Genomic DNA, 42,029 nt, shown 5'->3' with positions numbered 1-42,029 from the left:
ATGGAGCATTTAGGTGGTCCCTTTACTAGATTTCATTGATCTGGGGGACATACCAGGTGTCAGGACTCTTTTCCGCCAGGGGGAAGGCTTCGCCAGCGTCAGGTCTTGTATTCGGTGTTTCGTGAGCCAAGTCGATCGAAGCGGTTTTGAAAGGTCCACTTCACTGCTCCGGCGGCCGACACCGGAGCAGGTTTCTCAATTCCCAGAATGCTCCGGTTTCACTGACCAGACGTTTCACTGGAGTCGGCCACTGCAGCACGCTGAGGTGTTCATGCCCCACGTCGTGACCACGCTGCCGATTCGTTGCGGTTGATGCCAGCCCGATTCTTTAGAAGGCCCTTCAAAGAGCCTGAAGGTTGATTCAAAGGTAGTTCGAGAACTCGAAGAAATTGCCCAGCAAAATTGCAAGAGGATGAGACGTGGTTGCCTGAAGACGTCTCGTTTGGAGAAATCGATTGGAGAATTGGTGCCACCCACCCATTCTGCGTTTGCGAATTCTTACTCAACGTGTCTGTGTTGTCGTTACCGAGCTGAGCTGGTCAGTTCCTGATTGTCGATGACTCCGTCGTTATTTTTGTCAAAACGGCTGAACATCGGAGTTGGGCCACGGAATTCGGCCTTCGTGATCTTGCCGTCTTTGTTTGCATCATGGCGAAGCATCCGCGCCGCCATGCCTCTGCCCTCGCCACGCTGTGGCCTTCCGTCGCGTGTTGCGAGTGCTGGCGGGTTGGCCATCGCTTGCTTCATTTCGTCGGCACTCCACGGCGGAATGTCCTTTCCGCAGATCGTCAGTAACGCTGCGAACCAGTGATGTGCCATCACTTCGGCTCCCATGTCGTTTGGGTGAACTTTGTCGGCCTGAAACGCTTGTGGCCAGATCTTGCTGGTCGGCGTCCAAACATCCGGCCCTGCATACACATCATGCGGTTTCGATTGGATAAAAGCAGCGAGCGATAGTCGTTCATTGCCGATCTCGGGTTCCATTCCTTGTTTGTAAATATGCATTGCGATCACAACAGCATCCGCGCCGTCGGCCTTTAACAGGTCCGTGTATGCTTTGATCACGTCTGCACCTTTGCGGATATGCTCTTGATTGCTCTGATCACGAATGCCTTCCGAGCGACTGCCAAAGGCCCACTGCAGCGATTGCTGAGCCAGCACGATTTTGGGGCGGGAGTCGTCTTTTAGCAGTGGTCGAAGTTTCGTCGTCCACGGTTGCATCGGCTCACCCGTTTCGACATTCATCCACTTCGCGATAGGCGTCGAGCCCTGAGTCGCCGACTTCACTTCAATCACTCGCTTTCCGTCGAAGTATCGGTCGAGCTTCCGTTGCAGCATCGCTGGCCAGTGGAATGAAGTCGAATAGCCGTTCACAACGAATGTTCGTGGCTTGCCGTCAAACCAATCTGGGCGATCTGCGTGAACTTCCTGCCCAAACACGGAAGGGGAGGAACCGAATGCGGACGCACAAAGCAGAAAACCTACTAGAACTCTTCTCATCATGAATCTTTCTGATCGGTGGTAGGGGAGTGATCAACCGGCTTTCTTTTCTTCGTTGTCTTTTGCTGTGACAACGTCGACAATTAAATCAAGAGACGCATCGAAAGTTTTTCGTTCGGCCGGTGTTACCGCGTTTTCGATTGAGAGCCTCAGTTTTTCGGAACTGCGGATCAGCTTTGTCGCAAGCCGCCTTCCCGCCGCTGTTAAATGCACTCGCCGCGCGCGACCGTCGATTTTGCAACGCACGCGGCGAATGTACTCACGCTGTTCCAGCAACTTCAGCATCGCTGTCACCGTGTTCGCGTCCGAGACCATGCGGTTAGCGAGTTCCGACTGCGTGATTCCATCTTCCTCTGCCAGCAGCGACAGTAGCACAAACTGGTCAGCCGTTACGTCAAACCGAGCGAAGTGTGCTTGAGCAACCCGATGCATCGTCAGGTAGGCTCGTCGCAACCGCATCGGGATCGATTCTTCAATGGTCATTTGTCAGGATTTCGCTGGTGAACATGGTGTTACGACGACGTCAAACTTGTCGGCTCCTCGGCCGTCCCTCTTGAAATGTTACTACGTGTGCGTACTAATAGCAAGGAGATAACTTATTAGCCACTCTTCTTGAACGGGAAACCCATCCATGGTGTCACAAGAATCTGCCACGCCCATCGTCCGCAAAATCGAAGAATCCTCTGATCCCGATGAACATGGATCGAGTTTGAATCCCGTTCAGAAGCGGGAAATCGTGTTGCGATTGGAGGCCGAATCGCTCGACAACATGCGTAAACGGGCAACGGTCCGGGTCGATCAGCCCAAAGGCAGCACCTTCGAAATTATCTGCGACGAAGGCCCGTACTTGGGCGGTGACGATTCCGCGCCACCGCCACTGGCCTACTACAGTGCCAGCATCGCGTTCTGCCTGTTAACTCAGCTATCGCGTTACGTGAAGGTCAAGAATCTGAATATCCGCAGTATGAAGCTCGCGCAGGAAACGCGATTCGCGATGGAAGGCTCCGTTATCAAAGGAACGCTGGCTGGCCGTGGCGTCGAAGTCGTCACTCATCTGGACATTGAATCGGACGAGCCCGAAGACGTGTTGCGGCAGATGATCGAAGTCGGAAAGAACAGCTGTTTCATCCACCAGTCGATCATGAATCCAGTGCCATCGACGATTCAAGCAAAGGTCAACGGACAGTTACTCAGCTGATCGTGAGCTTTGAAAGATCATACGGACGGCACGCAATCATTGGGTTAAAACCCGTTAGCCGTTTGGGCGATAAACTGGACTGCTAAAATTGTGGGCTTATCGTGATTTTTGGTTGCGCAATTTTTCTGCCACCTCTCCACCAACTTCGTTGGGGGAGAGGTCGAACGGAGCCTTCAGCGACGTTCGGGTGAGGGGGCTGACCGAGCAAGCCACTCGCCGACGATAACGCCGTTTGCGCTGGAATTGCTCGCCGATAGCGCGGTCGCCCCCTCACCCGAGCAACGCCTTTAAGGGCGTGCTCGACCTCTCCCCCGACTTCGTCGGTGGAGAGGTAACTGGTAAATAGGCCCGAAGAAAACTTACCCCCAATATCCGATGTTAACACCAAAGATTTAGCAGCCCATCGCTATCCCCGGTTCAGCGTCGGAACCGTGGCTAGCGCCAAAACGGCCAATATACTGAAAGACTCCTGCCTAACTGCTTAGTGTTAGCAAGCTGTTCCGGCCGGTGGGAACCGGCCCTACGCTCTACTACTCGATTGGGGCGAAGTGGAGGTTTGGATCTTGAACACCGCATCGCCAATACCAAACATCGAAAGCCAGTGCTGCACCTCTGGGGTACATTTTGATTAAAATACCTAGGTCTCTCGCTAATTCTCGACTTTGAGGCAGCGAGACTCGTCGACAGATTCCCAAGTCTCTTGGCGACTTTCGCGACGACGTGAACACTGATTCTTAGCTGCGTCAAAGCACTAGGCAGCTCGGCACGAGCTATGATGTGTCGTGCCAACTCCCCTTTCCATTCCCAAGTGACCACTCTCGATGATACGAACTCTGCATTTGATCTCACTGAAATCCTTCACGTGCGTCGCCATTGTCATCTTGGTGGGATTCGCCCAGTGTTGCTCGGCTCAGCAAAGTGCTGCCCGAGAAAGTGATCGCGAGGTGCAGACGGGGGTTCCGATTGGCAAGCTGACCCGCGGCGTGTTTGAACAGAGCAAGCTGTTCCCCGGAACACGACGCGACTATGCCGTTTACGTGCCTGCACAGTACTCTCCCGACCAACCGGTCAACTTGATGGTGTTCATGGACGGCATGAATTACGCTAAGCCGGACGGTGCGTTTCGCGTTCCCGTCGTCTTTGACAACCTGATTCACCAGAAAGCGATGCCAGTCACTGTCGCGGTGTTCGTGAATCCCGGCACGATTCCGGCAACGCGACAGGGCGCCGATGGTCGCAGCAACCGGTCGTTTGAGTACGATTCACTTGGTGACCGCTACGCGAACTTTCTGGTCGACGAGTTTTTACCCGTCGCCCTCGAAGGGATCAATGTTTCCGACGATCCAGCGGACCGCGCCGTGTGCGGGATTTCATCAGGTGGCATGTGCGCCTTTACTGTCGCTTGGGAGAAACCAGAACAGTTCAGCAAAGTTCTTAGTCATATCGGCAGCTACACGAACATTCGTGGTGGTTGGGCTTATCCCAGCTTGGTCCGCAAAACGAAAGAGAATCCGAAGCCGATCAAGGTCTATCTCCAAGAGGGCAACGACGACCTCAGTAATCTGCATGGCAACTGGCCACTCGGCAATCGTTCGCTCGCCGCTGCACTTCAGTACGCGGGCTACACCTACAAATTGGTGATGACCGAGGGAGGGCACAGCGGCAAATGGGGCGGGCTTGAACTACCCAATGCTCTTCGTTGGCTGTGGGACGACAACGCCCAGTCCACCAACATTCCGTCCACCGCGACCAAGCCCGCCTGGGAGCCACACCCAGACGCGGTCCCACGCGACGATGTTCCTCATGGCACCGTCGAGGTTATGCAGCCCTGGGAATCTAAGATGTTCCCCGACACGATTCGTGACTGGGCCGTCTACGTTCCCGCGCAATACAACAAGGACACGCCTGCTGCGTTGATGGTGTTCCAAGATGGCGAACGAATGCGAGACGTGAACGGACGCTGGCGAATTCCTGTTGTGTTTGACAACTTAATCGCTCGCGGTGACATGCCGCCCACGATCGCCGTCTTTCTCGATCCAGGCCACCACAAATCGAAACCACGCAAAGGCAACAAGTCGTCCAATCGCAGCTTTGAGTACGACGGACTGGGAGATCGCTACGCAACTTTCCTGCTCGACGAAATACTGCCGGAAGTGGAATCACGTTACAACATTTCCGATGATCCCAAGATGCGTGCGATCGGTGGATCGAGTTCCGGTGCGATCTGTGCCTTTACCGTTGCTTGGGAGCGGCCCGACCAGTTCCAAAAGGTCTACAACAGCGTCGGCAGCTACACCAATCTCCGTGGTGGCGATGCCTATTCGGGACTCGTGCGGAAAACGGAACCCAAGCCAATCCGTGTCTACATGGCTGACACGAGCGGCGACGTCGACAATGCGTTTGGAAGTTGGCCGATCGCGAACCAACAGATGGCATCGTCACTGAAGTATATGGGCTATGACGTCCGTTTCGATTGGGCCGAAGGCTACATGCATAACGCGGACTACGGAAGCTCGCGTTTTCCCGATGCGATGAAGTGGCTATGGCGAAACGAAGCTCACTCGCCGACCATTGACACGAGTGACGACTTGCGTGGCGACCTCACGCTGTTGAATCTACTTGTGCCGGGTGAGTCATGGAAAGTCGTTGCCCAGGATCTGGGCTTCGCCGATGCTCCGTGCAGCGACGATCAAGGCAACTTCTACTTCTGCGACATGAAGGCACCTGCGGTCTACCGCGTCGACGCAATCAGCGGTGAGAAAACCGTGATTGCGAAGGAGTCCGTCAGCGGACTCGAATTCGGTCCCGACGGATTGCTGTACGCATGCCAAGGCAAACAGAAACGCGTGATCGCCATCGATGCAACCAACGGCGATGTGAAAGTCGTCGCTTCCGATGTGCAACCCAACGACATGGCGATCACCAAGGACGGCTTCATTTTCATCACTGAGACGCAAGCGAAGCAAGTCACGCGAATCAACATCAAGACGGGTGAGGTTTCGGTCGCTGACACCGGCATCACACGTCCCAACGGGATCGCGCTGTCGAATGACGGCGGAACGCTTGCCGTTTCTGACCATGGTGGTCCCTACACGTGGACATTCCGCGTCAATGCGGATGGCGAATTGGATGCTAAGATGCCGACCATGCCGATGCGACTGCTGATCGACCCCAAGGGGGAATTCAAGTTCAACGAACCACCGCCATACAGCACCGTCTCTCGTGGCGATGGCATGTGCGTCGATAAAGCCGGGCGGTATTACGTCACCAGCGAGTTAGGCGTGCAAATTTTTGACCCAACGGGACGTCCGTGCGGCGTGCTTCCCAAACCCGACAAGACCATGCCGTTAACCAGTTGCACGATCGCTGGCGAGAACCACGAGACCCTCTTTATCACCAACGGCCGAGCGGTCTACCAGCGTGAACTGCAGATCCAATAGTGAAGTTGGATCCGTTCCTAATCTGCCAGGCAAGTGTCTTTCAGTAGGTTAGGGAGAGAAAAAGGTACGGGAGAGAAAAAGGTACGCGGACTCTTTTCTCGGGAGTTGCAGGTCGGTTTCAGTGCTCCGGTGACCGACTCCGGAGTGTGTTGTCGCCTAACTAAGCGTGCTCCGGTTTCATCGACCGGACGTTTCACTGGAGTCGGATACTGCAGCACGCTGAGGTGTCCATGCCCCACGTCGTGCCCACGCCGCCGACTCGTTGCGGTTGATGCCAGCCCGGTTTTTTAGAAGGCCCTTCTTGAGTCGACCCTCAAAAGAGCCTAAAGACTGACTCAAAGGTAACTCGAGAACTCGAGAAATTGCCCCGCAAAATTGCACGAGGATGAGACGTGGTTGCCTGAAGAAATCGATGACGAGAACGGCTCGTCGATTATCGGATGAGTTCGCGAAGTGCGGCGAGGCGATCTGGCAGCTCAGCGAATTGTGGTTCCGTGAGGTGCGAGTGGACGCATTTCGCAGAGCTGCAAACGTGGCGGACTTTGGAGTGTTTGACCATTGCCAGCAAAAAGTCCCGCGTTTTCGGCTGCGAGAGCTGCCCCACTAGGACGCTCACAATCGGCTGAGACACGGGGAAATACGCAATCCGACGTTTCGGCGGTGTCCGTGGCGGTGTCATCCGCGCACGGGAGCGACGACCAAGGCAATGAACTATTGGCGATCTGGAGTGGCTTGGATGATCCTGCGAAAGCCGAGCTGATGAGCGTAGCGAGAGATCTGGCGAGTCGATCGGACCAAGTAACGCGATTGCCGAACCCAACCGGAGCGAAGCGGTAGGGCGTCTTGATCTACCCTCCACCAAAGCTATTCCAGGGAATTGACTGCTGACGCCTTGGAAAAGGAAGCGGGCTGAAGACACGCCGGAAACACCTCGGCGATGATCAGGACTCGCCCAACTAGTCACCGTGGGAAATTTGGGAGATGTTGCCATCGGTAGGAAGGCGAATGCAACGGAGGGATGTCGCGGAGTTACAATCGAGTTCTTGGCAAATGACAAAGGCTGTGGCCGAAACCAGAATTCCCCACTGATAAGGATTGAAATTAATGCGATCGTTTTTGGTTCTACTCGCCCTAACTATCGCCGGATGCTCAACCGGCACACCAACCCCCGATTCATTTAGCGTCTTCGCCGAGTCAGAGCTTTCTCGGTATCAAAACTTGGCACTTGATGGAGTCGTCTTCTCGCTAGTCGATACAGACCTCAGGGAAAACGACTCGCTTTCTTATCCGTTCGTTGGGATCGTCAAGTTTAAGGTGATCGATAACACCAAATGGTTCACGCGGCATGTCCCAGGATACGAAACTCCAGCCGTCGTCACCTTTTCCGTTCCGATCGAGTACCGGTACCGATCGGATAACAAATCATGGGAATTCGTCAAATCCAATTACCGGGAAGTCGCATTCGATCTCCCTGAGGTGACAGATGAAGGTAAGAAATTCGACGTTCTTGAGAAGATTCTTTCTGATCCGCTGACTGGCACGATCACAGACCCAAGCAAGATGCCGTTCCTTGTTAGAACGATATCTACATGGACTCTTGATGAGTACAAAAAGGAATTCAAGATTGATTGAGTCTTCAAGTTAGTGATGTTTGGAGATGCCAGCCATCGATGAAGATCACGCTGTTCACGCGGGTGTACCAAGGTAGGGTATATCTAAGTCACGGGTCCTTTCTGGAGGTCTGATTGCTCCCACCCTCACAAGGGAACGGTGAGTGAATCAACAAACGTAGCGCTACACGGGCTATCCCAAAAAAAAGGGGTAGGGGTCCCTGCGCCGCAGCGTCTGGGATCTGTTAGTGGAAACGCCCGAAACGTGAATCCCGACTGTGGCAATTGCGTTAACGCCACCAGCAACGCCCCTGCTGTCGACGGAGACGCCGCGAAACCTCAAACGGGCATAATCTGTCGAGTTGACTACTCGATGCGTTAAATCGCTTACAGGAATCATCAGGACCAATCAAACGGCAAAAAGTGCCCTGGACACGGTCTTGGTTGTCACGAGAATGGGCTCCGTGGACCGATCCCCACATCTAACCGAATTGCTGGGCTGATCCCCCGGCGAATGCGGGTACGCGACTGATCCTCGCCTAACGATCTGACCGAGTGGTGCGACACCTTGCGCTCACTCGGTTGGATCGGCCCTTCAAACAAGCAAGGTGATTCTGATGACCGATGCCGAATCTGTAGACTTGGAACTGCGCGAACTGACTTGGCGAGACCTCGCGAACGATGCGTACAAGACGGCTGAAAGCGTCGTGAAGTCACTGTCGGTAAACTGGATGCCGGAGCCCAACGCCAGGGCGATGCGGGATGGTAAGCCGCTGTCGATCGATGAGACGGCTGAGCTACTCCAAGAGCGTCTGGAGCTTCTGGAAGGCCGGTACGCCTATCTGCGGAGCATGTTTGGCCGGATGGGGCCGCTGCTGGACGACATGGATGAATTCACTATTCCGGCCCACCCGGTTTACTACTCGTGGTACCCGGGTATGGAAACGGTCATCGTCCCTGAATCGGAATACCAAGCCGCATGGAAGGCAATCGCCGACGTAGAGAGCCGCATTGCGTTTTGGAACCTGATGGCGACGGACCACTATCGTGAGGCGAGCCACATCGCTGAAAAGCCGGAAGAGGAGCGAACCCCGCAAGAGATCGACCGACTACAGCGATACCGAGACCGCCAATCTAACAATCCATTCCATCCCCATATCAAGAAGCTGATTCTCGATCGGTTGCGAAAAGAACAGGCTCGAATCAAGAGGGATTTTGCCATCGGGCTGGCTGATGAGCTAGCGCCGCCTGCATTGGATCCGCTGTACGACACACGTCCGAAGCGTGAGGGAGTCGCAAGAACGGAGTCACCCGAAGCCGACGAGCCGAACGTCGATAAGCCAGATGAGGAACGCGACGGCCTGCTGTTATCGCCGGGGGCGATGGAGGGCTTGGCGAGCGTACTAGGCCAGCTATCGAAGCGGCCCGCTCACGAAATTGCGGCTGGCGAAATCATCGATCGAATACGGAAAGACCGACGTGAAGCAAAGACATCCCAAGACAATTGGGCCTTAAAGCTAGGGCGGAGCAAAAGGACGATCGGCAAGGCAATGGAAATCGTCGTGAAGTCTCCCGAGTACCAAGATGCTGTGTCGTCACCGGTATCGTCCGGTACCGCAAGAAAAAATCTGACACGGCAAAATACGTAGTTTTTCGGTACCGTCTCGGCGATACCGGCGAGAAATGGATACCGGAGGCCCATGAGTGTAGGAGGACCACTCATGGCCAAAAAACGAAAACCAAACCCAAACGTCGACGCTGTACGAGCACTCATACGGATTGCTCGATCGGCGTCTCTATCAGGTGATGACCTGCTGCTGCGTAGCGCTGAGGTCGAGCTGTCGGACTACGGCATCTCACTCGTAGACATCGGCATTACCACCACCCCTGAGCCGAAGGAGGTGGCCCGTGGCTAATCCAACACGATCGACAGTGATCGAATCTGTCGACCTGGATGAGCTGATATCAGCTATATGCGGCAGCCTCATCGAGGCCCTGCAGCCCCTACTGTCCGAGTCGTCCGAGCCCCGTCTGGTCAATGGCGACCGCATGTCAGACCTCCTCGGTGTGTCGAGGCCGACCTTGGATCGCGCAAGGGCAGCCGGGGAGATCCCCAGCATCACGATTGGGAGTCGGCGACTGTATCAGCCTGATGCGGTCATCGCGGCACTGGCCGCAGCCCACGAAAAAGGGGCAGTGACCAATGTTGATTGACCACCACCCCAAGAAAACGCGTGACAGTGCGACCCGTCACCACGATGATACCCGACACGAGCCACGAGCCCAAGCTGATTGTGGGCGTGTACGTATCGCCGGACGTGTGGGTGAGATCGCGCGACAGGTAGCCGAGATGGCGGCGTCCGACCGTCTGGCGATACGACTGGCTGTGCATCGCCGCCGACGACAGCTACTGACCGAGAAGGGCTATTCGGCCGACGAAATCGACCGCATCGAGGACCTTCGGCTTGGCGCCACGTATCACGTTTTGTGTGCGATGGCCCAGTGCTCGCGTGTGTGGATCGATGACGGCACGCTGCACGTCGATGGCACCCGAGCGGGACAATTTGCCAAGCGGCTAAGCCGATACAACACGGTCCCCGATGGGCACGATCGGAGCCTAGCGGCGGTGCTGTACCTTCGACTCACTGGAGGTGCAACATGACCCAGCGTGATACGACTTTGCCGCAGTATCCGTCTGCGGATCGGAAAAACATCGGCTACGCAATCCGATACATCAAGGCCCTGATGGCGAGCGATGCAATACGAGACATCGGCATGGAGGCGGTCCTGCTTTGCGTGTTTGTCGCGTCGTGTGAGGACAAGCTGCACTATGCCAAACCGCCAAAGTATTGGCGAAAGGAAATGATGAATCAGTTCGGCAAAGGCTCGCCCAAGGATTTAAATCGCATCCGGAAGGCTGCAGAGGATGCTGGGCTACTTCATCACGTTCCCGGAACCAGAACCAAGATGGGAGTGTATTGGACATTGGTGCCTGAATGGCTCCCGATGGGACACGAACCGTTCCCAAAAGGGAACGGAACGAAGCCGAACCGTTCCCAAAAGGGAACGGATCAAGCTGCGAACCGTTCCCAAAAGGGAACGGAAAGGGGAACGGAAAGGGGAACGCTTTCTATACCCAGTACCCATACACCCAAAAAGAAGAAGACCGAGCCATCATTTGATCCTGCGAAAGTTGATCTGCCATTTGGCTCTGACGAATTCCGAGAGGCCTGGGAAGACTACTGCGAAATGAGGCGCGAAGTCAAAAAGGCGCTGACACCGACTGCCGCCAAGGCCGCGTTGAAGAAGCTAGGTGGCTGGGAAGAGGCTGACGCCTGTGTTGCGCTCGAAAACAGTACGGCCAGTCAGTGGCAGGGATTGTTTCTACCGGACAAACCAAGAGGACGCGCGGACGATCGCGAGCCAACGACACCACCACCACCACCAATCAAGCGACGGAGATCACCCCAATGACCAATCATGACCGACCGACCGCCCGCGACCGCGTGACCGAGACCGAGCGGTGCCTACTCGCTGCCATAATCTCTGATCCCGACACGATCGATGAGACATCCGCCATCGTCGATGCCAGCGACTTCGCGAGCGATCACCATCGTCGGCTGTGGGAGATCGTCACAGCGATGGACGGCGCCAATGAGTCGACGCGTGACATTGGGCGGCTATTGGCTCACATCCGAGATGCAGGGCTGATGGAGGCTCTCGGCGGCAAGAGTGAATTCATCAAACGATACCTGGACATCGAGGTATCGGCTAACGCGACAGCCTACGCCACGGACGTCAAGCGGCACTCGGTACGACGACAGCTCAGAGCCATCGCCAAGCAACTCGCCGACGACATCGAGGCGGTCGACGATCCGATCGAGGCGGCCAACATCATCCGAAGCAAGATCGATGACGTGGTAGCGTACGGATCGACGACCACGGACACGCTGAGCCTCCATGAGGCGGCATTGCAAAGGCTGCAACTGATCGAGAATCCCGAGGCATCCGAAGTCGGCAAGCTGATCCCAACCGGCATAACGTGTCTTGATGAAGTCTATGGAGGCCTGCGATGCGGCGGATCCTACGTAATTGCAGCGAGGCCTGGGCGGGGCAAGTCGGCATTGATGAAGCAGATTTTCAACTCGTTGGACGTCCGAGGAAGGTCATCGCTGTGTATCTCGCTGGAGATGGAGCCGCATGAGTTTGCATCGCGAGTCTTGTCGGAACGAGCCGAAATCGACGGCAAGATGCTAGAGGTGGATGACACCGGTGGATGCCTATTGAGCAGCGACGAGCTTGAGCGACTACGCAAAACCGTCAGCGACACCGAGCACAGCGTGATTTACATAGCAGCGCCCAAGGGAAAAGCAGCGACGATGGAGGCGATAGCGGCACAAGCGAGGCTGGCCAAAGCGAAATGGGGCATCGAGGTGCTGGCAGTGGATTATCTGCAAATCATGGCCAAGTCATCGCCAAGACAAACAGACTACGAGTTCGTCACAGCAAACTCGAAGGCATTTAAGCAATTGGCGAGAGAGCTGGGCATCGTCGTGATTGTCCTATCGCAGCTAAACCGAGGTGGCGAGAGCGGTGGCAACCCAAGGCGTCCGAGATTGTCTGACCTTCGCGACAGCGGATCGATCGAGCAGGATGCGGACGGTGTAATCATGCTCCACCAGATCGCGGAGCACTCCACAGACTATGAGTTGATCGTTGCGAAAATGCGAAACGACTCGGAGAACAGATTCCCGGTTGAGCTTGTCGGCAAGTACACAATGTTTCGATCGCGGGAGGGCAAATGATGGACACCACGACCAACACCCACAGCACCATCGTTCCCATCGTTCCGGTAGTGTTCACCGCGACTGACGAACGCACTCGCAGGCTTGCCTGGGGCATGGCCGCCGACGATGACGCAGAGCGACTCTTGGCGATGGATGAGATGGATCCGACCGACGTTCCAACGTGTCCACGATGCCGGAGAGTTTGCGACACCCAGCGAATGGATGACGATTGGCGGTGCTCTCGATGTGACACCGATGCCCGTGAAATCAGGGAACGAACAAGGCGTTTTTGGGCCCAATAGGAGGCCCGGAGTGCGTGCTATGTTGCTCGCGTGTGTGCGCGTGCGCGTAGGGCCTTCCGACTGGGCCACAGGAAAATCTACATACACGCAGGCATCGAGCTTGCTAAACTGACCTCGCAACGGCTAGGGGTAAGCTCCCGAACACCGGTCATCACCCACCGGCCCGCCGTTGCTCTTTCTTCTTTTGGGTGACGTGAGAGGTGACACGATGGCGAGTTTGCGTAAAGAGAATGACCGTGGACGAGTTGGGTGGCGGTTACAGTTTCGGCACGATGGCAAGCGTCGGTCTCTGTGGCTAAGTGATCCAAGTAAGCGACGCGCCGAAACGGTGATGCGTCACGTTGACGAACTTGTTAGAGCCAAGGCGTCTGGAGGTGGGATTGATCCAGCGACCGCTAACTGGGCGATCGATCTTCAGGGCAAGCTCTTTGACTCTCTTGCCCGCATCGGTTTGGTCGACCCGAAGCGACATACATCGCTTGGTGATGATGCTCGACTGCTTGGCCCGTTCTGCGATGCGTACATTGCCAGCCGTACCGATCTGAAACAGGCAACGATCGACAACTACGGACATGCCAGACGGTTGTTGGTCGAGCGGTTTGGAGAGCGTCACATACTCGCAGCGATTACGGTTGCTGATGCCGAGAATTGGCGTCGATGGATGCTTGCCCGACCGGTGAAGTGGGATGCCGACGGTAAGCCGACCGCGACGATGGCCGAAGCGACAGTGAGCAAGCACGTGAAGCGGGCCAAGACGATGTTCGCCCATGCGGTTAAGGACCGGTTGCTAACCGAAAATCCCTTTGCCGAACTGAAAACGAGCAGCGAAGTGAATCGCAGTCGTGATCACTACATTGACCGCAAGACCGCCGCGGCCGTCCTTACTGCCTGTCCCGATGATGACTGGCGGTTGGTATTTGCGTTTGCTCGCTTTGCAGGCCTGCGACGATGTGAGGTGCTCGCCATGAAGTGGACGGACATCCTCTGGGATGTGGAGCGGTTGCGTATCGACTCACCAAAGACCGGCTTGCGGTTCTGTCCCATCTTTCCTGAGCTGATGCCGTTCCTGCTTGCATCGTCCGAGTCGGCACCCGATGGGGCGGTGCGGTGCATTCACCGATATCATCGATTGGCCAATGTGGGCACCCAGCTAAACCGAGTCATCGAGTCGGCCGGAGTCGTCCCATGGCCCAAGACGTTCCAGAACCTGAGAGCGACCCGCCGCACCGAACTGCAGGAGCGGCACCAGGATCACGTTGTTAACTCATGGCTTGGTCATTCGAGCCAAACGGCTGAGAAGCACTATTTGCAGGTGACTGATGACCATTGGGCCGCGGGCTCGAATGAGGTGACCGGTGAGGCAATCGATGCTGAATCGATCATTAATGGCTCTGGCGGTGTCCGTGGCGGTGTCATCGGTGCAAATCACCAAGGAAAAGAGCCAATCACCCCACGAAAAAACCCCGCGAAACAGGCTTGTGAGGTGCCTGGAACACGGGGTTTTATGAGTCTAGCTGCCCCACTAGGACTTGAACCTAGAATAACAGAGTCAGAATCTGTCGTGTTGCCAATTACACTATGGGGCAGTGTTGTTGCGAATGCGCTGACGCGGAAGCTGTTTTGATTCCGAAGCCGCCTTCATTTTGCCAGCCGCATTCAAATGTTTCCGATTTGAATATTTCGGCTCCGTGTCGCCTTTTCCGCAGTTGCGACGACCATCATAAGCGAAATTGCATTCTTCGCTACTGCCAGTCGCTGCGTCTATTTGGATCGTTTTTTGATTCGCAGTCAAGGTGGTGTTCCGATTCCTTCGTTGTTGTTTGGGCCCAATTGGCATAGAATGTGCTTCCGGCACGGCTCACCGCGAGCATTTGGCGTCTTAGGGCGTGGGGAATCCGTCGCGAAACGCCAGCGATCCTGGTCGACGGGCCCGTGGCCCAGCGCTGCGCCCTCCATTTTGATTTACTAGATTCCAAGGCATTTCCTATGGCTTTCTTGTCGACAAGTTCGATCGGAGATGACGGCAGCGCAGAACGATTTCGTCTGCAAGACGGCGAGACCGTGATCGGCCGGCACCCGGATTGCCATATAGTGGTCGATGCCGGCGCGGTCAGCCGCTACCACGCCAAAGTCGTGCATCAGGATGGCGACTTCCTCGTCGAAGACTCGGGCAGCCGCAACGGCACCTTTTTGAATGGGCAACTGCTGAGCCAGCCTGAGGTGCTGCGGGAAGGAGACCGCGTTCGCATTAGTGACGTGGAGCTCGTCTTTCACAAAGACGCCGTCCCCGAATTTGCCCAAGACCACAATCTGATGACGTTCGATGGATCGAACTTCGGCATCATGATGGTCGAAGACGCGGATGCCGAGAAAATTAGCTCTTCGAAAGTCGAATTCCGCAGTAGCAGTGAGGGGCTGAAGCTGTCGGCAACGCCCGAGGCGAAACTCGAAGCCTTGATGCGAATCAACAGCAACCTCAGCAACGCATTGGGGCTCGACGAAGTACTGCCCAAAGTGCTGAATAGTTTGTTTGATATCTTTCCGGCGGCGGACCGTGGTTTTGTCGTGATGGAGGATGCCAATGGCAATTTGGTTCCCCGTTGGGTCAAAACACGGCAAGCGCGTGATGAGAGTGAGACCGTCCGGATCAGCCGTACGATCATTCGCGAAGTGATGAAAACGGGCGAGGCCATTCTGTCGCTCGACGCCTCCGAAGACACCCGGTTTGACAGCAGCCAATCGATTGCCGATTTTTCGATCCGGTCGATGATTTGTGCTCCGCTGATTGATGGCAGTGGACAAGCCTTTGGCGCTTTACAAATCGATTCGCTCAAAGGCCGCGGGCAATTTCGTGAGGAAGACACCGATTTGCTCAGCGGGGTAGCGGCCCAAGCCGGGGTGGTGATCAACAATGCGCGATTGCACGAGCAAGCGCTGCATCAACGCGAAGTCGAACAAGATCTGAAATTGGCGACGGAAGTTCAGCAGGCTTTCTTGCCTCAATCACCTCCGGATGCGCCGGGCTATCAGGTTTGCAGTTTCTATCAGGCGGCGAACCACATCGGTGGCGACTATTTTGATTACATCCATCTGGCCGATGGACGTGTTGCGGTGGTGGTGGCCGACGTCGTTGGCCACGGTGTAGCGGCGGCGATGTTCATGGCCAAATTGTCGGCGGAAACGCGTTTTTGCTTGGCGAGCGATGCCAACGTGGCTCAAGCGGTCGAGCGGCTGAATGATCGCATGAGCCGGTTGCATGTCGAACGGTTTGTCACGTTTTTATTAATCGTGATTGATCCCACCAGCGATTCGGTGACGATCGTCAACGCAGGCCATATGGCCCCCATCGTACGGCTTGCCCGAGACGGAAAAACTGTCGAACCGGGCGAAGAAGAATCGGGATTGCCGATCGCGATTGATGACGGAATGTCGTACGAAGCTGTCGAGTTTCCGATGGCTGTTGGCGATGTAGCGGTCATGTACACCGATGGGATCAACGAGGCCATGGACAATGACGACAACGAATTTGGGATCGATAAAGTTCGCGAGTTAACGGCGCTCGGTGGCCGTGCCGAAGAGATCAAAGACCGGTTGGTCGAAGCGGTGCTGAAGCATGTCGGCGATGCTCCGCCGTTTGACGATATGTGTTTAGTCGTGATCGAGCGGCTTGCGGTGGCGGGCGAAACGGTCAGTGAACTAACCGATACTGCGGACCAAGATATGTTGGGCCAATTGGCCGATGAAGACACGGGATTCTGAAACCATGAACGCTTCGCAGCTTCGATACGTTGTACGCTTCCGTGGTCAAGTCCAAGGTGTTGGTTTTCGCGCGAACGCACTTTCACAAAGCATCGGTCTCCGCGTGCGGGGATTTGTGCGAAACCGAGGGGATGGATCCGTTGAATTGGATGTGGTCGGCCCCGAATCGGAACTGCGGGAATTGTTAAAGCGAATCGAAGAATCGATGAAAGGTAACATCGACGACCGAGAAATCGAAACATTGCCCGCAGAAGAGCGTGCGGACGAGTTTCGGATTCGATATTCCTAAGCACGCTAGATTTCTGACCACGAAGGTCCTTTTGACAATGAACGAGCTTTGATGAAACGCGACCGGATTTATTCGTTGCCTCACGAACGTGTCGGCAGCTTCGCCTTTGACGAACAGGTGGTCGAGGTCTTTCCCGATATGATCGCGCGATCGGTTCCGGGCTACGCGTCGATTTTGGCGATGATCCAGCAATTGGCTCCGCGGTTCGCTCAAGCAAAAACGAACGTCTACGATTTAGGGTGTTCCCTTGGCGCTGCCACTCTATTGATTCAGCGTCAAGTGCCGCAGGATTGTGTCATTCACGCAGTCGATAATGCGCCGGCGATGGTCGAGCGATTGCAAGCGAAATTGCAAGACAGCGAGCCGCAATCGGCCATGGCTCCGGTCCACGTACATCAAGCAGACGTGTGCGGATTCCCGATGACCAACGCTTCGTTTGTGGTACTGAATTTGACGCTTCAGTTCATCCCCAAAGATCAACGAGCCTCGCTATTAACGGCGGTCGCGGATGCGATCGTGCCAGGGGGCGCGCTGCTTATTTCGGAAAAGATTTGTTTCGACGATGCGGGGCAACAATCGCTGCTGAATGATCTGCACCATGATTTTAAACGGGCCAATGGATACAGTGATCTCGAAATTGCTCAGAAACGTACCGCGTTAGAAGATCGCCTGATCCCCGAGACCATGCAAACGCACGTCGATCGACTTTATGCCGCAGGCTTTGATTGTGTCGCGCCGTGGTTCCAATGCTTCAACTTTGCCTCGATTTTGGCGGTCAAAGCGGAGTCGGCAGCGTGACGTTATTTGATCGAGAGGCATTGTTTGAACAATTGCGTCACCGAGGTTTAACCGATTGGGCGAGCGAATTGCGGCGGATTTGCAGCGAGCGATTTCATCCTTCCAAACACGGCAATCTCGATAAATGGACACGTGCTTGGCAGTCGCTGCCGGATTGCGAGGACGCGTCGATCGATGCCAGCGGCGATGCCGTGACGGTTCGCGGTTCGCTCGCTACGGGGGGCTGTGATGCTGATTCGCTGACGTCGACGCTGATGCAAATGCATCCGTGGCGGAAAGGACCGTTTGATTTCTTTGGAGTCTCGGTGGATACCGAATGGCGATCCAATTGGAAGTGGGATCGTTTGGCCGAGTCGCTGGATTTTCGTGGCAAGTCGGTGCTCGATGTCGGCTGTGGCAACGGATACTACGGGTGGCGGATGATCGATGCGGGAGCCGATTGGGTGCTCGGGTGTGATCCCTATCTTTTGTACGTGATGCAGTTCGAAGCGATGCGCCGCTATGCGACAGGACCAGAGAAGCATTTCATCGTGCCTTTGGCCGATACGGATCTTCCCAGCCAACTGCAAGCATTCGATTTGACACTTTCGATGGGCGTGTTGTATCACCGCACCAGCCCGATTGATCACCTACAAACGCTGGCGGAAACGCTTAAGCCCGGAGGACAGGTGGTGGTCGAGACGTTGGTGATCGAGTCGGACGAAGCGACGGTGCTCGTGCCCGAGGATCGTTATGCCAAGATGCGAAACGTCTGGTTTATCCCTTCGGTACCGATGTTGACGCGGTGGTTGGATCGGACCGGGTTCACCAACATCGACGTCATTGATGTGACCGCGACCACGCCCGCAGAACAGCGGGGAACACCGTGGATGACCTTTCACTCGCTGGTTGATTTTTTGGACCCGGTCGATCGATCACGTACGGTCGAAGGCTACCCGTCGCCGGTTCGAGCGATTGTCGTGGCGACAAAGTCCTAAGCGACTGGCTGACCCGCGTGGATTGAAACGCTCTGCGAATCGTCATCGCATTTCCTGGGCCGTGGGCCGTGGGCCACCGAAACCATTGCCGGATGTTTTAGGGATGGTGCTGCTTGGTGATCTGCAGCATGGCCTCGTGCAGTTTGCCATTACTGGCAACCAGGCTGGTTGTTTTTAGAGGCAAGTCGGCACCTTTGGCATCGCTGACTTGGCCGCCAGCCTCGCTGACAAACAATCGTCCGGCAGCAAAATCCCAGGGCGAAAGTTGGTATTCAAAGAAGCCGCCGAACTGACCGCAGCCGACCTGGCAAAGGTCCAGTGACGCGGTGCCGAACCGCCGGATGCCATGAATGTCGTTGCCAAAAAATGCTTCGATCGCCGCAAGCGTGCTTCGCATCATGTCGCCACGATCGTAATAGAATCCACAACCGATCAAGACTTCGCTCAATTTTTCGGAATTGCAAACCGAGGCTGCGACGCCGTTGATCGCGGCACCGCCCCCTTTCGTCGCCGTAAACATCTCATCGCGAACCGGATTAAACACTGCACCGACCACCGGTTCACCGCGGTGGTAGTAGGCGATCGAGACGGCAAAATGAGGTAACCGATGCGCGAAGTTATTGGTGCCGTCCAGCGGATCGATGATCCATAAATGTTCGGCGTCGGTGGCGCCGCCAGCGAGCGATTCTTCGCCCAGCAGTTCATGGTCGGGATAGCGGGTCCGCAAAAAGTTGGCGATCGCTTGCTCGCTCTCCAGGTCCGCATCGCTGACCAAGTCGTACGTCTTGCCGCCCGATTCGGACTTGTTGCGGATCGTCACGCCGTCGCGGAAATAGCGAAGCAGGATCTCGCCGCCGACGCGTGCGGCACTCGTGGCGGTCAGTAAAAGTTCGTTACGGTCGAGCATCAATGGGTCTCGGTTGCGAAGAAAGGATGGGACGTGCAATACATTACCAAGGAATCACTCGATTGCCGAAGCCCCTAATGTCGAAGCCCCCGATCGCCGAGTCCCAGATGCCGAGTCCCAGATGTCGAGTCTTCTAATGCCGATTCCCCCAGATGTCGGGGCCCCCAAAATCGAGGCCAAGCGACAAATTGGCTGATTCTCGAGCTTTTGTTGGCTTGGTGCCTTAGCGGGCAGGTGACGTCAGCGTCGATCAGGTGAGCTGAAAGTGGGGCCAATACAGGTTTTCTGCCGTGATTGTCGTGACAAAACAGATGGCGACCCGCATCGCTTGATTGTCTGCAACATACCGGCACCGACGCTCCATCACCGCTTGGCGATTCAAGCCGAGCGGAGCGATTGCATCGGAATGATCCTCAGCGCCAGCAAGCGTTCGATTGCCATGGCACCGCGGCCTTCACGAACCACGCGTTGCAGATCGCTTTTGTTGATCATCCCCACGACCGATCCGCCGCTGGACACCAAGAACTTTTCCAATGAGTTGCTGCCCAACCACCCTAATGCGTTTTTCGCGTTCCACTGACTGCTGATAATTGGCAGCGAGCGAACGTCGGGAAAGTTTGGGCCTGGATGGTTCAGCAACCTAGCTTTGACCGCATCACTCGATCCCTCGTCACGGCAAGATGTAGGAGCGACATGACTGCGCGCCTCCGAAGCGACATCGTACCGCACCGGAGCTGTGGCCAGCATCGCTTCGCCACGAGCCGCGAGGAAGATAAATCCGGCAATGAAGACGAGCATCAAATTGCCGCTGATCAATCCAAGTAAACCGAAGCCGACCGCTGTGACTTGTCCCACGTTCGCAGCGATACGGGTTGCTGACGCGTAGGGCATCGTCATCGCCAAGATTGATCGCAAGACGCGGCCACCGTCCATCGGGAACGCAGGCAGCATATTGAACACGACCAACGCGACATTGACGAGCGCTAAGCGGCTTAGGAACGATGTGACGGCGCCGGCGGTGGGATCCAAGATCGCGAAGCCGAGGAAAATCGCGGCAGCGATCACGACATTCACTGCCGGGCCGGCGACGGCGATTGCCAACTCGTGCGCCGGGCGACGAGGCATCCGCTCGAGACTAGCGACGCCACCGATGGGCAGTATCGTGATATCACGTGTGGGAATGCCAAAGCGGCGTGCCATCAGCGCGTGTCCATATTCATGAAACAACACGCAAGCGAAAATCGAGAGCACGAACAGCACCGAAATGGTCGCGCCGGCGACCCCGCTGCCCGCCGCAAGGCTCGAAAAATAGATCCACAGAGGGACGAGTAAAAACGTCCAGTGAACGCGAACGTCAATATTGGCGAATCGTCCCAAATGCCATGAACCGCTCATGAATCAGTCTCCCTTGAAAAATTTGAACTCAAGGCAGTTCATGGATGCATACGCTGTGCCAACGGTTTGGGACTGCCAATTCTGCGGAACAATGCCCTGCTGCTCATGACTTCACGCGAAAAAGCGGCTGGGGAACACCACCTCGATGGGGCAATTTGCCACGATCTACCCGTCACAGTAGGTGGGGTTAGCGTAGTCTGTGACAGAATCGTTGCGACCGAAACGTGGACCTTCGTGACCGTGGCCTAGCGGGGTGAGCAGATCAGATAGCGGGCACGTCAGCTAGTGGGCAGGTCCGTTCGCGGGCGATCCGTTGCCGCGGAGTTCTTGCAACGCTTCGTAGGCGGCGATCGGAGCGGAGAGACGCGGTTCCACCCCTTCGAGTGTGGCCATTACTTTGGCAACCACATCGCGATGTTTGCCATGTTTGCGAATTTCTTTCAAGGCATGATGAGCGACTTTGTAAAACGACCCCGAACGGCTCGAATGGGACAGCCCGCTGAGCACCGCTTGCAGCCCGACTTCGCCCATCTCGGCCACGCCTTCGGCGGCGACCCAGGCAACGTCGTGGTCATCGTCGTCCATCGCGTGCACTAACGGCAACGCGGCGATGGGGTCTCCGATTTGTGACAACGCCTTTGCCGCTTCCCAGCGAACTTGATGGCGATAATCGACTAATTCGGCGATCAGAGCTTCCGTCACATCGCGACTCTCTGCGGCGACTAACGCGTTACGGGCTTTCTCGCGGACCACGCCATCATCCGAAGCAAGTTGTTTGATGGCCAAACTGATTTCATGCGTCTTCATTGCTTGCGGTTCCTAACGTTGGAGATCGTTTCGGTCTTAGCCCCGGGGGCGTCAAGCAAAGCAAAATCAAAACACAGTAAGAGCCGAAACCTTGGCGCGACCCGGCGTTTGTTCAGTATACCCACGGAGCACACCAAAGAACAAATCAATGTCATGGCGGCGAGCAGGATTCTCGATAGCGTGAGGGGGGGAAATCGAAACAGCGACGGGCGGTTTCGGAGGTCGCATCCATTGACGGCGATCGAGAGACGCACTTGACATTCAGGCACGGGCTCGTTCGGGCACGGGCTCATTCAGGCACGGGCTCATTCAGGCACGGGCTTTGCCAATGGTTTGATTGACCTTGCGGGCGACATGATGATGTGGGTGGAAATACTCGAATCCCCGGCATTGCGGCAACGCCTTTGCACGGCATACCACCGCGAGAAGTCGAATTTACGGTTCTACGGCTAAATTTCATCCAATTTAACTCCGAGACTGATCCGATGAGGCTACGAAACAAGTTGGGAGTCTTTTTGCCGGTAACCGGCTTTCTGTTGTTGTGCTTGGGGTTTTCAGGAGCCTGGTATGTACTGCAATTGCAGCGTCAAAATTCGCAAATTCTTGACGTCAACGTGGCGAGCATCCGGGCGGCCGAAGCGATGGAATTAATTGTTCGTGAGATGCGGCACGAATTAAGCGTGTTTTTGTTGACCGAGGATCGGGAACATCTGGTGACGGCGGTCAGCAAACAGCAGGAAGCGAAAAACTGGTTGGCCACCGCATCCGAACTCTCCGGTTCGGACGAAGAGATCGAGTGTCTCGCAAAAGTTTCGGAGGGGTTGGATGAATATTTTGCTGATCTTCACCGGCTCGTTGACGATCCCGCGACAGAGATCTCTTTTGCGAGCGTGCGAAGCCTTCAAGACGAGATGCTTTCGCAGCACGTTTTGCAAGCGGCACACCGCTACCTCGATCTGAACGAGAAAGAGCTCGAGCAAAGTAACCAGCAAAACCAAGCGATGGCTCAAAAGTTGGCGTTGGTGATGGCGCTGCTGGGGGCTTGCGGTGGCGTCGTGGGGTTGGAGGCGGGTTACGGCGTCGCCCGCGCTATCAATCGATCGATGTTTCTGTTGACCGTGCCGATTCGCGATGTCGCTGGAAAACTTGACACCGTGGTGGGGCCGATCGAAATCTCGGCCGATCCGACGCTGCAAGATCTGCAGTTGGTGCTCGAGAATGTTTCCAATCGTGTGGGGGCGGTGGTCGAGCAACTACAAATGCGGCATCACGAAGTGATTCGTGCCGATCAATTGGTTGCCGTCGGCCAATTGGCGGCAGGTTTGGCGCACGAGATCCGAAATCCTCTGATGTGTATGAAAACGCTGGTTCAATCGGCACGACGACAAGACGAATTGGCCAGTTTAAACGCCACCGATTTGGCGGTTTTGGATGAAGAAATCACCCGTGTGGATAGCTTGTTGCAAACCTTTCTTGATTTTGCTCGTCCCGCACCGCTGCAATCCCAATCGGTCGAATTGGCTCCGATCGTCCGGCAAACGCTTGATCTTGTCGCCAGTCGTGCCCAGACCCGTCAGATCGAGATTGTGTGTAGAATGCCGAAGGAACCGATTACGGTTCAAGGGGATGCAACACAACTGAGGCAAGTGCTACTGAATCTGCTGCTCAATGCCTTTGATGCGGTTGCCAATCACGGTCAGATCACGGTCGAAGTTCAGCGTCAAAGAGGTGAGCACAGCGGGGGGGAACTCTCGAACGTTTCACAAGATTGGATATGTTTGAGCGTGGCGGATAATGGTTGCGGATTGCCGGACGCACAGCGCGCTCGTATTTTTGAACCCTTCTTCAGCACGAAGGACCCCGGAGTGGGACTCGGGTTGGCCGTTTCGAAACGGATCATCGAGGCTCACCAAGGTGATTTGACGGCAGAGGATCGAGATCAAGGCGGGACCGTGTTCAAGGTGATGTTGCCGTTGTCCAGCGTGCTCGCGGAAACTCGATAGTTGCTCTTTTTATGCTGTTGGAATCTGAAGTGTCGAAACTACTGATCATTGATGACGAACCGAACCTGCTGTATTCGCTCAAGAAGAGTTTGGAAACGGATGAATTGGAAGTGATCACGGCGGCGACCGCTGAAAAAGGGATCGCTGCGTTTAAACAGCATCACCCCGACGCGGTCATTTTGGACGTGCGGCTGCCCGATATGTCGGGGCTGGACGCATTTGATTGTTTGCACCAGCTCGATTCGCGAATTCCCGTGATCATCATCACTGCGTTTTCGACAACGGAAACGGCGATCGAAGCGATGAAGCGAGGGGCGTTCGAATACCTTTTGAAGCCTGTCGAGTTCGATAAATTACTTTCAACGGTCCATCGTGCGATCGAGATGCGTCGGTTGGGACAGGCTGCGACCACCTTTTCGGTCTCGCCGGACGGCGATGCGACTGCGGAACAGATCGTCGGTCGTTCGCCCGCGATGCAAGAGGTTTACAAGGCGATTGGCCAGGTTGCTCCGCAAGACGTGAACGCCTTGATTTTAGGCGAGAGCGGGACTGGGAAAGAGATGATCGCACGTGCGATCCTGCAGCACAGTCGTCGTGCCGATCGTCCTTTTTTGGCCATCAACTGCGCCGCGTTGCCTGAAAACTTACTTGAGAGCGAATTGTTTGGCCATGAGCGTGGCGCGTTCACCGGCGCCGAAAAACGCCGGGTGGGAAAGTTTGAACAAGTTGATGGAGGGACGATTTTCCTTGACGAAATCGGCGATATGACGCCGGCGACCCAAGCCAAAGTGTTGCGGTTATTACAGGACGGAAGCTTTGAACGCGTCGGCAATAACGAAACGATCCAGGTCGATGTGCGAGTCATCGCGGCAACCAATCGAAACCTGTTGGAGATGGTCAGCGAAGGCGATTTTCGCGAAGACTTGTACTACCGACTCAGTGTGTTCACGATCCAATTGCCTCCGCTGCGAGAGCGTGCTGAGGATATCCCGATCTTTGTCGAGCACTTTGTCAAGCTATTCAACGAAGATTTGCACAAGCAAGTCCGCTCGATCGCTCCAGAGGCAATGTCACGGCTGAAACAATATCCTTGGCCGGGCAATGTGCGTGAACTGCAAAGTGCGGTGAAGCATGCATTGGTGCGAAATGTGGGGGAGGTTCTCTCCGTCGATTCCTTGCCGCCCTCGTGTCGCGGTGAGCTGCCGGCGTCCCCTGTCGCAGCTTCCTCGAGGTTGGACATTGCCAATCTTCAGCAATTCGTCAATGAGTTGCTCTCGGAGAACCAACCCAATCTGTATCAGAAATTGCATAACGAGATCGATCGGATCGCATTGCCCGAAGTGCTCAGCCACGCGGGTGGAAACCAAGCCCAAGCGAGCGAGATTTTAGGGATCGCACGCAGCACGTTGCGAACGAAAATCACCGACTTGGGACTGACGTTTGAAAAACGCTTGCGATCGGAAACGGAACATCAAGATTGATGTTCCGGATATCTAATATCATTTGCAGAGGGGTTACGCCAATATTCGTAACACGGTGAAGCGACGTCGTCGGCCGTTTGCATCGTCCACGACGATTTCATCCCCCACGCGGCATCCCAGAACGTTCGCGCCCAGGGGGGATAAAATGGACAAGTCGTTCGCAGAGTAGCCAGCGGCATCGGGGGAACACAACCAATGCTTGATCACCTCGCCGGTCGTTTGGTCTTGTAGATAAAACGGCGAATTCATCGAAATAAGTTCGCCGGAACCCTGGGACGCTTCGACACACTCAGCACGTTGCAAGCGTTCGCGTAGTGAACGCAGTACCTCGGGCAAGGCATGGTCGCAGACTTGGGGATCCTTCAGCAGTCCCGTAATCTGTGCGTGATCGCGAGTGGTCACCGTGTACTTTGTGGCGAGGGATTTCATGGCGACTTTTCCCATTGAGCGTCATCCAGCTCGGAAAGTTCTGGCGATGTCGCCAGCTCGATTCCGGGAAGATGTCGATGCGAGATCTTTTTGACCCGGCGGTCTTGTCGTGATTTCACTCGCTTCGTCATGGCAAAACCAGCACGGCGGATCGCCTTGGATACCGATGCTCCGACGCTTGATCCTGTTTCTGTGACCACCACGGTTTCCGCGCCGTTTAAGGTGACGACAAGTCGACATTGTTTGCAGACGCCGCCACGGGGACCGTTGATGTCATCAAGGCAAACCGAGACTTTTTGTACCCACCGGTCAAGCCGCTGGAATGATTGCTGCAGACGCGATTCAATGTAATTGCGAAGCTTGTTGCCTACTGCGACTCGGTTACTGCTGATTACTAACTTCATCTGGCGAGTTCCTTCATTGTGGAAACAGTGAAACGATCTTCGAACGAAGCGGTGGAAAAACATCCTCGATCTGGGATGATAAAAGAGGAATTAGTTAAGCAATCGCCACCACACGACGGCTCCTAATGTGATGCAACCGCTGACCAAAATAGACAGCGTGACTCGAAAGGTTCGCAGCCGCTGATCAACTCGGCTGCTGCGATCCATGGATACTGATATTTTACTCCGATCGATTACGCTCGTGTTGAAGTCGGCTGGGGTGGGGACGGTTTCTCTTGCCTGCCTCGCTGCGACACCCGTCTGGAAGGGAACTTGCCCAGCAAAATTTGCATTTCGACTGAGCGATTTTTTATCGGGTGAGGTGTCGTTGATTTTCTTTGATTGGTTCACATCCACACACTCTCTCTGTCGATTCGCCCCTGCGGAGGCTGCCGGAAATCACAATCGTTATAATCGTTGTTTTAGGAGCAGCGTCGGGAACATCGTTGTCGGGAACATCGTTGTGTAAGCGAATCGCGTTTTGTCGGGGTTTTTGCTGAAAAATGGTTGCGAGACCGCTGGATTGCAGAACGCAGTGGCGGTCGCAAGCGTGCCAGCTGTGTGTGAGTGGCAAAGTGTGTGCCAACGCATGCATCGGCCTCGCGTCGCGGAGCCGATTTTGACGCCGAAACCACAGGATTCTCGGCAAAAAATTTACGGGATCGGCCTCCGGTTTTTAGATTTCGCCAAGCCGTATGGCGAGCGAGGTGAGCGCGCAAGCAAAGCGGGCGGCGCCGGATTAACAGTCGCCACGGCTGAAAATCAGGCTCTGTAAATTAGGCTCTGGAAATCAGGTTTTGGGCATGTTCGCGCGCTCGATCCGCGATTGACACGCAGGCCGTGTATAGGACGTAGGCCGTTTCGTTCGCTGCCCCCCCTCCCTCAAGCCATTTTGAACTAAAATTGTCGCTCACGAGGTTCCCTTCGCAACATGTCACGCAGACGAAGCCGTGTTGTCCCGACGATACCGGTCATCGATCTCACTCGCCCTCTCTCCAGCACTTGTAATCAATAGGAATTCAACATGCTTTTCTCCACCGTGAATCCGTCGACCGAGGGGCGCGAAGAATCGGCCCTTGCAATGCGGTGCGTTATTTGGATGGCGATGTTTGCTTCGCTCGTTTCGGCTGTTCCTGCAACGCTGAGTGCCGCCGATCCAGAGCGTCCCAATATTGTTTTGATCATGGCCGATGACATGGGGTTTTCGGACATCGGATGTTATGGCGGTGAGATTGAAACGCCGCATCTCGATCGACTTGCCAACGGTGGTTTGCGTTTTCGCACCTTCTATAACAACGCCAAATGCGAGCACACGCGGGCTTCGATTTTGACCGGGCGTTGGTGGCATCACGTGGGGGCATCACCGTCGGTTCACTACTCTGCGGCGACGTTTGGCGAGCGGATGCGAGACGCGGGCTATCGAACGTTGATGACTGGGAAATGGCATGCCGGGCAAACTCCGTTCGAGCGTGGGTTTGATCGCTATTACGGGCTGACCGATGGCTGTTGCAATTTTTGGAATCCCGGACATGCGAGGGATGGAGAGCCTGAGCCAGCAAAAAAGAGAGTGCGTCGCTGGGCGATTGATGATCAGAAGTTCTTGCCGTTTACGCCGGAGTCAAAGGATTTCTATACCACTGATGCCTTCACCGATCATGCGATTGGATATCTCGATCAATACAAGGACGAATCCAAGCCCTTTCTGTTGTACCTCGCTTATACGGCACCGCACTATCCAATGCACGCCAGCGAAGAGGATGTGGCGAAGTATCGAGGCAAATACAAAGCGATCGGGTGGGACCAGCTGAGAGTGCAACGTTTTGCCAAACAGCAGTCGCTCGGGGTGTTGCCCGCCAATGCGACGTTGTCACCTCGCGATGAGGAACTGCCGGCTTGGGATTCAATTCCTGCCGAACAGCGAGATCACTGGGATTTGCGAATGGCCACCTACGCCGCGATGATCGACCGATTGGATCGCAACATTGGCCGTGTGCTCGGCAAGATTGAAGAACTCGGCGAAGCAGAGAACACCGTGGTCTTTTTCTTATCCGACAACGGCGCCAGCGAAGATTCAGCCGACCGATCGACTGTCGACGGAGCAATGCCTTGGGAGGTCACGAGTTACTTGACGCAAGGCCGGGTGTGGGCCAACGCCTCGAACACGCCGTACCGTAAATACAAAACAACCGATTACGAGGGGGGCACGCGGACGCCCATGATCGCGTATTGGCCCGGCAAGATTCAAGCGGGATCGGTTACCGATCATGTTGGCCATCTCGTCGATTTCACGCCCACCCTGTTGGACTTGGCGAACGTGGACGCCCCTAGTGAGTTAGCGGGGCATTCGCTTGTTCCCACGCTGCGTGGGGAAGCGAGCGAGCGGCCTTGGCCATTGTTTTGGCAATTTGGGAAGTATCAAGCCATTCGCGATCGCGATTGGAAATGCATACGACACGTCAAGGGAAATTGGGAACTCTACAATCTGCAGTCCGACCCCACCGAAATGGTTGATTTGGCGGCACAGAAACCCGAGTTGGTCGAGCAGCTGGCCAACACTTGGGAATCGTGGTGGGAAACCAAGTCACGTTAGGCAGTTCACGTTAGGCAAGTCACGTTAGGCAAGTCACGTTAGGAAAACGTCATCTAGCGATCCACGGCAAGCAGGCCGCGATTTTCCGTCAAACGCAATCGCGAGCGTGGGGGGCGCAGCGTGAGCATTTTGGAAATTCGCGGCGATGAAAACCATCGATCCCGCGATATTCCGATTTTCGCCGGAACCTTCAGGGCAATTCTTGGGTTAATTCTTGAGGTGATCGGAGATGGTATCCCCAATGGTCGCTGAGACACTAAACTAACACAAAGAAGACTCGTTCTCGTTCCTTTTTATCCCAACAGGCTGGTTTGGCTGTAAGCGATTCCACCGCGATGCGTTATCAGCAGTCCGATCCGGACGTTCGCTTGATGCTGCGCGTCCGCGACGATGATGCGGGAGCGTTTGAGGAATTGGTGCGTCGGTATGAGGCAAGATTGGTGCGATTGATGCACACACTCGGACCGAGCCATGAATTGGCAGAAGACTTAACGCAAGAAGTTTTTTTGCGTGTCTATCGTGCACGCAAACGCTATGAACCGGGAGCAAAATTTTCGACTTGGCTGTTTACGATCGCGGGCAATGTGGCACGCAACTCGGCACGCACCATGTCGCGTCGTCGCGAAGTGAGCGAAGTCGATGCACCGCGAAGCCAAGATGCACCTAGCAACGCTCAATTGTTGGCGTCCACCGCACTGGATGCCAGCGGGCTGATGCCGACGCGTGTTAGCGAAGGCAGTGAACGTGCCCAGATTGTGCGTCAGGCGGTCGAATCACTCAGTGAACGGCAGCGGATGGCGTTGATGCTATCGCGATTCGAGAGCATGAGCTATGCCGAGATCGCCGAAACGATGGATCTCACGCCCAAGGCAGTCAAGTCGCTGCTGAGTCGGGCGCGAGTCAACTTAAAAGAAATGCTGCAACCTTACATCGACTCGGGACTCATCCCCAAGGAGGTGGGACCATGAGTTTGAAACTGTTAACCGACGACGCGCCGCTGGACCCAGACGACGAGCTGCTCGTGGCCTATGTCGATGGCGAGCTGGATCATGATTCACGCACGCAACTCGAGAGTCGTTTGTTGGACGATGCCGAGCTGCGACGACGACTGCAATCATTGCAGCAAGGGTGGGACTATTTAGACGATTTTCCGGCGCTGACGCCCTGTGAAAAACTCGTCGAATCAACACTCGAATTGGTCGTATCCGATATCGTCAAACCCACAGCCGAAAGTTCGGCTTCGCGGGTGTTCGTCAATCGATTCCGCTGGCCGCTGATCACTGCGGGATTGTGTGTGTTGGGGATCTTGGCTGCGGCGGCGACTATCTATGGCGTCCGGAGTTTTCATTACCAGTCGCAACTCGAAGATCTTGCGATCGCGGAAAATATCGATGCCTATTATTACGGCCGCGATTTGCAACTGATGCGTGATTTGGCGCTCAATGAATCGTGGACCAATATGGTCACGGCTATGAAAGATATTGGTGATTTGTCACCGCCCGAGCCGATCGTGTCGAATGTCGATCTCTCTGAACGCGAAGATTTGATCGAAACGTTATCGTTGGTCCAGCGTTCGCATTTAGATTCGAACTGGAAACGTTTTACGCGGCTGGATGAACAAGACCAACAGCAGATTCGTCAGACCGCGGAACGCGTTCAGGCTGAGCCCAATGCGGATGTGTTACTGCAAACGATGCAGATCTATTCGGCGTGGCGCGAAACGCTCTCGAGTGAACTGCGAGACAAGATCGAAGCGGACGATTTGGATCAGCGTCGCGAGGCAATCAAACAAGCGATCGATCAGACGCAATTGGCCATGTCGAAACGGTCGAGTTTGAATTTGTCGGACGACACGATCGAACGAATTGCCTTTGCGCTTCATCAGATTTTGAAAATGCGATTGCAAAACGAGGATCCTGGGGCGACCAAGTTCATCTCGCGATTGAAGCAGTTTGTCGACAGCGAGCGAGCCGAGTTAATGGCGGTCGGCGCGATGGTGTTCGGGGACGTGGGACGACCCGATGGCCGTGGGGGCCGATTTGGATTTCCGCGTGGCCCTAGCGACCGAGGACCTAACGACCGAGGATCCTCAGGTAATTCACTCAGCGATCGCCCCGCACCCTTGACGATCGACGAATTGGCGATGATCGAGATTATCCTCTCGGATGCCGACCGCGACGTGCTCGATTCGATCGCGGGTGATCCCCGCAATCCGATGATGGAAGCAGTCACGCTGCGTTACTGGGCCGAAGAAACGGTCAAACGCAAGGCTTGGTCGCGAAACGAAAATGAGACGACGTTGGTTGATCGTTACCAACAATTGGATCCACATGACCGCGAGCTCATTGATTTGTTGCCCGCCAAGCAGGCGATCGATCGGTTGACACCGTCTTACCGCCGCGGTCCTTAAAACGCAGGTCTGCCGTTTCCGGCTTTGCTGAGCGGCGCGGGGCCCATTGCCATCGATCTTAGTAGCGGTGCGACCTTGGTAGCGGCATGGCCCGAGCTGTGCAGTTGGAGCGAGTAAAACGTTCGAAATTTACCGGGCGGCTTGCGCCGCACCGCTAGAAAAATCACCCCGTAGTGCCTGAGCACGATGGCACTGGATGAAAACGATCCCGTTGCAACAATCGCCGTTTGGTCTTTCTATCGCGTAGCGTTACGCCGCGTCGAGCTCGGCATACGTGATCAAACGATCTCGGTCCTCGTCCCAAAACTTGAGTTGCAGACAGCGGATGATGTCGCGAATTTTCAGGGACGTTTTCTTAGGATCTTGCAGCGGAGGCAACGCCTGCATCGCTTCGGGTAACCGATAGAACGGGATTTTTGCGTTCAAGTGATGCACGTGATGGTAGCCAATGTTGCCTGTCATCCAGTGCATGACAGGTCCCATCTCGAGATAGCTCGATGATTGCAGCGCCGCATTTGTGTAACTCCACTCGTCGCCGTCACGAATCTTTGCATCGGGAAAGTTGTGTTGGATGTAAAACAGATACGTTCCCAGGCAGGTGGCGATCCACGTCGGTAACAAAAACACAAACGTCGTCGTTACCCATCCGCTAAACCAACAACAGGCTGCGATAAATCCAAAATGCAGCAGCATCGAGGTGAATGCGTCCCAGTGACGTCGCGGGTCACGACGGGCTGTGTAGATGCACATGCCGTACAGGAACACTGGAAAGTAGCCCATCAGGATGACCAAGGGATTGCGAGCGACGCGATAACCCAATCGCTCGATCTTCGATGCTTTGCGATAGTTTTCCGTGGTCATGATCGGAAACGAACCGAGGTCGGTTCCGAACAATTTGGAATTGTGGTGATGGTGGTGGTCGTGCGAATGCTTCCACGCACTTGGCGGCGTCAGCATCAAGTTGCCGTACACGCTGAGAATCAGCTTGGCTAATTTCGAACGGGTTAAAATCGTGTTGTGTTGATAGTCATGGTACAGGATGAACATGCGAACCAGTGTCAGCCCCGTCAACACGCTGGCCAGTGTTCGTAACCAGAGCGGCTCGGTCATCCCAGCGACTGTGGCAAAAAACAGGACCGCAGCGAGAGTGCTGCATAGATGCCACCAACTCTTGCCGCGATGCTCGACGGCAAATTCACGACTGGCAATCAGTAGTTCACGATCCAAGCCGCGCTGTTGTGCGGAGGATCGTGTCTCGTTTTCTTCGTTAACAGGCGGTTGCCACGATTCGATTTCCGTATCGGATTCAATGCAATTGGCACTCAATGGGTCTATTTCCTAAAGCATAGTTGAAAACGTTTTCCGCCAATTCATTGGGCCAAAACGTTCCAGATGCGTGATGCATACAAGGGGCGATCGTGCTAGCAGCATGGTCGCGGGGTAGTATGTGAACAAAACTGCCCAAGATCGACAACCACAACCCGCATCCCATGTGCTTCCAATCCTAAATTTGCGGCAATTATTGGGGAAATCCAGATCCAAAGAGGCGTCACATTCATCGGAATTTCAAAAACGATGCCCCCAGGGTGGGTGGAATCGGTGGTCCTCGGGTGGTGTTGTAGCGGAGCAAAGCGGGCCATGCCCAATGCTATCAACTTTGTTTGCGGCTTTACCGCTAGGACGACTCGGAGCGGCGTCGTGCTCTGCGGTTTGCATTGGCCTGTACCACGATCGAGGTCAAAACGACCAGGCATGCCAAGCCCAGCAGTTTTGCGGGAAGGTCGCCGATGCGAACATACAGGCTCGTTCGATCATCACGACGCGGCGTCGCGATGATCGCGCCGTTCGTCCCCGACGGCAATGACTCGGCCAAGCGACCGCAGCTGTCGATTGATGCGGTTGGACCATTGTTGGCTGACGATAAAACCGGTCGCCGCGTCCCGACGGCCACCAATTGCGCACAGCGTCGATGATGCGCCAGGATGCTCGAGTCATCAAACCATCCATCGTTGGTCACCGTGACAATTACATCGGCACGTGTGTCGTTTTTGCGTAGACGGCTTAGATGATTGACCATCAGCCGCTCGACTGCGGTCTCGATACAGACGCTGGGCACGATGGCGGTGTCGTCGACTTCAAACACCGTAGGCCCTTCGCCTGGCGTGACACCCAAGCCGGCGGGGACCAACGAACGCAGTCCCGGGATACTCGGCAAGAGTGGAACGTATTCGCCAAACATGACCAAGTGATTTTTGCCGTACCATCCACTTACCTTTGCTGCAGGCGAAACGTGAACCATCCCGCTGTAGACTTGCGGCAGTTTCCCGTAACGCACGACGCCGCAACCAACCACCAGATGAGGTTGTTGTTGCTCGGGGGTAGACTGCGCAAGTGTGCGGATCACTTCATCGGCGCGACTCCGGAAATAGTTCTGGTTCTGTCCCACCATCGCAATAAACGAATCGGGCGGCCCCTCGTATTGTTCGGGCACGACCGCATCGGCATCGGCAATCATCCATGGCAACCCGCCGGTAAACATCGATTCGGGCCACACGACGACATCAACGGCATCGCTGCTGTTCTCGAGTGCATCAACACTTTGGGCGGTGTAGTTTTGAAAAATACTTAGTTCGCGTTCAAAGTCTTGTTGGTATTCGACTTGTTCATCACGCTGCACAAGCGCGAAGGTGGCCAACGGTTCGGTGACGGGTTCGCTGAGCCGGAATTGGCCGTAAAGAAAGCTGGCGCCGATGCACATCGCTGCAACGACGCATGCTGCGATCGTTCTGCCAGCGGTTTCGATTTTGGGTGACTCGGAAGTGATGCGTTGTCGCGAAACAATGCGGAAAACTAAACTGAATAGGGCGACGTTCGCCGAGACGATGACGAAGCTGACACCGTAGGTGCCAAACAGGTCGGCGATTTGGATCATCACCGGAACATCGGCAAGTGTGTGACCGAGCATCAGGGCCGAGATGCCGGTGAGCATGTAATTTCGTACGCACTCGAGTCCGACCCACATCGCGGGAGCCGAAACCAGCAGCGGAACATTCCACCGCACGCAGCGGCGGCACAGCATCACAAAGAGCGGCAGGTAGATGCCCAAGTAGCCAGCCAGAGCGAGCAGACACACATACATTGCCGGATGAGCGTGCCGGATGCCTTGTAGGGAGACCAACCAATACAGTGACGAAGCCAACCAAATCACGACATAGTCACGCCGTGTAAACGCGGATTGATCGACAACGATCCATAATATCGGGACCAGACACACTCCCACGATTGGCCAAAGGCCGAGGGGGGGCTGGGCCAGCCAGAGCATGGAAACGCCCGCTGCCGCCAACAGGATGCGATTTCGGCTCGATTTGCTAGCGAGATTGCTGTTTGCGATCGTGGGGGGAATTGCGTTCATGGCAGGGATCTTAGTGTTTCGGCGGGTGCAATTAAATTGCACTTTTGCCAACCCGCGGCGCCGTGTGTCATGATGGGATCGCGTGCGGATTCCGTTACAATCATGCCGCGGTCGCAGTGTTGCTCCGATCTTTTTTCCAATCTCGTGCTAAATCATCCGCAATGAAATCTCCTGAATTCCTTGGTCCCTATCGAATCGGAGAGACGTTGGGGCGGGGCGGAATGGGGGCCGTCTATGTCGGCGTTCACGAGCACACCGGCGAAAAAGTGGCCGTCAAGCTGATCGCAACGCATGTCGCTGACGAGCCTCGTTTTCGGCGACGGTTTGATTCCGAAGTGGAAACGCTGAAGCGACTTCGCCACCCCGGCATCGTGCGGCTGATCGGTTACGGCGAAGAAAACGGGCAACTGTTTTATTCGATGGAATTGGTCGAGGGAGAATCGCTGCAGCAGCGGATTCGGCGTCAGAAACGGATTCATTGGCAGCCGGCCATCGACATCGCTATCGAAATCTGTGGTGCGTTAAAGCATGCCCACGATTTTGGCGTGATTCACCGTGATTTGAAGCCAGCGAACTTGATTCTGTCGACCTCGGGCAATGTCAAATTGGTCGACTTTGGGATCGCCAAGCTGTTTGGGTTTGGCGAACAGACGTTGGCAGGATCGATTTTAGGGACCGCCGACTATATGGCTCCCGAGCAAGCCGACAGCAGTGGGGTTTCGGTTCGCACCGATCTGTATGCGTTGGGCAGTGTGTTGTATGCGATGTTGATCGGACGGCCTCCCTTTCCCGGCAAACGGACCACCGAGGTGATTGAAGCGCTGCGGCGTGATCGTCCCGTACCGCTGGAGTTGATTGATTCGGAATTGCCCGAAGCGCTTTGCGAGCTCGTTCATCAACTGCTGGAAAAAGATCCGGCCGATCGTCCGCCGACCGCCCTTTCGGTGATGAACCGGTTAAAAGCGATGCGTGCGGGACTGCTTCGTCAACAAACGTTGCCAGACCATTCGATGCCGACCGCCCATGCGGTTCCGGAACGAGATCAAGCAGCCGCCAAGCCGATCGGGGAATCGACCGAAAAAACGGATGCGGGGGGCCACGACACGACTGGATTGAGCCTCAATCAGCTCGCTGGTGATCGTCCGCCGAGCGAAGAGATTCGGACGGCCGATCTCGGCAACCCATTAGTCTCCGAGCACGCGAACCCGCAGTTTTCGGCTACCGTCGCCTCTCAGAATACCGTCGTTTCGGACCCGCCAACCGACATCGAGGATGCCGATCCAACGGCGGCAGAACCGGTCAGTCGTCCCACTCATTTTCAATCAGTGGACAACGAACAGGAACACGCGGCGGGGCATGTTGCCGAGGCATCGCCCGCCGAGCATTGGAAGCAGGCAATCTCGATTTCACTGATGATGGCGGTGCTGATCGCGGGGGTCATCTTGTTCTTCAAAGCAGCCGAGCAGCCCACCGCGGATGAACTTTATCAAGTCATCGCGGAAAACGCCGAGGCAGAAAATGCGGGCGAAGCTCGGTTAGAGATGGATCAATTCCTGAAACGATTTCCCGACGATCCTCGCTACGAAACGGTCAATCGTTGGCGGCACGCGATCGATCTGCAGCGGTTGCTGAGACGGTTGAGCGTGCAGGCCAAATTGGATATTTCGCCGCTCTCGGCCGCAGAGCAAGGGTTCTTGGATGCGATGACGGGCCGCGAGCAGGATCCGGTCGCTGCGGCGTCGCGGTTGACTCAGTGGTTGGCGATCTACGACACCCAGACTCTGCAAACCGACGAGTCGCTCGCGGAGATGATTCGCCTGGCGAAACACGAGGCAAGACTGCTTCGCGAACGTGCTCCTGCGATGATTCTCGATCCTCGCGCAGTCCAGTTGCTCGATCGCATTCGCCAGACGGTCGAAAACGCGCCGCCACAAACGGCCCGAGAATCGTTGACCGGGATCATTCAACTGCATGCCGATCATGGCTGGGCCGAGCCTGCGGTCGCCGAAGCCAAGCGTCAGCTGGAAAAGTTGCCGCCCCCATCGCCCGCACCGCCCCCATCGCCCGCACCGTAGCGTCCAATGCTATCTGCTTTGGGCACAAGCGAGGGGTTTTTATAGCGAAACGGCGCGAGCCGCCCGGTCAAAATCGAACGTTTTACTCGCCGCAACCGGACGGCCTTGCGCCGTGCCGCTACCCAAAGTAGATGGCAAGGGGCGAAAGCTGGCGGGGCTAAATCGAAGGTTTCTTGACTGCCCCAATCGGCGCTTCTGCCATTTCCGCATAGAATCCCCACTCACGCTTCCCTTTTTATTTCCCTCATTGTTGTCAGGTTCGAATGTCCACTCGCCGCCGTGCCCGCGAGATAGTATTGCAGCTGCTCTACGAGGCGGACGTTAACGATCCCCGCTCTGATGAATCCGCCAAGCAGTTCATTCGCTCGCGTTTACAAGGACGCAAAGCGTTAACCGAGTTCGCCTACAAATTATTGATGGGCACGCTCGAGCATCGCGATGACGTCGACGCCCATCTCAGCAAATTGGCCAGCCACTGGACGCTGCCTCGCATGGCGGTGACTGATCGCAACGTGTTGCGGTTGGGGGGCTACGAGATTTTGTTTGGCGATACCCCTGGACGTGTTGCCGTCAATGAAGCCATCGTTTTGGCAAAACGTTATGGCGACAAAAACAGTCCACGATTCGTCAACGGCGTGCTCGATCGGCTCTACAAAGAACTCGAAGCCAAGCAGGCAAAGAACTAAAACTCGATCGTCATCTCGTCTTCGGCGAGGACGACGGGGCAATCGACCGCGTTTCGGATCACGTCCAGATCCACCGGATCCTCGGACGTTTCCAGCGGATTGATATGCGTGACCAGCAATTGCTTGGGCTGGATCAACTTGGCGACTTCCGCGACCCGGCTGGTCCAACAGTGCCCGGTCTTCTTCGCCCATTCGGCGGACGCGTCACGAAAGTAGCACTCTTGCATCAATAGGTCACAACCTTGTCCCCACTGGGCCATTTCGCGGCTGGTGTCACCGGTGTTGTCGGTGGCATAGACAAGCCGTTTTTGTTGCTTCGTCCACTCGATACGGTAGGCCACACTGCCGCCGGGGTGATCCTGCGTGCGATGTGTGATCGTCGTGTCTCCGATGCGAAATTCATCCAACGAATCGATCTCGATCCACTCGGCGTTCAGTGACGCGGGGAAAATCAGGTCGTTAAACAGGTGTTCGCGAACCGCGTCTAGCTTGTCCTTCTCGCCCCAAATCCGGCACGTCTTCACCGGACTTTCAAACAGCACATCCAGCAAGAAGGTCAAGCCGCAGGTGTGATCTAGATGAGCGTGGCTGAGCAACACATCAAGCGAATCGGTCTGGATCAGGGGAGCCAACCGAAAGACGCCTGTACCGGCATCCAGCAGCAGTCCCGATTCAGGCAGAAAGTAGCACGAGGTATGGCGTTGGGCGTTGGGGTGATAGCCTACCGTACCGAGGCAATGAAGTTGCATGCTCGCCAATCCTCGCGCGGATTCAAAATGGGGAATCAGGTAATCAGGGGGGGACAAGTTGTAGCATTCAAGTATATCAGAGAGAAGCGTTGCCGGTGGAGTTGTCCACGCTGAGGCGGTGGGATGTCTTAGGGGATGGGGCAACGTGCTGCGGCGACGGCTTTTTTAAAGGCGGCTGACGCGTGCCTGCGTCGGCCACCAATTTCGCCAGCGGGACGATACTTGAATTCCGATTTTTCGTGCCCGCCTCCACTTGCGATTCTCAGAAAATGGCGATATTGTTCTAGAGCTAATTCGCGGATGTGGCGGAATTGGCAGACGCGCTAGATTCAGGTTCTAGTGCCCGCAAGGGCGTGGAGGTTCAAGTCCTCTCATCCGCACTAAGAAAAATCAAAGGGTTTTCGCTCAATCGGCGAAAACCCTTTTTTCGTTTCTCTGGATTTAATTCTCTGGCCAAAAACGGCCGGTACTGGAAAGAAAGGCCTTTCCGCGGCTCCTCATTTTTGGGGCCAAGGAACATTCGGATGAGTCGGTCCGCCAGGGAAGGCATCGATTGGGCGGCAACATGGAGAAGACGGCATGCATCGAGACACCATTGTCATTATCACCTCCTGTCGTCGCTCCTATTTTTCTGTCTCCAATTTTCTGTCAATTTTCTTTCGACGGAACAATTCGCCCCCTGCCAATGAAGTTCGCCACCCACGGCAGCCTTTCTGTGGATTCCCCAAGTTGCGAAGAAATGACAAGTGATAGCCACGGATATTAATCCTTGGTCACGCCTCCCCTGGCAAACGCGTTACTCGTTATCAACATCGCTTAGTTCAGCTTCGACTACTTCGATGCTTGGTAGTGACGATCGAAATTCTTCAGGAGGGCATTTCGGGCAATAGGGAAACAGGCTGTTTCTCCACTATCGGATTCGAACTCCAGTACGTGTGCCATTGCCGAATGAATTTCATATTGCGTTGCGCCCACTCACTTCTGGAAATTCGGCAGACAAGTCGAGGCTCATTTGCTTTAAGAACCCGTCGCCCAACTGGCAGGCTTTTGTTTTTCAACGCTTTGCTCACCCGAAACCCAATACAAATTCAGCAACTCGCCACTAACTGATTCGGCTGCCTTGATTTGCGAAGCACAAAGGCGTTGTTTGATCGAAACAATCCACTGCCCTTAGGTGCTTAGATGCTTAGATGTTCGCAACTTGGATATCGAAAGAGAGAGTGGCCAAAGCTGTCACATACCTCGGAGTTCGACTTTCTCTCTCAAAGTCAGGAAATCAGTGTTTGCTAAGATTCGCAAAGAAGAAACAACGTTTTCCGAGAAAAGCTTGACGGTGGGGGTGTATCCGGTACATTCACTGGAGAAATCCACAGCGTAGATTCAAAAATGAATTTGGCCGCCATGATCGACTCGGTTTACCAAGATGGGGCAGTAGGGGCTGAAACTTAATTCGAGTTTGAACCACGTACTTAAATTCACTATTTGAATTCGCCAACTTTTTCACCAAGGGCACATCGGATTGGGGTAGGCGCAGTTAAACTACGCAGTCCAATCTCTCGGAGGCAGGTATGTATCGAGTTGGCATATTTTTGTTGCTGTTGGTCGTGGTTTCGGAGATCACACATTCTCAGGATGCGGATCAATCCGACGCTAGTGATTCGAGGAAGGCGAAACCTGTACGTTTTGTTCCTCCTAGCGATATGGTCGAGTTCAAAACGGTTGAGACTGCCGGCACGGAAGAGTTTCATCGGCTGAAGGTTCCTCGGTTGCAGGCATCGCAGGAAAAGGTCCTCGGCATTCCGATCAAGAACGTCTCTGGCCAATCTCTAACCGTGTCAAATATCAACCTTGGCTGCGGATGTATGACTGCGATCTCAAAAAAGCTAGAGATCGACAGCGGTGAAACGACGATGCTTTATTTAAGGGTCACGCCAAAGGAAGTCGGGCGATTTGCCAAGCGGATCACCCTCTCTTTCGAGAATGCATCAAGTGTGACATGCGTGATTGAATCGGTCGTTCATTCAGCGTTCGAGATAACACCCAACACTATGGTGCTGGTGCCGGGACGCGAGAAAGGAAGTGAGCTTTCGATCAGGTCGGAGTTTGCGCATACAGGATTTCAAGTACGGTCTATGAATCCAAGGCTTACGGTAAAGTTTGACCGGCAAAAAAAGGATGGCACTCACGTTTACAGATGTTGGCTGGGAAAAGAAACCGACAAGGATAAGCCGCTAGATGAATTTGTTGCGCCTATCAACATCGAGTACCTTAAAAAAAATTATGAGTATACACTCCAAGTTAAAAACGCGTTCGCAGTGAAAGTCCAACCATCCATTGTTTTTGCAAGTCGTGACAAGCAGAGTAGTGAAGTTGCAAAATTTTATGTGCTGGTCGGCTGCTGGACAGGACGCGATAAATTAATTTGCAGAGTTGCCAAGCCGAAGAAGGGCATTGACTTGCAAGAAATAGAGCGAAAGCCGCTTGGTGAGAGTTCGATTTTTGAACAAGTAAGTTTCGCATTAGAGGGTGATCTCGAAAACATTGACGACGTAACGATCAACTGGTTTCGCGGTAACCAGATAGTAGGCACTTGCAATGTATTTCTTGACTCCCAAAGCGAAGTGGCAATCGCTCAAATTCGCGAAAAACGCCGGGAGCGCAATCGACAGTTAATTGAACAGGGCAATGCAGAGTCGCTACAGCCTGCAGAATAAATTGCGATTTGCAAAACGTTGACATCAATACTCCGTGCCCCGCACCATAGTGATTGTTAAACCGTCAAATCTTCCTCACCGGGTGTAATGCTATGGTTCGTGCGTTTCTGTTTATTTATACATGGTTTGGTCTTGTCAGTCTGGCAGGGGCTCAAGGTCTGGCAACAAATGCAGTAGAGCGTTCCGCGGTGCAAATGCTCATCGATTTCGTCGCGAGTCCAACGAGTTTGCCCGATGAGTACGCCGTCGTCTTACGGGAGACGCAAGTTTCCTACATTGATGGGACTGAAAGCGATACCGTTTATTTGTTTGCCGAAGACCGTCGAAGAATAACTAGCACTCGATTTTCGGCAAAAGGATATACTAACAGCATCGAGCCGAGACGCTGGGTTCAGTATCTGAGAACGCCAACGCATCGTGCGCAGCGACAGGGAGGACAAGCGTTTGGAAGGCTTGCTGGCGAAGTCGTTGAGGATGTGACAATGGATCCAGAAGATAGCCAGATTCTACAATACCCTCAGAGGCACGATTTTGTATTCTTTCGCCCTGTTGCACCTCGAAGCGACAGAAGCAGCCGAAAAACGCAGTCAGCTGGCTATGGAAGATTGCTTTTAGACGAGCTGGATTTCATGGGGGCAGAAAAGCTGGATGACGGAAAAATTCAATCCGATTGGGCAAGAAAGCTTTGGAGAGTTCAAATTACTTTTGACCCAAAGCAAGGGAATCGTCCCACCAAGATCATTCATTTCAGCGATTTGGATATTGAAAACCCCGGACCGATCGTTTGTGTTCACGTGATCGATTGGGAAGAATGGAATTTGGAGGACAATACGTCAATGTGGATTCCAAGCCACTTTCGATTTCGCCATTCGACTCCAGCCTACAAATTGGACTACGAAACAGAGGGGCATTTGAGATGGGCTGATACCTCCGAAGAATCGGTTATGCCCGAGTTGCAACGGGGAAGTGGTAATGACTGGCGTGAGAAGATTCGCGAACGTTTCAGCGAGGACTGGCAGGTGCGACATGCCGAATGGTTAAATACGAATCAACGGAAAGATGGAACCGTTCCGGCCGCTGTCGAGTGAGTAAAAGGAGAACTGTGGCCAACGGGCCGGCAGTTTACCAATGCACAGAAACTGCTGGGCCGCTGCGCTGCCGTTCTGTTTGACAGACACCTAGCCCAGCGGACTGGGTTAAGTAAATCTGGAATTGCCCACGAAAAGTTGACAGTGGACCGGAAGATGTCAGACTTCTCTGACAGGAGA

At 54.9% G+C, this 42,029-nt stretch carries 32 protein-coding genes, 2 tRNA genes and 1 pseudogene; 24 read left to right on the top strand and 11 right to left on the bottom strand.

The window, feature by feature from the left end; all coding sequences use genetic code 11:
* Positions 1-522: 522 nt before the first annotated feature.
* Positions 523-1,338 (bottom strand): hypothetical protein, encoded by an 816-nt coding sequence (locus ABD971_RS24140; RefSeq protein WP_345326313.1) that lies wholly within the window; start codon positions 1,336-1,338, stop codon positions 523-525.
* A 195-nt stretch (positions 1,339-1,533) separates the two neighbouring features.
* Complete coding sequence (locus ABD971_RS24135) at positions 1,534-1,983, bottom strand: MarR family winged helix-turn-helix transcriptional regulator (RefSeq protein WP_345326311.1); 450 nt, start codon at positions 1,981-1,983, stop codon at positions 1,534-1,536.
* Positions 1,984-2,131: 148 nt separating this feature from the next.
* Here ABD971_RS24135 and ABD971_RS24130 point away from each other — a divergent pair, with 148 nt between their 5' ends.
* From ABD971_RS24130 to ABD971_RS36110, 10 genes and pseudogenes are all read left to right on the top strand, one after another.
* Entirely contained in the window at positions 2,132-2,698 is a 567-nt protein-coding gene (locus tag ABD971_RS24130) for an OsmC-related (seleno)protein (RefSeq protein ID WP_345326309.1), read from the top strand.
* A gap of 821 nt (positions 2,699-3,519) precedes the next feature.
* Entirely contained in the window at positions 3,520-6,138 is a 2,619-nt protein-coding gene (locus tag ABD971_RS24125) for an alpha/beta hydrolase-fold protein (RefSeq protein WP_345326307.1), read from the top strand.
* Between the two features lie 1,104 nt (positions 6,139-7,242).
* Positions 7,243-7,770 (top strand): hypothetical protein, encoded by a 528-nt coding sequence (locus tag ABD971_RS24120; protein WP_345326305.1) that lies wholly within the window; start codon positions 7,243-7,245, stop codon positions 7,768-7,770.
* Positions 7,771-8,365: 595 nt separating this feature from the next.
* Positions 8,366-9,397: a hypothetical protein gene (locus ABD971_RS24115; RefSeq protein WP_345326303.1), complete on the top strand. Its 1,032-nt coding sequence runs from the start codon at positions 8,366-8,368 to the stop codon at positions 9,395-9,397.
* Positions 9,398-9,469: 72 nt separating this feature from the next.
* Positions 9,470-9,664: a hypothetical protein gene (locus ABD971_RS24110; protein ID WP_345326301.1), complete on the top strand. Its 195-nt coding sequence runs from the start codon at positions 9,470-9,472 to the stop codon at positions 9,662-9,664.
* 287 nt (positions 9,665-9,951) lie between these two features.
* Complete coding sequence (locus ABD971_RS24105; protein WP_345326299.1) at positions 9,952-10,410, top strand: hypothetical protein; 459 nt, start codon at positions 9,952-9,954, stop codon at positions 10,408-10,410.
* The gene (locus ABD971_RS24100) at positions 10,407-11,222 is read left to right on the top strand and encodes a hypothetical protein (protein ID WP_345326297.1); all 816 of its coding nucleotides are present in this window, start codon (positions 10,407-10,409) and stop codon (positions 11,220-11,222) included. The genes ABD971_RS24105 and ABD971_RS24100 overlap by 4 nt, the downstream gene beginning before the upstream one ends.
* Positions 11,219-12,553 carry a replicative DNA helicase gene (locus ABD971_RS24095; RefSeq protein ID WP_345326295.1) on the top strand — a complete coding sequence of 445 codons (1,335 nt, stop codon included), beginning with the start codon at positions 11,219-11,221 and terminating at the stop codon, positions 12,551-12,553. The genes ABD971_RS24100 and ABD971_RS24095 overlap by 4 nt, the downstream gene beginning before the upstream one ends.
* Positions 12,553-12,837 carry a hypothetical protein gene (locus ABD971_RS24090; protein ID WP_345326293.1) on the top strand — a complete coding sequence of 95 codons (285 nt, stop codon included), beginning with the start codon at positions 12,553-12,555 and terminating at the stop codon, positions 12,835-12,837. The genes ABD971_RS24095 and ABD971_RS24090 overlap by 1 nt, the downstream gene beginning before the upstream one ends.
* A gap of 208 nt (positions 12,838-13,045) precedes the next feature.
* A pseudogene (locus ABD971_RS36110) lies at positions 13,046-13,588 on the top strand (hypothetical protein); the annotation flags it as partial.
* Between the two features lie 763 nt (positions 13,589-14,351).
* On the opposite strand, the gene ABD971_RS24080 reads toward ABD971_RS36110, so the two are convergent.
* Positions 14,352-14,423, bottom strand: a tRNA-Gln gene (locus ABD971_RS24080).
* A gap of 400 nt (positions 14,424-14,823) precedes the next feature.
* Here ABD971_RS24080 and ABD971_RS24075 point away from each other — a divergent pair.
* Genes ABD971_RS24075 through cmoB form a run of 4 tightly spaced genes read left to right on the top strand, consistent with a single transcriptional unit; the run spans position 14,824 to position 18,660 of the window.
* Positions 14,824-16,596, top strand: a complete 1,773-nt coding sequence (locus ABD971_RS24075) for a SpoIIE family protein phosphatase (protein ID WP_339938780.1) — start codon at positions 14,824-14,826, stop codon at positions 16,594-16,596.
* A 4-nt stretch (positions 16,597-16,600) separates the two neighbouring features.
* Positions 16,601-16,885 carry an acylphosphatase gene (locus ABD971_RS24070; RefSeq protein WP_339938778.1) on the top strand — a complete coding sequence of 95 codons (285 nt, stop codon included), beginning with the start codon at positions 16,601-16,603 and terminating at the stop codon, positions 16,883-16,885.
* A gap of 51 nt (positions 16,886-16,936) precedes the next feature.
* Positions 16,937-17,683, top strand: coding sequence for a carboxy-S-adenosyl-L-methionine synthase CmoA (gene cmoA, locus ABD971_RS24065; RefSeq protein WP_345326287.1), 747 nt, complete (start codon positions 16,937-16,939; stop codon positions 17,681-17,683).
* Entirely contained in the window at positions 17,632-18,660 is a 1,029-nt protein-coding gene (gene cmoB / locus ABD971_RS24060) for a tRNA 5-methoxyuridine(34)/uridine 5-oxyacetic acid(34) synthase CmoB (protein WP_345326285.1), read from the top strand. Before cmoA ends, cmoB begins: the two co-directional genes overlap by 52 nt.
* A gap of 97 nt (positions 18,661-18,757) precedes the next feature.
* Here the strand turns inward: cmoB and ABD971_RS24055 are convergent, their stop codons facing one another.
* The 3 genes from ABD971_RS24055 to ABD971_RS24045 all read right to left on the bottom strand — a co-directional run bounded on the left by ABD971_RS24055 (position 18,758) and on the right by ABD971_RS24045 (position 21,769).
* Positions 18,758-19,567, bottom strand: coding sequence for an inositol monophosphatase family protein (locus ABD971_RS24055; protein ID WP_345326283.1), 810 nt, complete (start codon positions 19,565-19,567; stop codon positions 18,758-18,760).
* A 378-nt stretch (positions 19,568-19,945) separates the two neighbouring features.
* On the bottom strand, positions 19,946-20,962 hold the full coding sequence (locus tag ABD971_RS24050) for a site-2 protease family protein (protein WP_345326281.1): 1,017 nt from the start codon (positions 20,960-20,962) through the stop codon (positions 19,946-19,948).
* Positions 20,963-21,244: 282 nt separating this feature from the next.
* Positions 21,245-21,769, bottom strand: a complete 525-nt coding sequence (locus ABD971_RS24045) for a HEAT repeat domain-containing protein (protein ID WP_345326279.1) — start codon at positions 21,767-21,769, stop codon at positions 21,245-21,247.
* Positions 21,770-22,254: 485 nt separating this feature from the next.
* On the opposite strand from ABD971_RS24045, the gene ABD971_RS24040 reads away from it, so the two are divergent.
* Together ABD971_RS24040 and ABD971_RS24035 are read left to right on the top strand one after the other, a co-directional pair.
* Positions 22,255-23,772 carry a sensor histidine kinase gene (locus tag ABD971_RS24040; RefSeq protein WP_345326277.1) on the top strand — a complete coding sequence of 506 codons (1,518 nt, stop codon included), beginning with the start codon at positions 22,255-22,257 and terminating at the stop codon, positions 23,770-23,772.
* Between the two features lie 29 nt (positions 23,773-23,801).
* A complete protein-coding gene (locus ABD971_RS24035) occupies positions 23,802-25,253 on the top strand; it encodes a sigma-54-dependent transcriptional regulator (protein ID WP_339938764.1) in 1,452 nt (483 codons plus the stop codon).
* Between the two features lie 33 nt (positions 25,254-25,286).
* Here the strand turns inward: ABD971_RS24035 and ABD971_RS24030 are convergent, their stop codons facing one another.
* Complete coding sequence (locus ABD971_RS24030) at positions 25,287-25,682, bottom strand: GreA/GreB family elongation factor (RefSeq protein ID WP_345326274.1); 396 nt, start codon at positions 25,680-25,682, stop codon at positions 25,287-25,289.
* Positions 25,679-26,086: an HPF/RaiA family ribosome-associated protein gene (locus ABD971_RS24025; RefSeq protein ID WP_339938760.1), complete on the bottom strand. Its 408-nt coding sequence runs from the start codon at positions 26,084-26,086 to the stop codon at positions 25,679-25,681. The genes ABD971_RS24030 and ABD971_RS24025 overlap by 4 nt, the downstream gene beginning before the upstream one ends.
* A 1,063-nt stretch (positions 26,087-27,149) precedes the next feature.
* Between ABD971_RS24025 and ABD971_RS24020 the strand changes: the two genes are divergently transcribed.
* The 3 genes from ABD971_RS24020 to ABD971_RS24010 all read left to right on the top strand — a co-directional run bounded on the left by ABD971_RS24020 (position 27,150) and on the right by ABD971_RS24010 (position 31,125).
* On the top strand, positions 27,150-28,715 hold the full coding sequence (locus ABD971_RS24020; RefSeq protein ID WP_345326271.1) for an arylsulfatase: 1,566 nt from the start codon (positions 27,150-27,152) through the stop codon (positions 28,713-28,715).
* A gap of 335 nt (positions 28,716-29,050) precedes the next feature.
* On the top strand, positions 29,051-29,683 hold the full coding sequence (locus ABD971_RS24015) for an RNA polymerase sigma factor (protein WP_339938907.1): 633 nt from the start codon (positions 29,051-29,053) through the stop codon (positions 29,681-29,683).
* Positions 29,680-31,125: an anti-sigma factor family protein gene (locus tag ABD971_RS24010; RefSeq protein ID WP_345326269.1), complete on the top strand. Its 1,446-nt coding sequence runs from the start codon at positions 29,680-29,682 to the stop codon at positions 31,123-31,125. Before ABD971_RS24015 ends, ABD971_RS24010 begins: the two co-directional genes overlap by 4 nt.
* A gap of 249 nt (positions 31,126-31,374) precedes the next feature.
* Here the strand turns inward: ABD971_RS24010 and ABD971_RS24005 are convergent, their stop codons facing one another.
* Together ABD971_RS24005 and lnt are read right to left on the bottom strand one after the other, a co-directional pair.
* On the bottom strand, positions 31,375-32,451 hold the full coding sequence (locus ABD971_RS24005; protein ID WP_345326267.1) for a fatty acid desaturase family protein: 1,077 nt from the start codon (positions 32,449-32,451) through the stop codon (positions 31,375-31,377).
* A 349-nt stretch (positions 32,452-32,800) separates the two neighbouring features.
* A complete protein-coding gene (gene lnt / locus ABD971_RS24000; RefSeq protein WP_345326265.1) occupies positions 32,801-34,537 on the bottom strand; it encodes an apolipoprotein N-acyltransferase in 1,737 nt (578 codons plus the stop codon).
* A gap of 161 nt (positions 34,538-34,698) precedes the next feature.
* Between lnt and ABD971_RS23995 the strand changes: the two genes are divergently transcribed.
* Together ABD971_RS23995 and nusB are read left to right on the top strand one after the other, a co-directional pair.
* A complete protein-coding gene (locus tag ABD971_RS23995; protein ID WP_339938750.1) occupies positions 34,699-36,612 on the top strand; it encodes a serine/threonine-protein kinase in 1,914 nt (637 codons plus the stop codon).
* Positions 36,613-36,875: 263 nt separating this feature from the next.
* Entirely contained in the window at positions 36,876-37,298 is a 423-nt protein-coding gene (gene nusB / locus ABD971_RS23990; RefSeq protein WP_339938748.1) for a transcription antitermination factor NusB, read from the top strand.
* Here nusB and ABD971_RS23985 read toward each other — a convergent pair.
* Positions 37,295-38,047 carry an MBL fold metallo-hydrolase gene (locus ABD971_RS23985; RefSeq protein ID WP_345326262.1) on the bottom strand — a complete coding sequence of 251 codons (753 nt, stop codon included), beginning with the start codon at positions 38,045-38,047 and terminating at the stop codon, positions 37,295-37,297. The two genes, nusB and ABD971_RS23985, sit on opposite strands and share 4 nt — an antisense overlap.
* A gap of 296 nt (positions 38,048-38,343) precedes the next feature.
* Here ABD971_RS23985 and ABD971_RS23980 point away from each other — a divergent pair.
* From ABD971_RS23980 to ABD971_RS23970, 3 genes are all read left to right on the top strand, one after another.
* Positions 38,344-38,427: transfer RNA gene (locus ABD971_RS23980), tRNA-Leu, on the top strand.
* Between the two features lie 1,188 nt (positions 38,428-39,615).
* Entirely contained in the window at positions 39,616-40,761 is a 1,146-nt protein-coding gene (locus tag ABD971_RS23975) for a DUF1573 domain-containing protein (protein ID WP_345326260.1), read from the top strand.
* 92 nt (positions 40,762-40,853) lie between these two features.
* Positions 40,854-41,849 (top strand): hypothetical protein, encoded by a 996-nt coding sequence (locus ABD971_RS23970; protein WP_345326258.1) that lies wholly within the window; start codon positions 40,854-40,856, stop codon positions 41,847-41,849.
* The last annotated feature ends 180 nt before the right edge of the window (positions 41,850-42,029 follow it).

Origin of the sequence: Novipirellula rosea (assembly GCF_039541335.1) — a bacterium.
Classification (GTDB): Bacteria; Planctomycetota; Planctomycetia; order Pirellulales; family Pirellulaceae; genus Novipirellula; species Novipirellula rosea.
Note: the sequence above shows the minus strand (reverse complement) of the source record. Positions and strands in the feature narration are given on the sequence as shown.

What these genes read in the sequence shown, in the direction of transcription:
- ABD971_RS24095 (WP_345326295.1), top strand. Translation starts at nt 11,219, where the DNA reads ATGACCAATCATGACCGACCGACCGCCCGCGACCGCGTGACCGAGACC.
- ABD971_RS23975 (WP_345326260.1), top strand. Translation starts at nt 39,616, where the DNA reads ATGTATCGAGTTGGCATATTTTTGTTGCTGTTGGTCGTGGTTTCGGAG.
- ABD971_RS24020 (WP_345326271.1), top strand. Translation starts at nt 27,150, where the DNA reads ATGCTTTTCTCCACCGTGAATCCGTCGACCGAGGGGCGCGAAGAATCG.
- ABD971_RS24025 (WP_339938760.1), bottom strand. Translation starts at nt 26,086, where the DNA reads ATGAAGTTAGTAATCAGCAGTAACCGAGTCGCAGTAGGCAACAAGCTT.
- ABD971_RS23985 (WP_345326262.1), bottom strand. Translation starts at nt 38,047, where the DNA reads ATGCAACTTCATTGCCTCGGTACGGTAGGCTATCACCCCAACGCCCAA.
- ABD971_RS24130 (WP_345326309.1), top strand. Translation starts at nt 2,132, where the DNA reads ATGGTGTCACAAGAATCTGCCACGCCCATCGTCCGCAAAATCGAAGAA.
- ABD971_RS24125 (WP_345326307.1), top strand. Translation starts at nt 3,520, where the DNA reads ATGATACGAACTCTGCATTTGATCTCACTGAAATCCTTCACGTGCGTC.
- cmoB (WP_345326285.1), top strand. Translation starts at nt 17,632, where the DNA reads ATGCTTCAACTTTGCCTCGATTTTGGCGGTCAAAGCGGAGTCGGCAGC.
- ABD971_RS24105 (WP_345326299.1), top strand. Translation starts at nt 9,952, where the DNA reads ATGTTGATTGACCACCACCCCAAGAAAACGCGTGACAGTGCGACCCGT.
- ABD971_RS24040 (WP_345326277.1), top strand. Translation starts at nt 22,255, where the DNA reads ATGAGGCTACGAAACAAGTTGGGAGTCTTTTTGCCGGTAACCGGCTTT.
- ABD971_RS24135 (WP_345326311.1), bottom strand. Translation starts at nt 1,983, where the DNA reads ATGACCATTGAAGAATCGATCCCGATGCGGTTGCGACGAGCCTACCTG.
- ABD971_RS24015 (WP_339938907.1), top strand. Translation starts at nt 29,051, where the DNA reads ATGCGTTATCAGCAGTCCGATCCGGACGTTCGCTTGATGCTGCGCGTC.
- cmoA (WP_345326287.1), top strand. Translation starts at nt 16,937, where the DNA reads ATGAAACGCGACCGGATTTATTCGTTGCCTCACGAACGTGTCGGCAGC.
- ABD971_RS23995 (WP_339938750.1), top strand. Translation starts at nt 34,699, where the DNA reads ATGAAATCTCCTGAATTCCTTGGTCCCTATCGAATCGGAGAGACGTTG.
- lnt (WP_345326265.1), bottom strand. Translation starts at nt 34,537, where the DNA reads ATGAACGCAATTCCCCCCACGATCGCAAACAGCAATCTCGCTAGCAAA.
- ABD971_RS24090 (WP_345326293.1), top strand. Translation starts at nt 12,553, where the DNA reads ATGGACACCACGACCAACACCCACAGCACCATCGTTCCCATCGTTCCG.
- ABD971_RS24030 (WP_345326274.1), bottom strand. Translation starts at nt 25,682, where the DNA reads ATGAAATCCCTCGCCACAAAGTACACGGTGACCACTCGCGATCACGCA.
- nusB (WP_339938748.1), top strand. Translation starts at nt 36,876, where the DNA reads ATGTCCACTCGCCGCCGTGCCCGCGAGATAGTATTGCAGCTGCTCTAC.
- ABD971_RS24115 (WP_345326303.1), top strand. Translation starts at nt 8,366, where the DNA reads ATGACCGATGCCGAATCTGTAGACTTGGAACTGCGCGAACTGACTTGG.
- ABD971_RS24120 (WP_345326305.1), top strand. Translation starts at nt 7,243, where the DNA reads ATGCGATCGTTTTTGGTTCTACTCGCCCTAACTATCGCCGGATGCTCA.
- ABD971_RS24075 (WP_339938780.1), top strand. Translation starts at nt 14,824, where the DNA reads ATGGCTTTCTTGTCGACAAGTTCGATCGGAGATGACGGCAGCGCAGAA.
- ABD971_RS24110 (WP_345326301.1), top strand. Translation starts at nt 9,470, where the DNA reads ATGGCCAAAAAACGAAAACCAAACCCAAACGTCGACGCTGTACGAGCA.
- ABD971_RS24070 (WP_339938778.1), top strand. Translation starts at nt 16,601, where the DNA reads ATGAACGCTTCGCAGCTTCGATACGTTGTACGCTTCCGTGGTCAAGTC.
- ABD971_RS24140 (WP_345326313.1), bottom strand. Translation starts at nt 1,338, where the DNA reads ATGCTGCAACGGAAGCTCGACCGATACTTCGACGGAAAGCGAGTGATT.
- ABD971_RS24055 (WP_345326283.1), bottom strand. Translation starts at nt 19,567, where the DNA reads ATGCTCGACCGTAACGAACTTTTACTGACCGCCACGAGTGCCGCACGC.
- ABD971_RS24100 (WP_345326297.1), top strand. Translation starts at nt 10,407, where the DNA reads ATGACCCAGCGTGATACGACTTTGCCGCAGTATCCGTCTGCGGATCGG.
- ABD971_RS24050 (WP_345326281.1), bottom strand. Translation starts at nt 20,962, where the DNA reads ATGAGCGGTTCATGGCATTTGGGACGATTCGCCAATATTGACGTTCGC.
- ABD971_RS23970 (WP_345326258.1), top strand. Translation starts at nt 40,854, where the DNA reads ATGGTTCGTGCGTTTCTGTTTATTTATACATGGTTTGGTCTTGTCAGT.
- ABD971_RS24045 (WP_345326279.1), bottom strand. Translation starts at nt 21,769, where the DNA reads ATGAAGACGCATGAAATCAGTTTGGCCATCAAACAACTTGCTTCGGAT.
- ABD971_RS24010 (WP_345326269.1), top strand. Translation starts at nt 29,680, where the DNA reads ATGAGTTTGAAACTGTTAACCGACGACGCGCCGCTGGACCCAGACGAC.